The sequence below is a fragment of the Thermanaeromonas sp. DSM 22490 genome, from assembly GCF_056378755.1.
The window spans coordinates 1-56,465 of the sequence record NZ_JBJHHE010000013.1 but is presented as its reverse complement, the minus strand read 5'-3'; the positions used below and the strand labels follow the sequence as shown (position 1 = coordinate 56,465).

General features: G+C 51.2%; 58 protein-coding genes and 1 pseudogene (1 of these 59 running past the window's edge). 39 read left to right on the top strand and 20 right to left on the bottom strand.

The window, feature by feature from the left end; all coding sequences use genetic code 11:
* The 9 genes from AC1BI1_RS09700 to AC1BI1_RS09660 all read left to right on the top strand — a co-directional run.
* A protein-coding gene (locus AC1BI1_RS09700; protein ID WP_476717086.1) for an amidohydrolase family protein crosses the window boundary here: on the top strand, window positions 1-157 show its 3' end. The gene continues 1,166 nt to the left of window position 1, outside the view; 157 of the gene's 1,323 nt are visible here — the last part of the coding sequence; its start codon lies off the left edge, out of view; the stop codon is at window positions 155-157.
* An 8-nt stretch (window positions 158-165) separates the two neighbouring features.
* Window positions 166-2,451, top strand: coding sequence for a xanthine dehydrogenase family protein molybdopterin-binding subunit (locus AC1BI1_RS09695; RefSeq protein ID WP_476717085.1), 2,286 nt, complete (start codon window positions 166-168; stop codon window positions 2,449-2,451).
* 11 nt (window positions 2,452-2,462) lie between these two features.
* Window positions 2,463-3,356 carry an FAD binding domain-containing protein gene (locus AC1BI1_RS09690; RefSeq protein ID WP_476717084.1) on the top strand — a complete coding sequence of 298 codons (894 nt, stop codon included), beginning with the start codon at window positions 2,463-2,465 and terminating at the stop codon, window positions 3,354-3,356.
* A complete protein-coding gene (locus AC1BI1_RS09685) occupies window positions 3,331-3,837 on the top strand; it encodes a (2Fe-2S)-binding protein (protein ID WP_476717083.1) in 507 nt (168 codons plus the stop codon). Before AC1BI1_RS09690 ends, AC1BI1_RS09685 begins: the two co-directional genes overlap by 26 nt.
* A gap of 59 nt (window positions 3,838-3,896) precedes the next feature.
* Window positions 3,897-4,952, top strand: a complete 1,056-nt coding sequence (locus AC1BI1_RS09680) for a BMP family protein (RefSeq protein WP_476717082.1) — start codon at window positions 3,897-3,899, stop codon at window positions 4,950-4,952.
* Between the two features lie 61 nt (window positions 4,953-5,013).
* Window positions 5,014-7,776: a molybdopterin-dependent oxidoreductase gene (locus AC1BI1_RS09675; protein ID WP_476717081.1), complete on the top strand. Its 2,763-nt coding sequence runs from the start codon at window positions 5,014-5,016 to the stop codon at window positions 7,774-7,776.
* 23 nt (window positions 7,777-7,799) lie between these two features.
* Window positions 7,800-8,471, top strand: a complete 672-nt coding sequence (locus tag AC1BI1_RS09670) for a flavodoxin family protein (protein WP_476717080.1) — start codon at window positions 7,800-7,802, stop codon at window positions 8,469-8,471.
* Window positions 8,472-8,901: 430 nt separating this feature from the next.
* Complete coding sequence (locus AC1BI1_RS09665; RefSeq protein WP_476717121.1) at window positions 8,902-9,282, top strand: nucleotidyltransferase family protein; 381 nt, start codon at window positions 8,902-8,904, stop codon at window positions 9,280-9,282.
* Between the two features lie 109 nt (window positions 9,283-9,391).
* Window positions 9,392-9,574 carry a hypothetical protein gene (locus tag AC1BI1_RS09660; protein WP_476717079.1) on the top strand — a complete coding sequence of 61 codons (183 nt, stop codon included), beginning with the start codon at window positions 9,392-9,394 and terminating at the stop codon, window positions 9,572-9,574.
* On the opposite strand, the gene AC1BI1_RS09655 is transcribed toward AC1BI1_RS09660, so the two are convergent.
* Genes AC1BI1_RS09655 through AC1BI1_RS09640 form a run of 4 tightly spaced genes read right to left on the bottom strand, consistent with a single transcriptional unit; the run spans window position 9,571 to window position 10,619 of the window.
* On the bottom strand, window positions 9,571-9,852 hold the full coding sequence (locus AC1BI1_RS09655) for a CopG family antitoxin (protein WP_476717120.1): 282 nt from the start codon (window positions 9,850-9,852) through the stop codon (window positions 9,571-9,573). The genes AC1BI1_RS09660 and AC1BI1_RS09655 overlap by 4 nt on opposite strands.
* A 51-nt stretch (window positions 9,853-9,903) precedes the next feature.
* Complete coding sequence (locus AC1BI1_RS09650; protein ID WP_476717078.1) at window positions 9,904-10,143, bottom strand: type II toxin-antitoxin system MqsA family antitoxin; 240 nt, start codon at window positions 10,141-10,143, stop codon at window positions 9,904-9,906.
* Between the two features lie 6 nt (window positions 10,144-10,149).
* Window positions 10,150-10,452, bottom strand: a complete 303-nt coding sequence (locus tag AC1BI1_RS09645; protein ID WP_476717077.1) for a DUF4258 domain-containing protein — start codon at window positions 10,450-10,452, stop codon at window positions 10,150-10,152.
* A 56-nt stretch (window positions 10,453-10,508) separates the two neighbouring features.
* Window positions 10,509-10,619, bottom strand: coding sequence for a helix-turn-helix domain-containing protein (locus AC1BI1_RS09640; protein WP_476717076.1), 111 nt, complete (start codon window positions 10,617-10,619; stop codon window positions 10,509-10,511).
* A 474-nt stretch (window positions 10,620-11,093) separates the two neighbouring features.
* On the opposite strand from AC1BI1_RS09640, the gene AC1BI1_RS09635 reads away from it, so the two are divergent.
* The 3 genes from AC1BI1_RS09635 (at window position 11,094) to AC1BI1_RS09625 (ending at window position 14,267) form a co-directional block, all read left to right on the top strand.
* Entirely contained in the window at window positions 11,094-12,218 is a 1,125-nt protein-coding gene (locus tag AC1BI1_RS09635; protein WP_476717075.1) for an amidohydrolase, read from the top strand.
* A gap of 388 nt (window positions 12,219-12,606) precedes the next feature.
* Window positions 12,607-13,575, top strand: a complete 969-nt coding sequence (locus AC1BI1_RS09630; RefSeq protein ID WP_476717074.1) for a 4Fe-4S dicluster domain-containing protein — start codon at window positions 12,607-12,609, stop codon at window positions 13,573-13,575.
* A gap of 2 nt (window positions 13,576-13,577) precedes the next feature.
* Window positions 13,578-14,267, top strand: coding sequence for a formate dehydrogenase subunit gamma (locus AC1BI1_RS09625; RefSeq protein ID WP_476717073.1), 690 nt, complete (start codon window positions 13,578-13,580; stop codon window positions 14,265-14,267).
* Between the two features lie 22 nt (window positions 14,268-14,289).
* On the opposite strand, the gene AC1BI1_RS09620 is transcribed toward AC1BI1_RS09625, so the two are convergent.
* Window positions 14,290-14,898, bottom strand: coding sequence for a TetR/AcrR family transcriptional regulator (locus AC1BI1_RS09620; RefSeq protein WP_476717072.1), 609 nt, complete (start codon window positions 14,896-14,898; stop codon window positions 14,290-14,292).
* A 305-nt stretch (window positions 14,899-15,203) separates the two neighbouring features.
* Here AC1BI1_RS09620 and AC1BI1_RS09615 point away from each other — a divergent pair, with 305 nt between their 5' ends.
* The 7 genes from AC1BI1_RS09615 to AC1BI1_RS09585 all read left to right on the top strand — a co-directional run bounded on the left by AC1BI1_RS09615 (window position 15,204) and on the right by AC1BI1_RS09585 (window position 24,064).
* Window positions 15,204-15,776 (top strand): RNA polymerase sigma factor, encoded by a 573-nt coding sequence (locus tag AC1BI1_RS09615; RefSeq protein ID WP_476717071.1) that lies wholly within the window; start codon window positions 15,204-15,206, stop codon window positions 15,774-15,776.
* A 62-nt stretch (window positions 15,777-15,838) separates the two neighbouring features.
* Window positions 15,839-17,008 carry a zf-HC2 domain-containing protein gene (locus tag AC1BI1_RS09610; RefSeq protein ID WP_476717070.1) on the top strand — a complete coding sequence of 390 codons (1,170 nt, stop codon included), beginning with the start codon at window positions 15,839-15,841 and terminating at the stop codon, window positions 17,006-17,008.
* A 300-nt stretch (window positions 17,009-17,308) separates the two neighbouring features.
* Window positions 17,309-19,702, top strand: a complete 2,394-nt coding sequence (locus AC1BI1_RS09605) for a copper amine oxidase N-terminal domain-containing protein (protein ID WP_476717069.1) — start codon at window positions 17,309-17,311, stop codon at window positions 19,700-19,702.
* A gap of 62 nt (window positions 19,703-19,764) precedes the next feature.
* Entirely contained in the window at window positions 19,765-20,886 is a 1,122-nt protein-coding gene (locus AC1BI1_RS09600) for a TolC family protein (RefSeq protein ID WP_476717068.1), read from the top strand.
* Window positions 20,887-21,078: 192 nt separating this feature from the next.
* A complete protein-coding gene (locus AC1BI1_RS09595) occupies window positions 21,079-21,687 on the top strand; it encodes a TetR/AcrR family transcriptional regulator (protein WP_476717067.1) in 609 nt (202 codons plus the stop codon).
* Window positions 21,688-21,700: 13 nt separating this feature from the next.
* Window positions 21,701-22,876, top strand: coding sequence for an HlyD family secretion protein (locus AC1BI1_RS09590; protein WP_476717066.1), 1,176 nt, complete (start codon window positions 21,701-21,703; stop codon window positions 22,874-22,876).
* The gene (locus AC1BI1_RS09585) at window positions 22,877-24,064 is read left to right on the top strand and encodes an ABC transporter permease (RefSeq protein ID WP_476717065.1); all 1,188 of its coding nucleotides are present in this window, start codon (window positions 22,877-22,879) and stop codon (window positions 24,062-24,064) included.
* A gap of 422 nt (window positions 24,065-24,486) precedes the next feature.
* Here the strand turns inward: AC1BI1_RS09585 and AC1BI1_RS09580 are convergent, their stop codons facing one another.
* From AC1BI1_RS09580 to AC1BI1_RS09570, 3 genes are all read right to left on the bottom strand, one after another.
* The gene (locus AC1BI1_RS09580) at window positions 24,487-25,203 is read right to left on the bottom strand and encodes a DUF169 domain-containing protein (protein WP_476717064.1); all 717 of its coding nucleotides are present in this window, start codon (window positions 25,201-25,203) and stop codon (window positions 24,487-24,489) included.
* A 392-nt stretch (window positions 25,204-25,595) separates the two neighbouring features.
* Window positions 25,596-26,234: a hypothetical protein gene (locus tag AC1BI1_RS09575; protein ID WP_476717063.1), complete on the bottom strand. Its 639-nt coding sequence runs from the start codon at window positions 26,232-26,234 to the stop codon at window positions 25,596-25,598.
* 260 nt (window positions 26,235-26,494) lie between these two features.
* Window positions 26,495-26,716, bottom strand: coding sequence for a Sec-independent protein translocase subunit TatA/TatB (locus AC1BI1_RS09570; RefSeq protein ID WP_476717062.1), 222 nt, complete (start codon window positions 26,714-26,716; stop codon window positions 26,495-26,497).
* A 211-nt stretch (window positions 26,717-26,927) separates the two neighbouring features.
* Here AC1BI1_RS09570 and AC1BI1_RS09565 point away from each other — a divergent pair, with 211 nt between their 5' ends.
* Window positions 26,928-28,157 (top strand): LCP family protein, encoded by a 1,230-nt coding sequence (locus tag AC1BI1_RS09565; RefSeq protein WP_476717061.1) that lies wholly within the window; start codon window positions 26,928-26,930, stop codon window positions 28,155-28,157.
* Between the two features lie 296 nt (window positions 28,158-28,453).
* Here AC1BI1_RS09565 and AC1BI1_RS09560 read toward each other — a convergent pair whose 3' ends face one another.
* Entirely contained in the window at window positions 28,454-30,139 is a 1,686-nt protein-coding gene (locus tag AC1BI1_RS09560) for a phosphatidylglycerol lysyltransferase domain-containing protein (protein ID WP_476717060.1), read from the bottom strand.
* Window positions 30,136-31,167, bottom strand: a complete 1,032-nt coding sequence (locus AC1BI1_RS09555) for a lysylphosphatidylglycerol synthase transmembrane domain-containing protein (protein ID WP_476717059.1) — start codon at window positions 31,165-31,167, stop codon at window positions 30,136-30,138. Before AC1BI1_RS09555 ends, AC1BI1_RS09560 begins: the two co-directional genes overlap by 4 nt.
* A 202-nt stretch (window positions 31,168-31,369) precedes the next feature.
* Here AC1BI1_RS09555 and AC1BI1_RS09550 point away from each other — a divergent pair.
* Window positions 31,370-31,716: pseudogene (locus tag AC1BI1_RS09550) on the top strand (transposase); the annotation flags it as partial.
* Between the two features lie 307 nt (window positions 31,717-32,023).
* Here AC1BI1_RS09550 and hepT (AC1BI1_RS09545) read toward each other — a convergent pair.
* From hepT (AC1BI1_RS09545) to AC1BI1_RS09530, 4 genes are all read right to left on the bottom strand, one after another.
* Window positions 32,024-32,440 carry a type VII toxin-antitoxin system HepT family RNase toxin gene (hepT, locus tag AC1BI1_RS09545; protein WP_476717058.1) on the bottom strand — a complete coding sequence of 139 codons (417 nt, stop codon included), beginning with the start codon at window positions 32,438-32,440 and terminating at the stop codon, window positions 32,024-32,026.
* Window positions 32,433-32,837, bottom strand: coding sequence for a type VII toxin-antitoxin system MntA family adenylyltransferase antitoxin (mntA, locus tag AC1BI1_RS09540; RefSeq protein ID WP_476717119.1), 405 nt, complete (start codon window positions 32,835-32,837; stop codon window positions 32,433-32,435). Before mntA (AC1BI1_RS09540) ends, hepT (AC1BI1_RS09545) begins: the two co-directional genes overlap by 8 nt.
* Before the next feature lie 119 nt (window positions 32,838-32,956).
* Window positions 32,957-33,382 carry a PIN domain-containing protein gene (locus AC1BI1_RS09535; protein ID WP_476717057.1) on the bottom strand — a complete coding sequence of 142 codons (426 nt, stop codon included), beginning with the start codon at window positions 33,380-33,382 and terminating at the stop codon, window positions 32,957-32,959.
* A complete protein-coding gene (locus AC1BI1_RS09530; protein WP_476717056.1) occupies window positions 33,379-33,618 on the bottom strand; it encodes an AbrB/MazE/SpoVT family DNA-binding domain-containing protein in 240 nt (79 codons plus the stop codon). The genes AC1BI1_RS09535 and AC1BI1_RS09530 overlap by 4 nt, the downstream gene beginning before the upstream one ends.
* Before the next feature lie 421 nt (window positions 33,619-34,039).
* Here AC1BI1_RS09530 and AC1BI1_RS09525 point away from each other — a divergent pair, with 421 nt between their 5' ends.
* From AC1BI1_RS09525 to AC1BI1_RS09500, 6 genes are all read left to right on the top strand, one after another.
* The gene (locus AC1BI1_RS09525) at window positions 34,040-35,227 is read left to right on the top strand and encodes an HlyD family secretion protein (RefSeq protein WP_476717055.1); all 1,188 of its coding nucleotides are present in this window, start codon (window positions 34,040-34,042) and stop codon (window positions 35,225-35,227) included.
* A gap of 6 nt (window positions 35,228-35,233) precedes the next feature.
* Entirely contained in the window at window positions 35,234-36,208 is a 975-nt protein-coding gene (locus AC1BI1_RS09520) for an ABC transporter ATP-binding protein (protein ID WP_476717054.1), read from the top strand.
* Window positions 36,201-37,157: an ABC transporter ATP-binding protein gene (locus AC1BI1_RS09515; RefSeq protein WP_476717053.1), complete on the top strand. Its 957-nt coding sequence runs from the start codon at window positions 36,201-36,203 to the stop codon at window positions 37,155-37,157. Before AC1BI1_RS09520 ends, AC1BI1_RS09515 begins: the two co-directional genes overlap by 8 nt.
* The gene (locus AC1BI1_RS09510) at window positions 37,108-38,340 is read left to right on the top strand and encodes an ABC transporter permease (RefSeq protein ID WP_476717052.1); all 1,233 of its coding nucleotides are present in this window, start codon (window positions 37,108-37,110) and stop codon (window positions 38,338-38,340) included. Before AC1BI1_RS09515 ends, AC1BI1_RS09510 begins: the two co-directional genes overlap by 50 nt.
* Window positions 38,341-38,377: 37 nt before the next feature.
* Entirely contained in the window at window positions 38,378-38,986 is a 609-nt protein-coding gene (locus tag AC1BI1_RS09505) for a TetR/AcrR family transcriptional regulator (protein ID WP_476717051.1), read from the top strand.
* Window positions 38,987-39,103: 117 nt separating this feature from the next.
* Window positions 39,104-39,343: a hypothetical protein gene (locus tag AC1BI1_RS09500; RefSeq protein WP_476717050.1), complete on the top strand. Its 240-nt coding sequence runs from the start codon at window positions 39,104-39,106 to the stop codon at window positions 39,341-39,343.
* Window positions 39,344-39,375: 32 nt separating this feature from the next.
* Here AC1BI1_RS09500 and AC1BI1_RS09495 read toward each other — a convergent pair whose 3' ends face one another.
* The 6 genes from AC1BI1_RS09495 to AC1BI1_RS09470 all read right to left on the bottom strand — a co-directional run bounded on the left by AC1BI1_RS09495 (window position 39,376) and on the right by AC1BI1_RS09470 (window position 42,082).
* The gene (locus AC1BI1_RS09495; protein ID WP_476717118.1) at window positions 39,376-39,831 is read right to left on the bottom strand and encodes a CopD family protein; all 456 of its coding nucleotides are present in this window, start codon (window positions 39,829-39,831) and stop codon (window positions 39,376-39,378) included.
* 173 nt (window positions 39,832-40,004) lie between these two features.
* Window positions 40,005-40,421, bottom strand: coding sequence for a type VII toxin-antitoxin system HepT family RNase toxin (hepT, locus tag AC1BI1_RS09490; protein WP_476717049.1), 417 nt, complete (start codon window positions 40,419-40,421; stop codon window positions 40,005-40,007).
* Window positions 40,414-40,857 (bottom strand): type VII toxin-antitoxin system MntA family adenylyltransferase antitoxin, encoded by a 444-nt coding sequence (mntA, locus tag AC1BI1_RS09485; RefSeq protein WP_476717048.1) that lies wholly within the window; start codon window positions 40,855-40,857, stop codon window positions 40,414-40,416. The genes hepT (AC1BI1_RS09490) and mntA (AC1BI1_RS09485) overlap by 8 nt, the downstream gene beginning before the upstream one ends.
* Before the next feature lie 25 nt (window positions 40,858-40,882).
* Window positions 40,883-41,086, bottom strand: a complete 204-nt coding sequence (locus AC1BI1_RS09480; protein WP_476717047.1) for an AbrB/MazE/SpoVT family DNA-binding domain-containing protein — start codon at window positions 41,084-41,086, stop codon at window positions 40,883-40,885.
* Window positions 41,083-41,478, bottom strand: coding sequence for a cyclophilin-like fold protein (locus AC1BI1_RS09475; protein ID WP_476717046.1), 396 nt, complete (start codon window positions 41,476-41,478; stop codon window positions 41,083-41,085). Before AC1BI1_RS09475 ends, AC1BI1_RS09480 begins: the two co-directional genes overlap by 4 nt.
* A gap of 160 nt (window positions 41,479-41,638) precedes the next feature.
* Entirely contained in the window at window positions 41,639-42,082 is a 444-nt protein-coding gene (locus AC1BI1_RS09470; protein ID WP_476717045.1) for an Hsp20/alpha crystallin family protein, read from the bottom strand.
* A 178-nt stretch (window positions 42,083-42,260) separates the two neighbouring features.
* Between AC1BI1_RS09470 and AC1BI1_RS09465 the strand changes: the two genes are divergently transcribed.
* The 12 genes from AC1BI1_RS09465 (at window position 42,261) to AC1BI1_RS09410 (ending at window position 56,238) form a co-directional block, all read left to right on the top strand.
* A complete protein-coding gene (locus tag AC1BI1_RS09465; protein ID WP_476717044.1) occupies window positions 42,261-44,237 on the top strand; it encodes an FAD-dependent oxidoreductase in 1,977 nt (658 codons plus the stop codon).
* A gap of 97 nt (window positions 44,238-44,334) precedes the next feature.
* Window positions 44,335-44,682 carry a cupin domain-containing protein gene (locus tag AC1BI1_RS09460; protein WP_476717043.1) on the top strand — a complete coding sequence of 116 codons (348 nt, stop codon included), beginning with the start codon at window positions 44,335-44,337 and terminating at the stop codon, window positions 44,680-44,682.
* A gap of 76 nt (window positions 44,683-44,758) precedes the next feature.
* The gene (locus tag AC1BI1_RS09455; RefSeq protein ID WP_476717042.1) at window positions 44,759-45,907 is read left to right on the top strand and encodes a S41 family peptidase; all 1,149 of its coding nucleotides are present in this window, start codon (window positions 44,759-44,761) and stop codon (window positions 45,905-45,907) included.
* A 49-nt stretch (window positions 45,908-45,956) separates the two neighbouring features.
* The gene (locus AC1BI1_RS09450) at window positions 45,957-47,879 is read left to right on the top strand and encodes a sigma 54-interacting transcriptional regulator (protein ID WP_476717041.1); all 1,923 of its coding nucleotides are present in this window, start codon (window positions 45,957-45,959) and stop codon (window positions 47,877-47,879) included.
* Between the two features lie 317 nt (window positions 47,880-48,196).
* Entirely contained in the window at window positions 48,197-48,481 is a 285-nt protein-coding gene (locus AC1BI1_RS09445; protein WP_476717040.1) for a 4Fe-4S binding protein, read from the top strand.
* A gap of 18 nt (window positions 48,482-48,499) precedes the next feature.
* Window positions 48,500-49,666: a transketolase C-terminal domain-containing protein gene (locus tag AC1BI1_RS09440; RefSeq protein WP_476717039.1), complete on the top strand. Its 1,167-nt coding sequence runs from the start codon at window positions 48,500-48,502 to the stop codon at window positions 49,664-49,666.
* 22 nt (window positions 49,667-49,688) lie between these two features.
* Complete coding sequence (locus AC1BI1_RS09435; RefSeq protein WP_476717038.1) at window positions 49,689-50,561, top strand: thiamine pyrophosphate-dependent enzyme; 873 nt, start codon at window positions 49,689-49,691, stop codon at window positions 50,559-50,561.
* Window positions 50,562-50,563: 2 nt separating this feature from the next.
* A complete protein-coding gene (locus AC1BI1_RS09430; protein ID WP_476717037.1) occupies window positions 50,564-50,995 on the top strand; it encodes a 2-oxoacid:acceptor oxidoreductase family protein in 432 nt (143 codons plus the stop codon).
* Between the two features lie 16 nt (window positions 50,996-51,011).
* Window positions 51,012-52,199 (top strand): aconitase family protein, encoded by a 1,188-nt coding sequence (locus AC1BI1_RS09425; RefSeq protein WP_476717036.1) that lies wholly within the window; start codon window positions 51,012-51,014, stop codon window positions 52,197-52,199.
* A 16-nt stretch (window positions 52,200-52,215) separates the two neighbouring features.
* On the top strand, window positions 52,216-53,622 hold the full coding sequence (locus tag AC1BI1_RS09420; RefSeq protein WP_476717035.1) for an FAD-binding oxidoreductase: 1,407 nt from the start codon (window positions 52,216-52,218) through the stop codon (window positions 53,620-53,622).
* Window positions 53,623-53,636: 14 nt separating this feature from the next.
* Window positions 53,637-54,893 (top strand): (Fe-S)-binding protein, encoded by a 1,257-nt coding sequence (locus AC1BI1_RS09415; RefSeq protein WP_476717034.1) that lies wholly within the window; start codon window positions 53,637-53,639, stop codon window positions 54,891-54,893.
* Window positions 54,894-54,966: 73 nt separating this feature from the next.
* Window positions 54,967-56,238, top strand: a complete 1,272-nt coding sequence (locus tag AC1BI1_RS09410) for an SLC13 family permease (RefSeq protein ID WP_476717033.1) — start codon at window positions 54,967-54,969, stop codon at window positions 56,236-56,238.
* Window positions 56,239-56,465 lie beyond the last annotated feature (227 nt).

Here is a 56,465-nt window from a genome sequence, read left to right as displayed (position 1 = left end):
TCTTTATCGCAATCCGGAAAACATCAGAGCAGTAATGGTGGGAGGCCGGCTGGTAGTAGCCGAGGGCCGGGTACTGTCCTTAACCCAGGATAAAGTCAAGGAGGACTTAAAGAAGGCTACCCACAAGTTGTGGAGAGAGACGAGAACGGAGGTGTAAACAGGCATATGGCAGTTATCAGTCGACCTCTACCCCGCGTGGATGCCTATGAAAAAGTTACCGGCCGGGCTAAATATGCGGCAGACCTCTATTTTCCCCAGATGCTTTACGGAAAGGTCCTGCGCAGCCCTTATGCCCATGCCCGGATTATAAAAATTGACGTGTCCATGGCGCAGGCCCTCCCCGGAGTTCAGTGTGTTATAACCGCTGCGGACCTGCCGTCAGCCCGGTCATGGTTCACCTATCTTTTTCTGGCCGAAGATCGCGTAAGGTATACCGGCGATGCTGTAGCCATGGTAGCTGCTGAAGATCCCGATATTGCTGAAGAAGCCATAAAGGCCATAGAAGTAGTGTATGAGCCCTTGCCGGGGGTTTTTACCATAGAAGAAGCTTTGCAACCGGGGGCTCCTCAGGTGCAGGATTACGCGCCGGGAAATATCGTGCAGAACTCTCACTGGCCTGTACGCAAGGGCAATGTGGAAGAGGGGTTTGCCCAGAGCGATGTAATAATCGAACGGGAATACCGCACGCCCTATATAGAGCATGCCTACCTCGAGCCGGAAGCGGCGGTGGTGGTACCCGATCCGGTGGACGGCTCCATTACCGTTTACGCTTCGGTACAAAATCCCTACATGACTAGGCGCTACGTAGCTGCGGCTTTAGGCACTTCCCTGGGGAAGGTACGCGTTATCCAGCAGACCTTAGGTGGCTCCTTTGGGGGCAAAGAAGAGGTAATGGGTTTGATGTGCGGTAGGGCGGCTATTATGGCGGTGAAAACCGGTAGACCTGTGAAGATTGTAAATACGCGGGAGGAATCCTTTATTGAGAGCGCCAAGCGACATCCCTTCCGCTTGCGCTATAAAATCGGCGCTAAAAAAGACGGGAAGATAATGGCTTTTGAAGCCGAGTTAGTGGATGAAGGCGGAGCTTACAATTCCCAGGCCCAGTTCATGAACTGGCGGGCCTGTGTCCATGCCGCCGGCTGTTATGAGATACCCCATGTGAAGGTAGATGTCTATGCCGTGCATACCAACAATGTATACGGCGGAGCCATGCGGGGCTATAGCTCTCCCCAGGTGATTTTTGGACAGGAGTCCTTGATGGATGAGCTGGCAGATGCTTTAGGCATGGATCCGGTGGAATTGCGGCGTAAGAACGCCCTGCGGTTCGGCTCGGTGACCATCACAGGTCAGAAATTGGATGATCAGCTGGTTACCCTCCTAGAGGTAATGGATAGGGTCCTTAAAGAGTCGGGTTATTACCGCAAACGGTCGGAGTACGCCCAGGAGAGGCAAAGGAGCGGGTACAAGCGCAAAGGTATAGGCTTGGCCATAAGCTACCGCGGCTGCGGCCTGGGAGCCGAAACCGCCGACGCTACGGGCGGATTGGTTTCGGTGCAGGATGACGGCAGTGTTATCATCCGTTCCGGGCTTACGGATAACGGACAGGGAATGTCTACTTCCCATGCCCAGATAGTGGCTGAGGAATTAGGTATACCCTTAAGCAATATAGTGTACCAGCGAGTGGATACTTCTACCATGCCGGATGGCGGAATGACTGTGGCTTCCCGGGGGACCTATACAGGAGGACGGGCTATGCTCCTGGCAGCCCGCAAGGTAAAGGAGATAATCTTTAAAGGGGCGGCTGAGATGCTGGGCTGCCTGCCGGAGGAACTGGCGAGCGAAGAAGGAATGATCTACTGCCGTGCTAACCCCGAGAAGAAAGTGGCCTTTAAGGAAGCGGTGGGTTACTGCCTCTCCCGCGGTGAAACTTTGACCCAACTGGGCTGGGTGAAACCTCCGGAACTCCCCTGGGATCGTCCTACCGGGCAGGGAAGGGCTTTTCCTACGTATACCTATAACTGTGTAGTAGCTGAGGTGGAAGTGGATACCGAGACAGGTCAGGTAGAGGTTTTAAGGGTTACTTCCGGACATGACGTGGGACGGCCCATTAACCCGGCCCTGGCAGCCGGGCAAGTTTACGGTGGCATTGCCATGGGTATGGGTATGGCCTTAATGGAAGAAGTGGAAATAGATAAAGGCTTAATCTTAAATCCCAATTTTGATTCCTACTTTATACCCACAGCCCTGGATATGCCGGAAATGAAGCCCCTGTTCCTGGAGAGCGAGGATCCGGTAGGCCCGTTTAATGCCAAAAGCCTGGGCGAGCCGGCTACGGAATGTGTGGCTGCCGCCATAATAAACGCCATTGCCGATGCCACGGGTAGGCGGGTCCGCAGTCTACCTGCGAACTTAGAAAAAGTCCTATTAGGCAAGGCCCTAAAAAGGACGTAGGAGGTGTGGCCATGCATAAGTTCGATTACGTAAAGGCCCGTTCGGTAGAAGATGCTTTGCGCCTGCTTTCCCAGGGGGGAGAAACAGCGTGTGCACTGGCGGGAGGGACTGATCTCCTGGTAGCTTTCCGGGGAGAAAGCCAGCGCATACGAAATATAAAGTTAGTGGTAGATATAAGCCACCTGGAAGAGCTATCTTACATCTGTGAGAGCAATGGGACTATCGCTCTGGGCGCCTTGGCTACCCACGCTGAGATCGCTGCCTCTTCGGTTATTAGAGAAGGCGCCCCCTTTTTGGCCGAGGCTTGCGGCCAGGTGGGATCGCCCCAGATCCGCAACAGGGGTACAGTAGGGGGGAATATATGCAATGCCTCACCTGCAGCCGATACGTTGCCGGTTTTAATAGCCCTGGAAGCAGAGGTTACCATAAGGAGCCTGGCGGGAGAGCGAAGGTTACCCCTGGCTGAGTTCATTACAGGACCGTATAAAACCGCCCTTAAACCCGGGGAGATGGTTACGGAGATCAATTTTGTGAGGCTCGCTCCGGGAACAGGCAGCTGCTTTATAAAGCTCGGTCGGCGCAAGGCTATGAGCATAGCCAGGTTAAGTGTGGCCGTACTGTTAAAGAGAGGTGAAGGTGGTTTGGTGGAAGAAGTTCACATTGTTCCGGGGGCAGTTCTGCCGGTTCCGGCCAGGGTGACTGCGGCCGAAGAAGTTATACGGGGGAAGAGGTTGACCAGGGAACTGGCTATTGAGGCGGGGCAGAAACTGGCCGAGGAAATGGTGCGCATTACCGGGCCGAGGTGGTCAACTCCGTACAAAATGCCGGCCATAGCTTCCCTTACTAGAAGAGCCATTCTCAGAGCCGGGGGGCTGGATGATGTCTTTACTGGAGCTCAAGCTTAGGGTTAACGGCAAGGAATACGGCGTAAAAGTAAAACCCCATAAGCGATTAATAGATGTGTTGCGCGAAGAATTGCATTTAACCGGGACTAAGGAAGGCTGTGGCATAGGAGAATGCGGGGCCTGTACAGTTATCATGGACGGCAAAGCGGTCAATGCCTGCCTGGTCCTCGCGGCTTCGGCCGAAGGCAAGGAAATATATACCATTGAAGGGCTGGAGCAAAATGGGAGGCTTCACCCGCTGCAGGAGGCCTTCATCCGGTATAATGCCCTGCAGTGCGGCTTCTGCACGCCAGGGATGATTATGAGCGCCAAAGCTTTGCTGGACCATAACCCTAATCCTTCACGAAAGGAGATAAAGGAAGCAATTTCCGGTAACTTGTGCCGGTGCACAGGTTATCAGCAGATTATTGAGGCCATTGAGGAGGTGAGTAAATTAGGGGACAAAGGGGGTGGTGGATCGGTTTATGATCCGGAGTTATGAGCCTATAGTGTTCCAAAACTCTCTAAAAAACTTAAAATCAGCGAGGGAGGTAAAGCGTTATGAAGAGGCTACTAGCCATTTTGACAGCTCTGCTCCTGCTTTTGGGTGTGACAGCCTGTGGAGGAGGTCAAAAGCAAGAAAGCAAGCCTCAAAATCAAAACCAACAAAGCCAGCCTAAGGACCAAAAATCCGAGAAAAAATTAAAAGTGGCTTTGCTGTTGCCCGGTCCCATTAATGATATGGGTTGGAACGCCTCGGCATATGAAGGACTAAAAGAAGCTGAGAAGCACTACGGTATCGAAGGTGTTTACCGGGAGAGGGTTTCTCAGTCGGAACAGGAGGAAGCTTTCAGAGCTTTTGCTTCCCAGGGATTTGATGTAATCATCGGGCATGGATTTGAATTCGGGGATGCGGCCAAAAAAGTAGCTAAAGACTTTCCAAACGTGAAGTTCGTGGTTACCAGCAGCACCATTAGTCAGCCCCCTAACCTGGCTTCTCTGCAAGTCATGAATATAGAAGCGGGTTTCCTGGGAGGCTACCTGGCCGGCCTGATCACTAAGAAGAATATAGTTGCCTATATAGGCGGGATGGATATACCTCCTATAAGGAACGCTATGGTAGGCTTTGAGATAGGTGCCAAGATGGCCAATCCCAACGTAAAGGTTCTGGCTACCATGACGGGCAGCTTTGAAGATGTGGCCAAGGCCAAGGAGCAGGCCCGGGCCTTCATCGAGCAGGGAGCAGACGTGGTCTTGGGCAACGCCGACCAGGCTGGTCTGGGCGTGATCCAGGCGGCAGTAGAGAAGGGCGTTACGGCCATAGGTTACGACCACGACCAGAGTACCGTGGCTCCGGACACCATAGCGGGGACTAGTATCCAGAGTTACCCCATTGCCATTGATTACCTGATCAAAATCATAAAGGACGGCAAGTTTGAGCCCAAGTTCTACGGTATGGGTGTGAATGAGGGAGCCACAGGCATCATATGGAATGCCAAATACGAGAGCAAGCTGCCACCGGGAGTCAAGGATAAGGTAAAACAAGTGATAGAAGATCTGAAGACCAAGAAAATAGACTTGGAAAAACTGGCTAAGGAGAAGGAACAGAAGAAATAAGGGCGGCCTGGGGGCTCCATGAAGGAGCTCCCCCTTGCTCCTTATTCCGGGGGTGAAAGGAATGGAGCGCATTCAACTTAAAATTAACGGCCGGCTGTACGCGATTGAGGTAAAGCCGAATTGGACGCTCCTTAAGGTGCTCCGGGAGGTACTGGGATTGACAGGCACCAAGTGTGGGTGCGCCAGCGGCGATTGCGGGGCGTGTAAGGTGCTGGTGGACGGCGAGGCGGTAAAAGCCTGCGGTCTGCTAGCTCGGAAGGCCCAGGGCAAGGAGATCGTTACCATAGAAGGTCTAAGCCAGGGCGGGGAGCTTCATCCACTGCAGCGAGCTTTTATAGAAACGGGCGCCGTGCAGTGCGGGTTCTGTACCCCCGGAATGATAATCGCGGCTAAAGCTCTACTGGACAAGAATCCTAATCCATCCAGAGAAGAGATATGCGACGCCTTACAAGACAACCTGTGCCGGTGCACAGGTTACGTCAAGATAATCGAGGCCGTGGAATTGGCCGCTACCTGGCTTAGAGGGGAAAAGGTAGCGGGCTATAGTAACGGAGCGGCCAGTGGCCAGGTAGTAGGGAAGGGGCGGCCCTTGCGCGAGGCTGTAGATAAAGTGACTGGACGCACGGTGTATGTGGCGGACATGCGCCTTCCCGGGATGCTCTATGGACGGGTGCTTTTCAGCCCGGTGGCCCACGCCAGGATAAAGAAAATTGATGCGAGCAAGGCGGAGGCGCTGCCGGGGGTAAGGGCGGTAGTGACCTACAAGGATTCCCCGCGCGTCCCCTATAATAGCGCCCTGCGCTTTAAGGGGCACGATATCCCCCACGATGAGTACATTTTCGACGATACAGTAAGGTATGTGGGAGACCGGGTGGCTGCAGTGGCGGCCGACGACCCGGAGACGGCGGAGAAAGCCCTGAGGCTCATAGAAGTAGAGTATGAAGCACTGCCAGCAGTGTTTGATCCGGAGGAAGCCTTAAAGCCGGGGGCGCCGTCGGTTCACGCAGGCGGCAACTTAATTAAAAGGCTGGAGGCGGCTGCCGGGGACGTGGAGAAGGCCCTGGCCGGGGCGGACCATGTGTTCACTGACCGCATAAAATTGCCCATGGTGACTCATGTGGCCCTGGAACCCCACGCCAGCCTGGCCCACTTCGACCGGGCAGCCGGCAAGCTCACTGTCTGGTCTGCCAATCAAAATATCTTTGCAACCCGGGTTATCCTCTCGGAGGTTTTCGGGCTCCCCTTAAACAAGGTGCGGGTTATCAAACCCCCGGTAGGCGGGGCCTTCGGGGGCAAGCTGGAGGCCATTTTGGAACCGGTGGCGGCACTACTGTCCCTTAAAAGCGGCAGGCCGGTACTGGTGGAAATGAAGCGCAGGGATATCATGGTATCCACCCGGACGCGGCACTCCGCCATCTACTACTTGAAAACCGGAGTAAGGGAAGACGGTACCATAGTGGGCCAGGATATAACAGCCTATTTCAATACCGGGGCCTACGCCAGCAGCGCCCTGAACGTGCCCAGCGCCATGATAGATAAGGCCTTCCGCCTTTACCGCATTCCTAATTTGCGGGTAACCGTCTATCCGGTCTATACCAATTGCCCGGTGGCCGGCGCCATGCGCGGTTACGGTTCTCCTCAGCTAATGGCCGCGAGAGAGACCCACCTGGACAAAGTGGCTAGAAAACTGGGGTTGGACCCTGTGGAATTCCGCAGGAGGAACCTGGTAAAGCCAGGAGATATAAATCCCCGTTTCGGCACTTCGCTAGGCAACTGCCGCGTCCTGGATTGTTTGGAGAAGGGAGCGGAGAGGTTTAGATGGGAAGCGAAGAGCCAGCTGCCCAAGGGTGAAGGACGTTTTCGCCGGGGCATTGGCGTGGCCGCAGGCAATCACGGTAACGGCACCTTTGGGGTGCACGTGGACATGACCACGGTAGTTTTGAAGATGAATGAAGACGGCACGGTGACCATGTTCACCGGTACGCAGGATTTGGGCCAAGGTAGCACCACCATGATGTGTATGGTAGTGGCCGAGGTATTAGGCCTATCGCCCGACCAGATCGAGGTCGTGGAAGCGGATACCGAGCTCACGCCGTGGGATCTGGGTACTTACGCCAGCCGAGGGGTATGGGTGAGCGGCAATGCGGCGTTAAAAGCCGCTCAGAGTATACGCCGGCAACTGCTGGAAGTAGCGGCTCCCATGCTGGGGGTAAAGGAGGAGGACCTGGAGCTGGGGGGCGGGTTCGCTTACTGCCGCCATTCCCCGGATAAGAAAGTTCCCTTAAAAGATATAGTAGTAGCGGCTCAACTAAGCAAAGAGGGCGGACGGGAAATCAAAGCCTATGAGAGCTTCGCCTCGGTAGCCGGTCCTAACTCTTACGGGGTACACTTTGCCGAAGTAGAAGTGGACACGGAAACAGGGGAAGTAAAAGTTTTAAATTACGTGGCCGTCCACGACGTAGGCCGGGCCATTAATCCCTTGCTGGTAGAAGGCCAGATAGAGGGCGGTATCCAGATGGGCCTGGGCTACGGGCTTACCGAAGAGCTTATCCTGGACAAGAGCAGCGGCAAAGTAATCAACGCTTCCCTTAAAGGGTACAGACTCTTCCGGGCCAAGGACATGCCCCGGATAGAGGTGATGCTGGTGGAAGAGGGGGAGCCGCCCGGCCCCTTCGGGGCCAAGAGTATCGGTGAGGCAGCGACCGTACCGGTGGCCCCGGCGGTAGTCAATGCTGTAGCTGACGCCTTGGGCCTGGAGTTTGACGAGCTGCCGGTCAGCCCGGAGCGCATACTAGCTAAATTGCAGCAGGCAGCTAAGAAATAGCCATGGGAAGGAGTGGGAAATTTATGCCTGTAATACTCGGCATAAGCGGGAGCCCAAGGAAAGGGGCCACAGAATACGCGGTACAGGTGGCTCTGGAAGCCGCCGGCCAGTTTCCGGGTATTACTACTCGCTACTGGAGTGTTAGGGGTAAGAAGATCAGTTTTTGCACCCATTGTGACAGGTGCATCCGGGAAAAGACCATGTGTCACGTACAGGACGATATAAAAGAGCTGGAAGAATTGGTCCTAGAAGCTGATGGGTTTATTATAGGCTCGCCCGTTTACGACATGAATATCACGGCCCAACTGGCCGCCTGCTTTAACCGCCTGCGTCCCATATTCCTGGTGCACCCGGGAAAACTCCGCAACAAAGTGGGAGGAGCCATAGCCCTGGGCGGCACCAGGCATGGCGGCCAGGAGACAGCCCTCCAGGCCATCATCAATTTCTACCTCATGCATGAGATCCTGGTATGCGGCGGTATAGGCGGTTGCTATACGGGAGGAACCGTCTGGACCAAAGACGGCAAAGCCCAGGGAGCAGCCGAAGACGAAGTAGGCATGGCCACGGTGAAGGGATTGGGGAGAGCCATAGGAGAGGCTACCCTGGTAACCTCTATGGGCCGCAAACTTTGGGAGGAGAAAAAGCTAGAGCTGGGAGTCCTAGAAGCCGGTCCCGTAAGAGATCATGCCATCTAAAACGAGGGAGAAACGCGAGGGGAGCTCCTGCGCTTTCTTCTCGAGGGAAGGTTTATTTTCACAAAATAGAAGTATTTACGAAGAGCGATTTCGAAATAGCTGGAGCAAAAGCGGAGTGGAAGTGGAGAGGAAGCGGAGAGGGTCTTCGGAAATAGCGAAATAGATCTGGCGTAAAACAAGGTAGCCCAAGATGTCGTGGGATCTGAACACAGCGGGGCTCCTGGCCGGAGGAATCTTAAGGCCGTCTACCGGGTAAGCGGTAGTACGGCTTTTTTGTAGATTTTGTTTGTATCTTACAGCAGGTTCAAATAAAATTAAAGTAACAGTAGTTAAAGGCTGACGAAGGAGGTATAGACAAATTTGGCACTAAAGCAGAGGCAGAATAGAGCGAACAACCAAATGCCCAAATGCCCAAGGAGAAATAGAGGTGATGCCCTATATGCCTAGTTATGGTTTTAAGGAGATAGCCGAACTTAAGGCCTACCTTAAGAAAAAACGCGAAAACCGCGAACAAGAGCTGGCCAAAAGAAAGGAGGATGCTCTGGCTGCTGCCCGCCGCGCTGCTGAAGTTATTCACAGGTATGGCCTGCGCCATGTATGGCTGTTCGGTTCCCTGACTGGTGATGGCACCTTTAGCGAGCACTCCGATATCGACTTGGCTATAGATAAAGTTCCTCCAAAAATAGATTTCTGGCGTCTATATTCTGATGTACTGGCTGCAGCTCAACCCTTTAATGTGGATCTGGTAATTCTGGAGTCTGCGAGCCCAGAATTAACAAAAAACATCTACAGAAGGGCCATCCCCATATAGGCCCCGCCGGGTTCAATACCGGCCCCAATTTACGGTGGCGTCTCTCCAGTTTTGATCCCAAGCGGGCCTACTCTGCAAAAAGTGGGGATAACTCAGCAATCTACGACATTTGTACACCATAGCTACCGGCCCCGGGCTGGCCCAGGCCGAGGCGGCCAAAAACGTAATCCTTGTGCAGCTGGCCAACGCCGAAATAACCAGCCCCCTCACCGGGATCGTGACCAACCGCTACATACATCCAGGAGAAGTGGACGTGCTCCAGGACAGGATGGCCGTAAACGTACAACCTTAGCCCTGCTTGGCCCGCTCTCTCTGGATAGCTTCAGATATCCAGGATCGAATAAGCGTTTGATAAGGAATATCCTTCTTACGCGCGATCTCTTTGGCTGCTTCTATCTGAGATATCCGGAGGCGTAAGGTTACCCGTTTGGTTTTCAATTTTGCAGCAAGTTCTGGGGCCAGTTCTAACGGCTCTTCTTCTGGCTGAAGCAAGCCTTTTTCCATAGCTTCACCAAAGCTATAGTTGTCCCAGAACTTCCGCTCCTCTTCTTCACTAGCGAACTCCGGTATCCTGTCACCTTTAAATTCTGGCCCTTTTTCGCGCCATAGCAGTCATTTCCCTTAAATAATCTGTGGGAACTCGTAAACAGGCACGCGCATCACCCGCTTTTCCGCAGGCGGGGCCTCGCGCATAGCGTCAAGAACGCGACAAACTTCGGCCTCGAAATACCTCTCGCCACAATCCTCGCATACCCAAGCTGGCACGCCTTCCACTAGCGTTAGCTGGTCGCCCCACCAGTTCTCTGCGGTGACCAGGCGGTGAGCTGTTTTCCCGCCACAAAGGTAACAACGAGTCACCATATCGTTTCACCTCCTCGTTTTCTCGTTCACCCATTTCGGGGGCTTAGGCTCGTAGACGGTTACAATGAGCAATGTCCCCGAAGGGTCGAAGGCGCAGACAGCGTGCAGCGGCCTCCCATCTTCAGTATAGCCCAAAATAAGGGCGCTGGGCCCCCGTGGGTCGTCAGGGTAATTCTCCAGTATTTCCCCATTAGCCAGAGCACAAACGAGTTCTTCATCCCTAATTCTACGCTGCCCCGCTCTTGCCCTTGCATGGGCAGTCATAGCCCATCTCTCCTCTTTTACGCATTGGCGTATTCGATCCAACACCTACGCCTATTGCCCTCCCCCATGTAAGAACTTCTCACGCCCATGAGCGAGGCCCATTAGGTTTGTTCCCCGTCAAGCACATAAACGAGCAAATCGCCAGGTTGGTAATTTAGGGCCTTGCAAAGGCGATTAAGCGTTTCCATTTTTACAGTAGCAACTCCAATCAATTTACCACCACTTTCCGCGCGATTGTGTTTCTGTAAACGATCTTACCGTAAGCCAAGGTAAAAATCTACGGGTAGGGGCAATGCCATTTACCCCAAAATTTACTGCAAAAAAGCATTGACAATGCCCATTATGCCTGGCGCATCCCCAGTTTTGATTCCAGGCCTGCTTGGCTTGCGTTCGCTCCGGAGACCTTCGCGGGCCAAACTAGCGCTTGGCTCAAGGCTCCGGCAGGCTTCCCGGCAAATTCGGCTTCCTGCCTCAGTTGCCGGCCGCAGGTTTCTCATGCCCTCGGGCCTGCCTCCGCCTTTCGCCCAGCTTAAGTTTGGCTAACCGCTCAGGTTTAGTCGCTCGCTTCCAAGCCCAAGCAGGCCTGCCCTGCAAAAAGTGGGAAGAGCTGAGCAAAAAATCCCCTTGCGCAGCGAAGCCTTGGGGTTTAAGCTTGGGGTGGAGGGATAAACACTGGAGGGATAAACATGAGTCAGGAAACGGCCTGCCCCCGGGGATACATAGACGCCCACATACACGTATGGGAATTCGCCCTCTTCAACCACTTCGCCGACCTGGAAAAATGCTCCAACCTGGAGGAACTGGTGGAAACCCTGAGGTCTTGTCCGGTGGAAGGGTGGGCCATAGGTGTGCGCTTTAACCAGGAAAGGCTGGCCGAAAGAATTATCCCCCAGCGGGCCTTCCTGGACCGGGCTTTCGGCTCAACGCCGGTGGTAATAGTCCGGACCTGCCTGCACCTGGCCGCAGCCAACACGGCCGCTATGCAGAAGCTGGGATTGTTTGCAGAAAATGGGCTCTTCTACGAGGGGGAGGTATTTAAACTCCTCAAGACCATGGTAGCCGGGCTCAACCTGGCTTCGAAGGAAGTCCTCTCCCAAGGGTTAAAAGAGCTTAAGAAGCTGGGGATAGTTAGAGCCATCGATATGGGGATGGACCGCCACAAACGCCGCCTCTTTGAAGGCCTGGATCAGGAGGTTCAGGTGGATTTCTACACGGTGGACTTCGGGCTGCTGGATGAAGCCCTGGGGTTTAAGGTCTTCCTGGACGGAGGCTTGGGGGCTCGCACCGCGGCCTTGACCGAGGAATATGCCGACGATCCCGGCAACTACGGCCTGCTAAATTATAGCGATGAAGCCCTCCTTTCCCTGGTGAAAAGGGTACACCGCCAGGGCAAACCTATAGCCGCCCACGCCATCGGTGACCGGGCGGTGGACCAATTCTTGCGGATTATAAAACAAACCCGCCACCCCCTGGACCGCCTGGAACACGTGCAGTACGCCCGGGAAGAGCAGCTGGAAGCCCTGGCGGAGCTCGAGATCCCTGTCTGTATACAGCCCATCTTTTCCCGAGAAATATCCTGGGCCAGATACAGATTGGGCCCGGAGCGGATGAAAACAGCTTATGCCTGGGGACTCATGAAGGATAAAGGCATTCGCCTGCTGGCCGGTTCCGACGCCCCGGTGGAACGCGTCGACCCCCGAGAGGCGGCCGCCACGGTCGCCTGCCTGGAGGGCAGGCACCACCTAGGCTTCGAGGAGGTTCTGGACCTCTTCGCGCGGGCTAACTGGGAGTTTTACGGCGGCCAGCTTTAATGGCGGTTTCTCAGCCTTAGGAGCTAAAAAGAAAACCATGTGTTAGCTGCCCTGAGTTCACGGGCAAAAGTGGAGATAACTCAGATCATTAAGTCCTTGAAGGGTCTAAAGGATTATCGCTTATAATAAAGTTGTGCAATAAAGTGTTTTCCATTTAAACCTCACTCCTCCCTTGAGTAATTTCATCCCACTTGGAGTGAGGTTCTTCTTTTTTTGCTATTCTCCTGCCAAAGCCCGCTTGGATTTTGCACTAAGGAAGGGGAATTGGAAAAATTGGAGTGAGGGCTTATAAGCATAATTATTGACAGCGAAAATAGCATAAAGTATTATAGAAACAGCTTTTATTAAAAGCAATATATTATAAGGACGGGAGGTAAAAGAGAACTCTATGAACCGGCGGGAATTTATAAAGCGGTCTCTTTTGTCGGGCGCAACGGCTGCTTTGGTTCTTTCGGGCCTAGATAGGTTGGGAATAGCTGAAGCAGCCTCCCTGCAGGTAGGGATGCTTATTGACCTTACCCAGTGTGATGGATGCGAGAACCGCAAAATACCAGCCTGTGTAGAGGCTTGCCGGGAGGCTAATAAGCCTTACTTCCCGCAGCCGCGAAAAGAGGACCTCAAGCCTTATTGGCCGCAGAAAACTTATGAGGACTGGTCGACAAAGCAAAATGTTATCAATAGGCTCACACCTTATAATTGGACCTTTGTTCAGAAGGTAGAAGTGGAACATAAAGGACACAAAACCACGGTTTATATCCCCCGCCGCTGTATGCATTGCGACAACCCTCCCTGCGCTAAGCTTTGCCCATTTAGTGCCCAGGAGAAAAAACCGGAAGGGCCGGTGATAATTGACCCGGAGATCTGTTTTGGCGGGGCTAAATGCCGTGAGGTTTGCCCCTGGCATATCCCGCAGCGCCAGGCAGGGGTGGGGCCTTATCTTAAATTCGCCCCCAAATTTGCAGGAGGGGGAGTGATGTACAAGTGCACCCTGTGTTATGACCGCATTTTACAAGGGAAACTGCCAGCTTGTGTAGAGGCTTGCCCCCGCCAGGCCATATCCTTTGGGCCCAAGGAGGAGATGCGCAGAGAAGCCCACAGGCGGGCCGGCGCTATAGGGGGTTATATATACGGAGAAAAGGAAAATGGGGGGACTTCTACTTTTTATGTCTCAGCTATACCTTTTGAGACCATACACAAGGCCCTCGTGGCGGCTAAGCAGCAACCCGCCATGCCGGTGGGCATCCCCAACTTTTTGGACACCCCTAACGGTATCGGCCAGGCGGTGCTTCTGGCCCCGGTAGCCGGGTTGCTGGCGGCAGGCGTGGCCGTTTATAAAGGGATGAAAGGAAGAGAATAGGTGTGTTCGGCGGTAAGGTAAAGAGACATAGCGGAATCGTGCGTTTTATTCACTGCTCGGTGGTTATTTCCACTTTTCTCCTCATCTTTAGCGGTTTGGGACAGCTTCCCCTGTATAAGCGCTATATGGTCGATCAATTACCGGGGCTTTCGTGGGCTTCTAATTTTTATGTTACCCTTCTTATCCATTATGTGGCAGCCGCTTGGCTGGTGTTTGCGAGTATAATGCATGGGGTTTACCATACCTTAAGGAAAGAATTTGACCTCCTCCCCCGCCGGGGGGATCTGAAGGAATCCTGGGCGGTTATTAAAGCCATGTTTGGCCGAGGAAAAGAGCCGCCAGCCGATAAATATTTGCCGGAGCAACGCCTAGCCTACGCCTATATGGCGTTTAGCTTTTTCCTCGTTATAGTTACGGGATTTATAAAAGTCCTCAAGAATTTTCCTTCTATTACCCTGCCCTATCCAGTCTGGCAATGGGCCACTAATTTGCATAATGTGGGCACGGTGCTCGTTATATTAGGGGTAATAGCACACCTGGCGGCCTTCGCTCTTAAGCCTAACCGGCCGCTTATCTTAAGCATGATTACAGGTTACGTCAGTGAAGAGTACGCTCGCCACCGGCATCCTTTATGGTATAACAGGATAAAAAGTAAAAAAAGCGAGATGAAAGAGAAGCGCTCGGGGCTTTAACCCCGGGCTTTTGTTTTCTCCTTTAAAGCAGGACATTTCTTAACACCAACTCGAGTATGTGTTGTAAACGTTTTTCTAAGTTCTCTGGCCGGACGGGATCATCTCCCCAAAGAATGGCCAGAATGTCCTTCTGGGTGAAATAAGAGATGCATAAACTGCTTATACTTGTTAGCATCTGCCTTATATCGAGATCTGGACGGAAAATCCCCTTGGCCTTTCCTTCCTCCAATATTTCCTTGATCTGGGGTAAGCCTTCTTCCCAGATAGGGGGCAAAACTTTGCGCGCATAAATACCGCCTTCCAAGGCCTCCCAAGAGATAAGACGGGCAAACCTGGGATTTCGAGCTAAGAAATAGAAGTAAGTCTTTATCGCTTCTACCAGTTGCTCTTGGGGATCGCCCTTGCCTTTAGCGGCCTGGCTAGTGGCGGCCAGGATCTTCTCAAAATTAGCTTTAAGTACACCAGTATAGAGGTCTTCCTTGCTGTGAAAGTAGTGGTAGAGCATCCCTTTATTAACTTTGGCTTTAGATGCTATTTCGTCTACCCGCGCACCATGTAGACCTTTAGCAGCAAAAATTTCCTCCGCTGCGGCGAGAATCCTTTCTCGACTTTGTACTACAGGATGTGCCATTTGAGCTTACCTCTTCCTTAAGTTTATAATGGCAAAGGTTAACCAACTAGTTAGTTACAATACCATAATGTAACGGCCAGTCAAAGGCTGCCATTTCTTTAAAATAGCAGCTAGTCTTGAAAAGAGGCCGTTTATTCTATGTTTTATGCTGTTTTTCATGTTCCGGCTGATTTTCTATTTATGGCTTTCGTATCTGCCCATCCCAGGCTTTAGAAAACTTTTCTTTCTCCAAGCGAAACTTCCCCCGCTTTCATTCGTGAGTATACAGGGAAGACTTAGCAAGATTAACCAAAGGAGCCTTCGGGATGGGCGATATGGAAAGCCTGGTCGCCAGGATGCAGGAGGGCGATCTTACGGCCTTTGAGGAGCTGGTTGCGAAGTATCGTAACAAAGTTTATGCCCTAGCTCTTACCCTGGCTGGCAACCAGGCTGACGCGGAGGATCTTACCCAGGAGGTTTTCTTAAAAATCTACCTTGGCTTTAAGGAGTACGCACAAAAGAAGGGCAGCTTTGAAGCCCTAGTACATAGGATGACCGTAAACTTATGGATCGATTGGACGAGGAGGCGAAAGAGATTTCAGACCTTTTCCCTGGATAGCATGACTCAAGAAGAGAACAAGGCTGCTTATGAGATAGCGAGTTCAGAAGAAGACGTGGAAAGGGTTTATCGCCGAGATTTCTGGAATGCAGTATGGAGGGCCTGGGGAGAACTGCCTGAGCACTACCGCATAGTGCTTAAACTTCGTGTGGTGGACCAGCTTTCCTATAAAGAGATAGCAGCCCTTACAGGAGACACAGAAGCAGCAGTTAAGTCTAAACTTAACCGCAGCCGCCAGATGCTAAAGGAAAGACTTCGTAAAGCTGGATACCCTCTATAATCCCCCCAAAAAAATTTTGGGCAAGACCGCGAAACTTACAGCCATTTTGTTCGTGATTCCTTATGGAAAGGGCAAGAGACAAAATTTTAAGCCCTAAGAAGGTGGCGTCAAAAATGAGGTGCCGGCAGGCAAGGAAAATGCTTTCGCCATACATAGACGACGAACTCAGCGATGCGGAGAGGGCAGCGCTCGAGGAGCACCTTAACTCTTGTGAGGCCTGCCGGTCAGAGCTTGAAGCCCTGAAGAGAATTTCCGAAGGCCTAAAGGAAATTTACCAGGAAGTTAAAGCTCCTCCTGATTTCGTGGACAAAGTAATGAAGCGTATACAGGAGCTGGAGGAGGGGAAGAGTTCCCGTCTCTTCCAGGATGACCTGCCCGGCTACCAAAACAGGTGGTTAAGGGTGGGGCTAGTGGCCGTCCTGACGGTGGGTATGGGGCTAGGAATACTGCAGTACGGCCGCACCCATGCGGGTAACACCCAGATGTGGCCCGGTTCCTATAAGTTGGCCACACCGGGAACCGAGGTTATTACAGAAAAGGATGAAGAAGGTTCATCAGGTAGCCAGGTAAGCGAGGCTGAAAAAGTCCAAGCTTCGGACAAGGACGAAAGCACTGGCAAGCCAGGGCATGCTCCTGTTGAGGGTGAACCCGGTAGGGTAGAAAAGCAGGGAACAGTCCAGGGTAGGATGCCCGCGGCAGTAGAAGGGAAGAAGCCGGGAAACGCAGCTGGAGGACAGAGAACTGGCGAGCAAGCTAAAACCGGTACGCAGGTAGCCACCGGGCAGGACACAGGTAGTTACCAGCCCAAGACCTTCCTAAGTAGGAGCAGGCACGTGCGGACGACGCTGGTAAAGGTGGAAGTGGATAACCTGCCCTACGCCAAAGAAGTGGTGGCCGTCCTGGCTGAGAAGGCAGGTGCCGAGAGGCCTCGGGAAGTCTGGGTCTACCAGCAGGAGGAAACTATCTTAAGGGTGGTGCTACCTACAGGTAGTACAGCTCAGTTCCTGGAGAAGGTAGGTAAACTGGGCAAGGAAGTCGACCGGGAGAAAGAGACGGTGGACGTAACAGCTGAATTTGATCGTAAGCTGTTGGAATACCAGGAGTTGGCAGGTAAGCAGGATACCGAAAGTTTGGTGCGGGCCAAAGCCTTGGAGCGGCAGCTGGAAGACCTAGACCGCGAGACTCTAGAAGCAGGCAAGGAAGTGGTAAACGTATGGCTAAAACTCCACTAGCCGGCTTGCCCGGACTGGTGGGGTGAAGATAGACCCCGAGGGGATGTGGCGCCCCTGCTGGTGTGAAAACTGGAAAAGGGGGGATGTGGTCCCGCACGCCGACCGTCCCGGGCACTCGGGTTGGTGAGTGGCGAAGAAAGGGCCGATAAATGCGATATCCGTGGTGCAACGGGAGCGGTAAAGACGGCGGGGGAGTCGAGAAAGAAGGTGGAGTTTAATTAACAGTGAAATGCTGCAGTCATGCAGCAACATCAGGCTCTAAACCAAAACTAAACCAAAACTTTATGGGAGGGGAGAAAGTTGTTAAAAACGAGGAAGAAATGGCTATCAATCCTGCTTACCCTAGCCATGCTGGTTGGCCTGATGGTACCTTTCGCAGGCCCGGCAGCGGCTGTGGGTACGGTGTATACGACGCTGGAAGCACCTTTGGTAGAAGATGACACCGAATTCGCTGAGCTGGGTAGCTTCCAGATTGAAATCGATCCGATGTATGCTTCCACACAATCAGAGGCGTGGATAGAGCTACCCCAGGATTATGAGATTCACTATGCGGTAATAACAGGTCTGCGTCACAGCACGGTTGATGCGGTTTACAAAGACATAGTAATAAACGACGGTAAAGATGAGAATTATCCTACTACAAGCTACCCTAACAACTATGAAACGGTAATACAGACTGGCGCAGATAGTGCTACTAAACCCGGCGCCTTAGTGAAAGTTAGCGATGTAACGAAACGTGGATTTAAACTTACCCTAACCAACCCCCCGGAGGGGAATAGTGTTCCGGCTGCCAACGGAGATAAGTTTAGGTTACAGATCCAGTTTAAGAGCGTGAAAGTACCGGCTGGTGTAAGCGGCGACATAAAGGTCACTGTGAGCTACATTAAGGGCCAATTGGTAAACGGTTCTGCCGTGATTGGTACTGTAGCAGGTGGTGGATTAAGAGTCAGCGTAATTGATGATGATACATTCGGCGATCAGGGCGGCTATGTAAAAATTCGCGTTGAAGAAACTGTAGCCGGAAAACTGAATGAGAAGGATCAGCTTAAACTGGAGCTTCCTGACGGTTTCGAATGGAGATTTACCAACGGCACATTAGATGATAACAACAAAACTGGTGTAGGGCGTATATTTGGAAATCTAGACACAACGAAACTCTCCTTTGATCTTAGTGATCCAGACACGTTGAAGATTAGCCTAAGTGATGATAGTTATAAATCTACCCAGCGGTCTGCGTTCGACTTTTGGGCAAAAATCGAGGTTACCGATACTGAAGAAGCCGAATATGGCGATGTAGTGGTTAAAGTAAAGGGCGACTATACTGTAAGTCCAAGCGAAATAGTCGTTGGTACCTATGGTGACTATGAAGCGACAATCAGTGCAGAGGATCCGGCTATAGTAGCCTATGCTGGACAGAACGACCAAGATGTCAGTGACATTGTGATTAAAGAAAAGCTGAAGGGTTCACTTATTGCGGGTCGTACCATAACACTTACGCTTCCAGAAAATGCCCGGTGGTACCGGTTTGACGACCAAATAATCTATACTGAGTTGGAACCTGGCAAGGATTGGGTAGACGAGGATGCTGGTTTGCGCTTGAAGTTTGCTGGTCTCGAGGGTACGGACGACCGCACCGCCAAGTTCATAGTTGAGAGTACCGCTAGTGATAGGAGTGGGTCGACCGATGAGGCTGAACTTAAGATTGAGAATATTGGAGTATCCCTCAAGGCTGGCGTAACCGGCGATCTCAAAGTTAAAGTCGGTGGTAGTGCTGGGCTCAGTGGTGAAATCACTATTGCTAAAATAGTAGATCCAGTAACAGTGACTGCTGAGAAAACTAACGTGCAACTTGGTAGGTCCAACCAACCGGCTGGTAAAATCGTCATCAGTGAATATGCTGCAGAAGCTATAAATACCGACGATGGCAAGAATACGATAACGCTGACTTTACCGGAAGGCGTCAAGTTCAGCAGCAAGCCCACAGTCACGGTAACTAAGGGCGATATCGAAATCGAGGCGGTCAACGTTAAAGATTACGGAGACCGCGATGATGCGGTACTCGAGATCGAGTTCAAGGACGATAGCAATGAGGCGAGCACAATTGAGATTAGCGATATCTACTACGACGTTGACCGTACCTTCGGTGAAGGAGACATCAAAGTAGAAGTTGGTGGCGCGGCCCTTGTGAACACAAACATCGAGGGCTATGATAAGGACGCTGATGGAGACGTTGATGAACCCTTCTTCGAGGATACCGATTACTTGGTGAAGGTAGCCAACGCTACTGTGGTGACGCGGGCTCCGTCTGAGACCAGGCAGACGGCAGTGTTCACCATCAACAGTACCAGCTACACCGTGAACGGCGTCCAGGCCACCATGGATGTTGCCCCGTATATCAAAGATGGCCGCACCTACCTGCCGGTGAGGTATGTTGCCTATGCTCTCGGCATCTCGCCCGAGAACGTGATCTGGGATGGCGTTAAGGCCACCTTCATCGGGCAGGGCCGTGTGGTGCAGGTCACTCCTGGCAGCTCGATACTGAGCATCAACGGTGCGCCCGTCACCATGGACGTGGTAGCTGAAGTGGTTAACGGTCGTGTGATGGTGCCGTTCCGGTGGGTGGCCCAGGCCTTCGGTGCCCAGGTTGACTGGGACGAGGCTAATCAGACCGTTACCATGAAGCTGAAAGTCTGAGAGGGTGTCTAGGACCCGGGTCCGGGTGCGGATCCGGGTCCTCTAACTTTGGGGGTGGTAGCTTGAAACGGTGGATAGTGCTGCTAATTTTGGTGGTAGCTCTTATGGTCTTCTTTGGCACGTCTGGGACCGCTACTGCGAAAGATACGCTTAGTTTAGACGAGGCCATCAAGCTTGCGCTGGATCACGATAAGGGGCTTAAAAAAGCGGAGGCAGAGATCGAGCGGACAAAGGCGATTAGGGACGATGCCCAGGAGAACGTGCAATTCACCCCGGTTCAGGGCGGATACAGTGGCCCTTATGGCCCGCAGATAGAGGCGAGCTGGAACAAACTTCTCTCGGCCGATCTAGCGTGGCGTGCCAGTAAGAAAGATTACGAAGCAAAAATAGATGCCCTGGTCCTGGATGTGTGCAAGAAGTATTGGGACGTGCAGATTGCTAGTAGCAAGTTGACCCTCCAGGAGAAGCTGAAGGAGCAAGCTTTGATTAACCTTCAGAATGCGAGGGCAGGTGTAGCGGCAGGAACTGTAGCTCCGTCTATGCTGACTATAGTTGAAGCTCAATATGAGCAAGCAGTGGAGAACTACGAGCAGGCTAAGCACGCATTGGATGACGCCTATAATGCCCTTAACCAGGTTATCGGTCTGGATGCTACAGCAAGGCCCGAGCTCACCGATGATGTGAAATTCGAGCCCTTACAGGTGGACAGCCTTGACTCCGCGGTATCCCGGGTGTTGGAGAAGGCCCCCAACGTGTGGAAGGCACGGCAGAACATAGATTTAAAGCGCTGGGCGGCTGAGATGATGTACTTTACGGGCTCCTATACCCCTTATGATGCTCGGCAGAAAGAGCTCGAACAGGCAGAGCTTGACTATGCCGCCGTGCGGGAGCTCATGGCCAAAGCAACCCGTACTGCTTACTACCAGGCAAAGCAGGTAGAAGAAGGGTATGCTGCGGCGTTGGAGGCCCTTAAGATGGCCGAGGAAAAGCTCCGCGTGGAGAGAGCGAAGTATGAGGTGGGCATGGGAATTAAAGCCGATGTGGTGGCCGCTGAGGTGGCCGTGGTCCAGGCGAAGCAGGCCTTGGATGAGCTGGTACGGAAGCACGCTTACCTTAAGCTTGGTTTCGAGAAGCCGTGGGCTATGTCGGGTAGTGGCAGCAGCACTAGTTCAGGTGGGCAGTAAGGCAGTTCCTGGTTGAGGTGCCTGTTAGAAAATATCCTCCTTGTCTGAAAGGCTGAGGGCTTGCCGGCAACCCCAGCAGGCCCCTCATCTTTAATTCAGGAGTGCGTGGAAGGAACTCCTTATTTTTTGGGCGTGAGTAACTAAACGTTTAGTTACTACGCCCACCATACCCCGTAAGAGAGGATGTTCGTAATGACCCGCCCGGCGACGGAAAGCAAAGAGCGGATTTTGGCGGCCGCGGAGGAAGTTTTCGCCGCTAAAGGCCTGCACGGTGCGCGGGTAGACGAGATCGCCGCCAAAGCCCAGATAAACAAGCGGATGCTCTACCATTATTTTCAAAGCAAAGAAGACCTCTGCGCCGCTGTGCTAAAGGTCAATTTCGAGAGGGTCCTAGCCGTCACCAGCCAGGTCTCTAAAGGCAACGGCGATCCCCAAGAACGATTGGTGGAAGCGATAAAAAACTACTTCTATTTTTTGAGCCAAAATCCCCATTTCCCCCGGTTGATGACCTGGGAGGCCCTGGAGGGCGGCGTTTACGCCCGGAAAATCTTGCCTCCTATATGGGAAGAAGGCTTTCCCCGGCTCCGGGCCATACTGGAGGGGGGCAGGTCTAAGGGGGTTTTCCGTCCTGACCTCAATATACGGCAGGTGCTGACCAGCATCCATGCTTTATGCATCTCCAGCTTCACTCAAAAGGACATACTGGCGGTCCTCTGGCGGGACGATCCCGCCCGGCCGGAAAATCTGGAGAAGCGCCTGGAACACATACTGGACCTGGTTTTAAAAGGTATCCTTGCCTGAGGGGGGAGTGCCTTTGCACCGGAAAATCGCACCCTTGGTATCCTTACTTCTTGTCATTTCTTTGCTGGTCACGGGATGTAGCAAGCGGGCGGAGGAAACAGCTCTTAAAGTGGACGGGGTGGTGGAGGCCGAGGAGGTGGATGTGGCGGCCAAGATACCGGGCCGCATCCAGTCGGTCCAGGTGAAGGAAGGGGATACGGTCAAGGCGGGCCAGGTGCTGGCGTACATAGAAGTCAAGGAACTGAAGGAGAAAGAAAAGCAGGCCCAGGCCGCGGTGGAGGCTGCCCGGGCCCAGTATGAAAAGGCCAAAAATGCTCTCTTACTCCAAGAAAAAGCGAGCGAGGCTGATATTCAGGCTGCCCAGGCTGCCCTTAACCAGGCCATGTCCCAGTACGACAAAGCGAAAAAGGGACCTCGGGCTCAGCAGATAGAGCAGGCCCGCGCACAGCTGGAAAAAGCTAAAGCAGCGCTGGAAGTAGCTGAAAAATCGTATGAGCGAACCAAGCAGTTGTTCGAGTCCGGCACCGTCTCCCAGCAGATGCTGGACGAAATAAAAGCGAAGTATGAAGCGGCCAGGCAGGAGATGCGCTACGCGGAGGAAGGGTTGAAGCTTTTGGAGGAAGGAACACAAGAGGAAGACATCCGGGCCGCGGCGGCTGCCGTTCAGCAGGCCCAGGCCGCCCTCCTGAAGGCTGAGGCAGGCAAAATCCAGGATTTGATCGCCCGCAATGCTGTGCAGATGGCCGAGGCGGACTTAAAACGCGCGGAAGCGGCCCTGGCTGAGGTGAGGAGCAACCTGGAGGAGGCCACCATAAAAGCCCCCTCTGACGGTATTATCGTCACCAAGTACGTGGAGGAGGGCGAGATGATAGCTGCCGGTATGCCCCTTTTCACCATCCAGCAACCGGAGAAGAACTGGGTGAACGTGAAAGTTAAGGAAACGCAGGTGGGGCAAATCAAGGAAGGCCAGAAGGTGAAGGTTACAAGCCCCAATTTCCCGGGTAAGACCTTCGACGGCCAGGTAGAATCTATCCGGCAGAAGCCTGATTACGCCACCCAGAGGGCTACTAATGAAAGGGGCGATAAAGATATCGTCGCCTATAACGTGAAAGTAAGGTTGGATAATCCTGAGCTTAAAGCCGGTATGTCCGTAACCGTAGACTTCCAGGTTCCCCAGGAGGAGAAATAAATGCTCGCCCAGTTCTGGTATGTTTTTTGCCGCGAGTGGCGGTACATCCTTAAAAATAAGCGCCTGCTCTTTATCCTGCTCGGGGTTCCTTTGCTTTATATCACGTTATTCGGTATTCTTTACAGCCAGCACGTGGTCAACAACATTAGCCTGGGTGTCTTGGACATGGATAATACTTCCTTAAGCCGTGCTGTCATCACGGCCTTCTCTGATTCTGACCGTTTTCGGTACACTACCAAGCTGGACAGCCAGAAACATATGGAAGAAGCCATGGAAAAAGGGGAGATAATGGCCGCCATCGTCATCCCTCCCGACTTCACTAAGAACATCAAGAGGGGCGAGGGCAGCCAGGTAATGGTGGTAGTTAACGGGGCCAATATGATTATCGGCAACGCGGCCACCACGGCGGCCAGCGAGATAATTCAGACCCTGTCCGCCGGCACGCTCCTTAAGAAGCTGGAGGGTACTGGTCTTCCGCCTGAGATGGCCAGGAAATTCGTACAGCCCATTAGCTTCCGCCTGCGGGTGTGGTACAACCCCACCTTTAACTATACCAATTTCCTGCTCCTGGGCCTCATGGCCACGGTAATCCAGCAGGTGGCGCTCCTCTATATGGCCGTGGCTATGGTCAGGGAAAAGGAGCAAGGCACCTTGGGAGAAATCAGAGAGCGCTGCTCCAGCGCCCTTGCCGTTGTGATAGGCAAAATCCTGCCCTATTTTCTCATCAACCTGGTCACCCTTAACCTCTTGCTGGTGGAAGGAGTTTACCTTTTCCAGATCCCCTTTGAGGGCAAGTACCTTTACCTGTTGCTTTTAACAGTAGCGTTTTTAGCCTGCATTTTGAGCCTTGGCATCTTGCTTTCTTCTGTTTTTCGCAATGAACTGGAGGCCACGCAGGTGGCCATGCTGGTGGCCGTGCCGTCTTTCCTCTTTTCCGGCTACACCTGGCCGCTCATGGCCATGCCGCCGGTGGCCAAGGCCATCGCCAGGGTTTTGCCCCTTACCTATTATGCGGATAACGTGAGAAAAATCTTTCTAATGAACGTAGGCTTAAGCACTATCCTTCCTGATCTGCTAATTCTGGCTGGCGCGGCCCTTGTCTTTTTTGGAGTGACCGTGGTAATGGTGAAGAGAAAATATTTGGCGGGACCGAATTCGGGCGCTTCTACACAAAATAATAGAGGCTAGTCTGCGGGTCACGGAAGAGGTACTGGCGGTTAGCTAATACTTTCCAGGTGAATAAAGCCCTTGGCCTTAAATACTGGAGAGACCAAGGGCTGACGAGCTTAGTTGAGCGGTACTTAGAATTTCGTTAGTGCCTTATGAACCGCCGTATACCGAACGGTACGTACGGTGGTGTGGGGGGACGGGGGTTAGCCGCCCCTCCTACTCGGCCCTCGAAGTTGCACATTACTTTTACTGCTTGGCCTTAACAAAATGTTGCCCTTTCGAGTATGTCTTTGACATATAAAATTAAGGAAACTTGAGCAGCTGATTGCAGCTGAGTGAAGGCTGTCCAGGCCTCGCAGACCCTGGCCGACCCTGCCCGCCAGTAACGCTTATCTTAAGCTTTGCTTTAAGAAGCCGTGGGCTACATCTGGTAGCGGTGGTCAGGCCTGTTTCATTACTTCCTCGAAACCCATGCCCATTTCTGCCGTCCCGGCAGTGCAATAGGGTATGCTTTCGACCAGCAGGTGCAGCCTGAAGTAAGGCACACTAAAGATCAAATCTTCGGCCTTGAACTCAGGGACAAGCTTGCGGCTTGCGGTGTCAATAAGGCTCAGGTTAATCTTCCCTGTTGCCAGGGGAATGGTGATAGCCGTAGCACATGTAGACCCCGTCAGCTCCACCCGGATAGGTGTTCCTGGCTCGTAGTTAGCGAGCTCCAGGAGGCGGCTGGCTGTTCCAGCGTTCACTACAAAGAGTACCAGGTCGGGTTTTAAGGCAGCCCTTTCCAAGGGGCTGAAAACTACATACTGGCCCAGCCCCAGGGGAGGACGTGAGCTGGAGAGATTGCCGGACCGCCAGAAAGCAGCATAAGTGCCGCGCAGTTTTTCCCCTTCCACCAGGAATTTTTTAAGCTTGTGGAAAAGCTCGGGTGAGCGGGGAGCAAGGCCGATATGGGTGCTCCCTCCGAGACATGTGCAATTAGCCGCGCTTAAATTAATAATCTCTCCTTTTCTGGCGGCAGCGATGGCGCCACAGACGGCATAATTTTCCCTTGAACCATTGCTTACTGGCTCATCACTATAGGTCACAGCAACAGGGTGGCCTTCCAGGGCCAGAACTTCTTTTAAGGTTTTCCCATAATCTTGCCATTTCTGCATTAGCATTCCACCTCCAAATTTTGGGGTATTAGGATAATTATTCGGCTTTTGCGGGAAGTCTCCTGCTTATAGTTGGTGGTGGCCTGAAGGCCCGGATGCTAGCTCCTAGAGCTTTACCTGTAACAAAGGAGGCCCGCGGCACAGGCATAGCCAGGAGTTCTGGAGTATCCCCTGGTCGCGTCCCAGACAATACTTAACCTGTAAAAAATGGCAATAAACATCATGGATTGGGCGAGGCTGTTGGGGCGTACTGAATTAATGTTAAGTAACGTGCGTAAATAAAAAAGCCCTTGGGCCCCCTCTAAAAAGGGCCCGAGGGCTTTAGTTTTAAACCGACGGGTAATTGTTTACTCAAAGTTGATATCTGCGCCGTTGTCTAAAGGGGATGAGCCTTACTGACTAGAGGCAGGAGGAACAGGTTGGAAAGACCCGCCAAAATGCCTGAAGCCTTTGGCTTGCGGCGCATTTTGCAGCCGCTGGATGAGTTTGTCAGCCTGATCCTGGGAGATCTTGCCTTCTTTCACCGCCTGCTGAATCTCCTGGATCTTAACTTCGAGGAGCTTCTGGTGCAGTTGCTCTAAGGTGATACCCTTTTCTTTGGCGATATCTTCTATTTTCTTGCCTTGGTCTAATTGGGCTTTAAGTTCATCGGCGCTCATACCTAAAACTTGTGCCATCAGATTTAGCCTGTCACCTTTTAGCCCACCCGGGAAAGGACAACCTTTGGGGCCATGGAATGGTCCTAGCGGTAGAAGCTGCCCTGCTTCTATCCTTTCCTTAATTTTTTGGGCCTGGTCAGAGGTTAGGTTGCCTTGCTGGACGGCTTCGTCTACCATTTGTAGTTCGGTTTGTTTGACGGCTTCCTGCAGTTTGGCTTTATCCACGCCTAGGTTGGTAGCGAGCTTGTCAAGGAAGCTTTGGATAAAGTTGTCCTTAGCAGGTGTGGAGTTTTGCGCTAGGGCTATGCCCGGCAAGATGAGCGAGATTAAGGCTAACCCGGCCACTACCGCCACAATAATTTTCTTTTTCATGGAAAGCCCTCCTTTTTTAGAATGGTTTGCTTACCCGTTATGGGGTCGTTACCCGCAAGAGCAACCCCCAGGCCCTGCCCAGGGTTAACGCAGGTTCCCCGGTAATTACGCCAGCTAAGCTAGACGCCCTCATTCGGGCTGCAGCCGGGACAAACGCTTCCCTGAAGGAGCAGCCAACATCCCCTCACCCTCATACCTCCGTGGCGACGGGCACCAGAAAGGCAAAACGCCTCTAGTGCCGTTCCAATTTCCTGCTATTCCTATTGGCCTTTGACAGAATCACTACCTTGTGCGTCAACTCTAGCCACCCTTTCTTTATCTGTAGCTGTTTCTATTTCACTAGCAAGATTTGAGGCGGCCTTTTTAAATTCACTAATGGCTTTACCCAAAGAACGCGCTATCTCTGGCAGTTTACCGGGACCGTAAAAGATTAAAACCAAAATGAGGATAAGCATCAATTCAGGAAACCCTATATCAAACATTTTACCCCCACCTATCCTTTTCGGGTTTTAGTTTAAAAAAGCTTGAGTTTCCCTCCTAAAAAGTATAACTCCTACCAAAAGCAAAGGGAACATAACATAGAAAGATGAAATTAAGGGAAAGAGCAGGATAAGATTAGATTGACCATACTCCATTTAAAGTGTTAACTAAAGGGTGAAAAAGGGAAAAGTTAGGGTAGGGGATAAATTTATAATGGAGATCGAGCGTTTAAAAAAACCCATAATTGCTCTTATAGCAGCTAGTATCGTAAGTATAGGCGTGGGATTCTTCCTGGCCGCAAAGACTTTCTTCCAGCCCCCCAATCCACCCAATAAGGAAATAGGAGCTAAAGCGGAGAATTCAGGAGAGAACAAGTCTCTTTATTTTAATATCTTGCTTTTGGGAACTGACGCCCGTCCAGGTGCAACAGGGGGAAACACGGATACTATAATCGTAGCTCATATGGAAGGGAACCGGTTAGCCCTCTTATCGATCCCGCGGGATACCTTAGTAACTATTCCTGGGCACGGAAAGGACAAGATTAATGCTGCCTTGAGCTTCGGTGGCCCTGAATTAACAGCTAGAATAGTGTCTGATTTTATTGGCGTGCCAGTATTTAAATATATGCTGGTACGATGGACAGGCTTTATCAATATCATCGACCTGTTGGGTGGAGTGACTATAAACATACCCCGTAATATGTATTATTATGACCCCACTGACGGACCGGAGTATAAAATTGAACTTTCCCAAGGGGTCCACCACCTAAACGGACACCAAGCCCTAGCCTTTGTCCGCTTCCGGAAAGAAGCCCTGGGGGATATTGACCGTACTAGGCAACAGCAGGAACTTCTTAAGGCGCTGGTCCAGCAAGCCATGCAACCGGCAACTTTACTTAAATTACCTTGGCTCTTGCCTGAAATCTATAATAACGTAGAGACCAATATAAGCCTTCAGGAATTATTGGCTATAGCCAAGACAACGCTAGATCTTAAAAACATAACTGTAGTTAGCCAAACCTTACCGGGCTATTTTTTGACTATAAACGGTATAAGTTATTGGGGAGTCAAGCCCGAACTAGCCCGCCAGGTAGCCCACGCTTTATTCGAGTACGGGGAAACAACGAAGGAAATTGTGCTGGCTGCTCCGGCACCTGCTAACCAGCCTCTAACCCCGGCTTATAAAGGTACCTTAAAAACCAAGGTAGCCCAGAAAGCACCTGCCGTTACTCCAGTTAGTACCGGGGAAGCCAATAAACCTCTTAAAGAAAATCTATCCCAGCTAGAAGCGCCTGTTAACAAAAAGGCAGTTCCCAAGCCGCAAGTTTCTCCTCCCCCAAACAGCAGTAGTAGCACAACTAGTAAACCTAATAATGGCAATAACCCGAAACAGGTTGAAGAAGATAAAGGTAAGACGACACCGATTTTAGAGAAACATAATTAATCATCTCTTAGAGGTACTTTGGGAAGCTAAGATTGTCTTGAAGATTACAATGCTAAGGGGGCCCAGGGCTAGACCCACTAGAGGCGAGTATAATGATTTGATAGCCCTGACACCTTTCCCTATGACCTTCTCAAGGCTAAAGGCTGGGGTTCCCGGAAAGCGCCTTGCGCACCTTTAGAAAGCTTCTGGTGAGAAAACGGAGAGAAAACGCGGGGAGAGAGGAGCATTACCGTCGCCAACCGTCCGGCGGGGGTGCGAGTTTACCGCCCTTTTCCCATGCGCGGCAGGCGGGCGTCTCAGGTTGACTTGCGTTTTTCCCACCAGGCTCTGGCGTAGCTCAATAGACTACCTCCCGCGTTAGCTGTAACCACGGCCAGGGCGATTTTGGGTAGCAGCAGGTAGTTGGGGTAGACAAGGTAGCGCGGCTCCCAGCGGGGAGCAAATTTTTCTTTAAAGCGGCGTAGTCCCTTGAAGGCGTAAAGTCTATTGAAGTGCTGGTAGAAAAAGTGTGCGGTTCTTTCCTGCAGGCTGGCCCCAGGGGCCTCGCCTACGCCGGCCAAAGGACAGAGACCCAGGTTGAAGGTGTCGTACTCCTGTCTTTTAAAGTGCTCGATTAAGCGCACAAACATCAAATCCATCAGGCCACTTTCTCCCTCCTTGCGGCGCATGAGGTCAATGGTTCCCTCCCTTTTTTGATACTCCGGGATGATGTTGGCAAAAGCCAGAATGTGACCCTCGGCATCCCTAACCACCATGACCTGGCACCACCTTAAGTAAGACGGGTCAAACCAACCCAGAGAGAACCTTTTTTCCCCACCCTTTTGCCTCCTTAGCCACTGGTCGGAGACCTCTTTTAGCTGCCTTAAAATCTCGTCGCTCAAAGGAGGAAGAATAAGTTCTGTAGTATAACCCTTGCGCACCATGCGGTTCACCGCCTGACGAAGGCTTTTTTGCCTGTTGCCGCTTAAAGTGAAGCGGTGAAGATCTACCACTGCTTCTTCCCCAATTTTGAGGACTTTATAGCCACAAGCTTCGTAAGCAGGCAGATAATCCGGAAGGACCTGGTAAAAGGCCGGGTACCAATCGTTCCTGCTGCAGTAAGCGGTGAATTCAGCAATAATCTGGGGTATCTCTTCCTCCGGCCCGATGGGGTCACCCAGCACCAGGGCCACGTTGCCCACCAGGGTATAAGCTATAAAGCTGTTCCTGGAACGGCTGAAGTAGTATACCTTATCAGGTAATAGAGTTAAGTGGGCCAGGGAAGAGCGGCCGTATTTTTGCACAATCTCGGCCGCCCTTTCCCTTTCCGCCGGCAGCACGGTATGGCGGTAAATTACCGGGCGCAGGACCATGGTCAATCCATAGATCGTGCCCAGTGCCTGAATGGCGGCCAGGGAATCCAGAAACCAGCGGGCCAGCCGGTTGGGCCTTTCCAGGGCCGGTGTGCTTGACCAGGTCAAAAAAGCCACGGTCTGGCGGGAGGCTTCGGCAAGGTCAAAGCGCTGATGAAAGTGCCTATCCAGCAGGTAAAAGCCGAAGAGCCCGTAAAGGTAAGTGAAAAGTACGGTGCCGGCCAGGACGGCCAGGCCGTAACGCACCGAAGGCGGGTCACTGGCCGCTGTAAACTCGGACTTGAGAGCAAGCAGGATTACCAGGATGGCAAAGTTAACTGCTGCCTGGACGTAGTTTAGACCTCGCAGGAGGCTGGTTATAGCGGATATCAGGAGCATAAACACGGCAATGCGCCAGGCCTGGGTCTTGCGGCGTACCAGGCTCCAGGAAAGGAAAAGCTCTGCGCTACCCGCGAAAACGTTACCCAGCCAGCTTACCCGCAGGACTGCCCAGGGGAGGTGGTGCTTGAGCCAGAAAAGGCGAGCCGGGTGGTGTACGAGCCAGGCGGAAAGAATGTTACCCAGTCCTAACAGGCACACCAAGAAAGCAGCCAGGTGGGGTCTAGAAACCTTAGGAAAGCTGTCGCTCATTCCCTTACCACCACCTTTTTAAAGAACATAAAGCCTAGAAGGACGGGTAGCCAAAAGCTAAGCACCCGGTAACTAAAGGTGACCAGGACGGCTTGCTCGGGCGGGACCCCTAGCGAGATGTAAACCGTGGTCATGGCTCCCTCCACAACACCCACCCCCTGCGGGGTGATGGAGACGATCATGAACAAAACTCCGATGGCGTAACCGGCAATGAGACGGCCCAGGCCGGGAGCCTGGCCAAAGGCCAGGAATAGGGCCTGTACCTGTAATAGCGAGATACCATCCATCAAGAGAGCATGAAACACCGCCTGAAATAGAGCCGGCCGGCTATAACCGGCAGCTTTCAAGGCCTTGGATAACTGCCCAACGAACTCCTCCGCCTTACTTTCCCAAGTCGGGAGATGCTGGCCAACTCTAGGAAAGAGGCGGCTGACCATACGGCTCAACCGCCGGATCAGGTTTAAAACAGTTGCGGGTCGGGCACCGGTAAAAAAGAGGATCGCAAGTAACCCGCCCACCAGGGCTAAAAGGAAGGCAGTAGCCATGATTTCGTATTGTTGTAAACTGCCTCGCCAGAAAAGATAAAGTAGAGCCGCCACCAACAGGACCAGGAAGGCCAGATAGTCAAAGAGGTAAAAGATGAAATTGGCCATCAGTATCCGGGAAACCTCCCAGCCTTGACGCAGGCCGTCGTAAATCATCAGGCTTGCTCCCGAAATGGTCCCTCCTGGGACGACCGCGGAAACAAAGGTAGCGGATGTCACTAAAAGAAAAAGCTCTTTAAAGTTAAGTGGTAATTGAACCATTCGATAAGCACTTTTATACAGATCGGTTTGGTTTACTAATAGTGCTATTTGCAAGAGAGCGGCAACAGCCATCCAAGCCCAATTGGCGCGCTGGAACACCCGCCAGATCTCCTGCGCCTGGCCTAAGCGAATAGCTATAAGAACAGCGGCAAGAAAGAGGATGACTATGTATAATAGTCTAAACCGAGAAATGGAAAAGATAGGCTCTTTACCCTGGATCATAGATGGAATACCTCTTACAGTTCAATGATGTAAACCATTAATCATTTTGTTCTAGCTTTTTGATTTATCCACTCCTTATGTTATACCATAGTAGAAAGGGGCTCGCTACCTTTGATTTCCGTAAATCTAGGGCTAACGCTCTACTCGCCTGATGCAATTAAGCCCCATTTGAAATTACCCCCTTTTCCTGCCGGGTGGTCCCATGTTAAGATTAAAAGACCCGCAACTCACTCTCTGGGATGCCCTGTTACCATCTGACCTGGTCCAACTCAGTCCAGAACTGGCCAAAGTGGATAAACTTCTGGATGACGATAGGTTTATGGCCCCTTTTGAACCGGTCGCGGATGGGCAGGCCAACTATCCCAATGGAAACTTACCTGCGCATGATGTATCTGAAGTACCGCTATGGCCTGGGGTTATAAAGTTTTAGTCCAGGAAGTAAACGAGATATCCTCAAGTGGCGGCGCTTCTGCCGTATTCCCCTAACTCACAAGGTACCCCATCCTACTACTTTGATTAAACTCACTAAACGCTGTGGTCCGGTAGTAGCTAAAAGTGAAAAGAAGCATGTTAATGCTATAATTGAAGAAGCATTGGAACCCTACCTTTTTAAGAACAAGAAGACTGAAAAGGGAGCTTATGTAGCGGAGCATGAAGAGTATGAAGAAACTACCGAGTGGCTAGGTGGGAAGTTTGATCCCGAGGCTTTTGATCTGGAAGACATTAACCGGAGGCTTAGGGCAGATAAGGCTAAAGTAGTCCTGTTTGCCTCTGACAGCTTGTAAAGGCGTATAAGGAATATTAAAATGGAAGGCTAAAAGAGAACGTAGGTGTTCTGATTATATTGCTAGCGATCCTAGCGATCTAAGTGTTTAACTATATAACGGGCAAACTCCCGGAAATCCCCGAGCCGGTGGTTTAATACCTCTGCCACTTTGGCCTTATTCACCTTAGCATACTCATGGACGAGGATATTACGGAAACCTGCCATGCCAGAAATATCTCGAGCAAATTTTTCTGGTAATATGTTCATCCTGGCTAGTTCCGCAAATATATCGCTATATTCATCTACTACGATTCCTTCCTCGGCCAGAATGTGGTTACCGATATCCAGCACAATTTGAATACAGAGCTGTAAACCATGTTCTATAATCCAAGCCAAATCTAAGTTGCGCTCCAGTTCTTGAGCAGTTGTACCTTTATACTTTTCTAAATGCTTAAGATATCGGTCTAGATCGTGGAGCTTTTGCTCCACGATGTGCGGGTCAACCACCTTGGCCACCTCCAAAGGTTCCGTTCTCTAGGCGCTGTCGTAGGTATTGGGCCTGTACCTTCAGTATGGGTTGGAAATCAAGAAAATCACGTACGGTTTTTTCATGAAAGCGTATACGAGCTAAAGGTTCGCGGCAGAAGAGCAATTTCCCGTCCTGCAATATATGGAAACGAAGGACCAGAGGTGCTTCGTTGAGGATTATTACATCTACATTCCGCTTTAGTTGTCGCTTTAGTTCTACGATAAGATCGCTTGTGTAACCGTAGGGCCCGGGAGGCGGCATGTGGGTCTCGTCCACATAGATGGCAATATCTATATCGCTTAAATTATTAGCTGTTCCTCGGGCATAAGAGCCGAAAAGAAAAGCGAATATGATCTCTGGCCTAGGGGCCAGAATTTCGCCCAGGCGATTTTCTAAAAGTGAAGTTTTAGTGGGTATGGGAATTCACCTCGCTATTTCATCTTGTAATCTTACCTTAGTAACGATGAGAAAAGAGGCTGTCCTTACTTTTGGCTCTAAATATTGGTTTCGGAATCTGCTTTCTCTGGGAGCTTTATCCGGTCAATTTTCAAATCACTTCTATCTAACTCTGGATCCCGGTGAACAAGAATAGCCTTCTTAAGGGATGCCAGAGCAGCGATAAAAGAATCCGCTATGCTTAAACCGCCCATAGCCTTTATTTTTGCTGCCTCCCACATTACTTCTTCATCAGGCCATACTTCTTTTAAGGGGAGTTCTCTTACCTGGATAACTAGTTTGATAGCTTCTTCTATGCCTTCCCTGGCAGTGACCACATAAGCCACTTCAAAAATGCTCATGAACGAAAGGTATATTTCAATTTCACCTGCTTGGGCCTTGTTTAGAAGCTGTTCGACTATATCAGCCCCAGGTTCATCTTGGTAATAGGCTAGTAAGGCACTAGTATCCAGCACGTATCTCATCTATTCCGCTCCTCAGCCCGCGATTCTAATAACAATTCCAGGTAACCTTTCCCCTTACCAGCGCCCCGGAACTTTTTATGTGGTTCAGGAGGGAGGGGAATTACTTTTATTTCTCCTTCCTGATCAACCCAGGCAAGACTGCTACCTTCTTGTATACCGTAACGCTTTCTAATATGTGCCGGAATAACTGTTTGGTAACGATGAGTCACGGTCGTCTTAATTATTCTTGTGGACAAGGCGGATCACCCCTTATTTAGATATTTTACAAGATAGTTTAGTTAAAAACAAGATTTAACTGAACAGGGCCTCTTATTCAACCATTTTATCCATATAAGTATGTCATCCAAATACAAAGCCCAGCAAGAATATTATCCGGGCCTTTATCGCCGGGCCTTTACATATTTGATTTGGGCACCCTTTGATGTCCACCTATCTAAGGGCATAACCACCGTAGGCTGTATGCTTTCAGACGCAAACGAGCTCCGGCTTAAGAAAATTTAAATCTGACCTCATAAACCCCTTTATTTCCTCTTTACATTTTGCTACTTTATAAGTAAGTAAGCACTTACTTTATACTTTGGGCTAGTCAAATTTGGGGGTTGACCAGTTTGGGTTGCGTCAGTAAAAAACTTCAGAAAAGATGTAGGGGGGTAAGGGATGGGGAAACAGGAGGTTTTGTCTAAGGCTAAAAAGATAGTTGTACCTTTAATCATAGCCCTAGCCATCGGGGCTATCGTGATAGCAACGAGAGGCAGCCATTCTAGCACGGTGAGCGTAGAAAACGGCCGCCTGGTACTTCATGCTTCTGGGATCATCGAAGCGACGGAGATAGGAGTGGCCCCAGAAATTTTAGGCAGGCTCCAAAGAATACTTGTCAAGGAAGGAGAGCAGGTAGCGGCTGGGAGCGTAGTGGCTGTGCTGGAGGACAGCATACTTAAAGAGCAGGTCGCCCAGGCTAAAGCAGCGGTAGCGGAGGCAGAGGCCCGTTTGGCCCAGGCTAAGGCCAATCTGGAGATGGAACGGGCCAGGGTGGAAGGGAACATAAAGACTGCTCTGGCTAATTTACAAAAGCTAGAAAATGGGGCACGACCGCAAGAGATCAATGAGGCCGAAAAGATTGTAGCGCAGGCCCGAGCTAAGTTTAACAATGCTGAAGATCAGTTCCACCGGATGGAAGCGCTATATAAAGAGGGAGTTATTTCCGAACAGCAGTTCCAGGAAGCCAAAACCAATTATGAAGTGGCCCAAGCCCAACTGGACGCGGCGGAAGAGAGGCTGTCGTTGTTGCTTGCTGGAGCGCGGGAAGAAGATATACTTGCCGCCAGGGCCAATTATGAGACAGCCCTGGCGGGCCGGTATCAAGTAGAGCTACGAGCTAAAGAAGTGGAGGCCGCAACTTCTGCCCTGGAAAGAGCCAGGTCTAATCTGAAAATGGCCCAGGAGCAGCTAGATAAAACTGTAATACGTTCCGGTGTAAACGGCATAGTACTGAGGACCAATTTTAGTGTAGGAGAAGTGGTTAGCCCAGGTGTACCTGTTGTTACCTTGATCGATCCGGAGGACATGTGGCTGGTCATTTATGTACCGGAACCGGCCATCGGGTATGTGAAGATCGGCCAAGAGGCCTTGGTTACTGTGGATTCCTTCCCTGGTAAGACTTTTAAGGGCCGGGTAAGTGAGATTGCTAGCCAGGCCGAGTTTACTCCCAAAAATGTCCAGACTAAAGAAGAGAGGGTAGACCTGGTCTTCAGGGTAAAGATATCCCTGCCCAATGAAGATGGTGGGCTAAAGCCGGGTATGCCGGCCGACGCCGTGGTTTACTTGGACAGCCAGGAGGTAAAATGAGGGTCTATGGAGGGCAGCTTTAGCGGGCCGGTTATAATGACGGAAGGGCTGTGCAAACGGTTTGATCAGGTCCAGGCCGTAGACCATTTAAACCTAGAAGTAAGGAAGGGAGAGATCTTCGGCCTGGTGGGTCCCGATGGAGCCGGGAAGACTACTACCATAAGGATGCTCGTGGCTATACTTTGGCCGGATGGAGGGAAAATTTCTGTTTTAGGGCGGGAGATCCCGGCGGAAGCAGAAACTATTAAGTCCCATATAGGATATATGCCCCAGCGTTTTAGCCTTTACGGGGATTTGACAGTGGAGGAAAACTTAGATTTTTATGCAGAAGTATATGAGGTACCTCGCCGCTTGCGAGAGCAGCGCAAAAGGGAACTTCTTACCTGGGCGGGCCTTAAGCCCCATAGCTATAAGCTGGCCGACCAGCTTTCAGGAGGGATGAAACAGAAGCTGGCTCTGGCCTGCAATTTGATCCATGAGCCTGCGGTTCTTTTCCTGGATGAGCCCAGCACTGGTGTAGACCCTGTGGCCCGAAGGGATTTCTGGCGCATTCTTTTTAGGCTGCGGGAACAGGGTTCCACTATTTTGGTGAGCACGCCTTACATGGATGAGGCTGAACGCTGCGATCGTATCGCTTTTATGTATAACGGCCGCATTTTAGCCTGTGCCACACCCCAGGCTATTAAAAATCTTTTCCAGGGCCATCTCTTGCTTCTGCGCACAGAGACTCTCGATATGCTCCACGTAGCCAAAGAACGGCTTAAGAGGGAGCCCTGGTTGGACGATGTCCTAATCTACGGCAACTTCCTCCACCTTACTGCTAAGGATAAGGAGCGGGCCAGCAAGTTGGTGCCGGAAATATTGAAGCGGGAAGGGGTGAGGGTGGTCGAACTTAGACCTATTGTCCCTTCCCTGGAAGATGCTTTCGCTTTCTTGGTGAAGCATGGGGGAAGGGTTGGGGGGATGGAGAGCGGTGGCTGACAATAAGTGGGCTATAGTTGTGGAGGGCCTGACCAAGCGTTTTGGAAACTTTACCGCGGTAGATAATGTTTCCTTTAAGGTGCGCCGGGGCGAGATCTTCGGATTTCTCGGCCCTAACGGTTCAGGGAAATCCACCACCATCCGCATGCTCTGCGGCCTCTTGGTTCCTACCAGCGGCCGGGCTACTGTCTTAGGATACGATATTGTGCGGGATTCGGAAGCTATTCGCCTTAAAATCGGATATATGTCGCAAAAGTTCAGCCTCTATGAAGACCTGACGGTAGGAGAAAACCTGGAATTTTACGCCGGGGTTTATCAACTAGCGCCTGAGCGCTTCAGGCAACGTAAAGGGGAAATTTTGCATCTTATTGGTTTGACTGATAAAGAGCGCACCCTTACCGGGAATCTTTCGACCGGCTGGAAACAGAAACTGGCCTTAGGGTGTGCTTTGCTCCACGAACCGGAGCTTGTACTTTTAGATGAACCTACTAGCGGAGTGGACCCTGTGGCCCGCCGGAATTTCTGGGACCTTATTTATGACCTCTCTCACGCCGGGGTGACCGTTTTGGTTACCACCCATTATATGGATGAAGCGGAGCATTGCCATACTATAGGTTTTATCTATAATGGAAAACTTGTAGCCTTTGGCACGCCTGAGTATCTTAAAAAGACCCAAATGCCAGGGCAAATCTTGGAAATACAATGTTCGCCCCTTATGCCTGCCTTGGAGGCTTTGGCTGATGTTCCAGGAGTGCTAGAGGCGGCTATGTATGGAGCAGGGCTCCATGTAGTAGTGGAGGACCTATTCCGGGATGCCGGGCATGTGCGCCAGGTCTTAGAAAGAGCGGGAGTGCAAGTGAACTCCATCATTCCTGTGGACCCCAGCCTGGAGGATGTTTTTGTTTCGCTCGTGGAAGGTGGTTCCCGCCAAGAGCCCGGTAGCTTATAGCCCGGGGGTAAATCTTACTCTACTGGAGAAGGGGTTGGAAAGGGTGAATTTTAAACGTATATGGGCCATTGTAAGAAAGGAATTTATTCACATAAGGAGGGACCCCCGGACTATTGCCTTAATCCTCCTTATGCCGGTAATGCAGATGTTTATTTTCGGTTATGCCGTCTCTACTAATGTGGAGCATATAAAGGCGGTAGTTTGGGACCAGGCCCGCGATCAGAAAAGCCGGGAATTAGTTCAGGCCTTGGTGCAATCCCATTATTTCGATGTTGTGGCCTATGTGGAAAGTCATGATGCTATACGGGAGTGGGTGGATAGGGGAAAGGCCCGGGTGGGCTTTGTTATCCCGGCGGATTTTTCCCGCCGGATGGACCGGGGAGAGACGGCTCCGGTGCAGGTGCTGGTGGACGGCTCGGACCCTATGACGGCCAGCACTGTGGTATCTGCGGCCGGGGCTGTTGCCCAGGCCAAGTCCTCAGAATGGATGGGCTTTGTTTTGCGCCGGCGAGGTATAGAAAGCAGCAGGGCTCCCCTGGCCCGGATAGATATTAGGCCCTGGGTCTGGTATAACCCGGAGATGAAAAGTGTAAATTTCAATATTCCCGGGCTTATCGGTGTGATACTGCAAAATATCACTATGATGCTTACGGCCTTCGCCATTGTAAGGGAACGGGAAAAAGGTACTTTGGAGCAGCTTATAGTAACGCCCATCAAGCCCCTAGAGCTTATGTGGGGGAAGGTTATCCCCTATATTGTTATTGGTTTTGCTGATCTACTTTTGGCTATGGCTGTAGGCACCTTGTTGTTCGGTGTACCCGTGCACGGGAGTTTCCTTCTCCTTTTGGCCCTTTCCTTTGTGTTCTTAATCGGTGCTTTGGGTATCGGCCTTCTTATTTCCACTGTTTCCCGTACCCAGCTTCAGGCTATGCAGCTTACTATGTTTTTGGTTTTGCCCAACATACTGTTGTCCGGTTTTATGTTCCCTCAGGACGCCATGCCCAGGGTAATGCAAAAGATAGGAGAAATCATTCCTTTGACCTATTTTATACAAATTTTGCGAGCCATAATTTTAAAGGGTGTGGGGTTGTCTTATCTCTGGTTCCAGGTAATTTATCTTCTTGTATTTGGGGTGGTCATCATTATCATAAGTGCCCTGAAATTCCGCAAAAACCTGGAGTAAACTCGACCTATTATTTGTCTTAAGGAGGCGGCTGCCGATGACTGCAAAAGCCAGCACTGCCGTGAGGCAGGAGCAGATAGTTGCTGCCATTTTAAGAATAGTAGACAGTAGAGGGCTAAATAACCTTACTACCGCCGCCCTGGCCCAGGAAGTGGGTCTGACAGAGGGCGCGCTTTTTAAGCATTTTGCCAGCAAAGAAGAGATGTTAAGGGCGGCAGTAGAAAAAGTGGGCTATACTTTAGTAAAGAAAGCTGCGGAGATAGCCAGAAGTGCTTTGCCTCCGGAGGAAAAAATAAGAGCGCTTTTAAACTTTCATTTGGGTTTGGTGGAAACAAATCCTGGTATGTCCAGGATCATTTTTTCGGATGAGCTATATATTAGCTACCCTGGTTTAAAAGAGACTATAAAAGAAATGATAAGCGAGTATATTTTACACATTAGGACTATCTTTAAACAGGGTATGGCCCAAGGGGTATTCCAGTCCCATTTTTCCCCTGAGTGTTTGGCTGATATTTTTGGAGGGCTTATTCAAGGGGCTATTATTCGCTGGCGATTGTACGATAGGAAGCTCTCTCTCCCAGAGCAAGCTAGCCATATTTACCGGGCTATAATGCTCCTGGCGGGTTATCGAGGAGATAATTCTTGAAAACGGGAACCCTGTCAGGACGGTGCTGGAGCTATGAAATTAGAGGCAAACGCTGTCTAGAAACAATCTTAACGGTCCGACTACCAAAATCTTATAATAGGACGTGAGGTGAATGATATGCGGCAAAAAATAGGTACAGCCCTAAGCCCCCGGCTTCTTTACAAGGCTAAACTCGTAGCTAAAAGTAAAAAGAAGCCTGTCAATGCTATAATTGAAGAAGCATTGGAACAATACCTTTATAAGAATAAAAAGATTGGAGAGGAAGCTTCTGCGGTTCGGAGCACGAGAGGTAGTATACCCGCTCAGGCTGAAGTAGTGAGAAAGATCCTCGAAGAGGAAGACTTTGTTGAGGTTTGAAGAATTACCAGATGGAGGGAGATTGAGCCGCTTCAACTTAGATATGCGCTCATACTGCTTAGCAGTAATACCACTACGCCCAGGCCTATATTAAGATATAATATGCCCATCTTTAATTTCTCTCTATCCCTGTCTGGCTGACCTCTTCTTACCAAGACCAGGCTTCGGGTTAATCCCAGTGCCATCATGGCCAGCACCAGTATATGCTTGATGGTCAGATTAATAGAGTAAGTATTGCCGAAGCTGAACAGTCCTTGGAAGTGGGGATTGTTTCTGGCCAGCGGTAACCCGGTTATAATAAGGGTCACCATGCTGATGTAGACCAGGGTGCTTAGACGCTTTTGAAAATTCTCCATAAGTTTCCGGAGGTGAGGGCCTGGTCCCAGCGCTTGGCGGGCAGCAGGCAAAAGAACGATTCCCAGGGTAAACATGCCTCCCAGCCAGACAACGGTGGCCAGATCATGCAACCATCTCATTACGATTAACATTTTCACAGGAAACATGGGACCTCCTTCCCTAAATTTTGCCCGTACCCTCTTTGCCCTTTTTCTAATGAATGGCGGTTAGAAGAATTTGTCTTTATTTTAAAGGAGTTGCTAGTATGAGTCTGTGATTTTTCTCACAAGTTTCTTTAATTCTTTCTCGCTAATTCATTATGTCCCTAGCGCTCTAAGTGTTTAACTATATACCGGGCAAACTCGCGAAAATCTCCCAGCCGGTGGTTTAACACTTCTGCTACTTTGGCCTTACTCACTCTAGCATACTCATGAACGAGTATATTGCGGAAACCTGCCATGCCGGAAATGTCTCTAGCAAATTTTTCTGGCAATATGTTTATCTTGGCCAGTTCGGTAAATATATCGCTGTATTCGTCCACTACGATTCCTTCCTCGGCCAGGATATGGTTACCGATATCTAGCACAATTTGAATACATAGCTGTAGACCATGCTCTATAATCCAAGCCAAATCTAAGTTGCGCTCCAGTTCTTGAGCAGTTGTGCCTTTATACTTTTCTAGATGCTTAAGATAGCGGTCTAGATCGTGGAGTTTTTGTTCCACAATATGCGGGTCAACCACCGGAACCACCTCCAAAGGTTCCGTCCTCTAGGCGTTGGCGTAAGTAACGGGCTTGCACCTTCAGTATAAGTTGGAAATCAAGAAAATCACGCACAGTCTTTTCATGAAAGCGTATACGAGCTAAAGGATCGCGGCAGAAGAGCAATTTTCCGTCCTGCAGTATATGGAAACGAAGGATTAAAGGTGCCTCGTTGAGGATTATTACATCTACATTCCGCTTTAGCTGTCGCCTTAGTTCTACTGTAAGATCGCTTGTGTAACCGTACGGCCCGGGAGGCGGCATGTGGGTCTCGTCTACATAGAGAGCGATATCCACATCGCTTAAGTAATTGGCCGTTCCCCGGGCATAGGAGCCAAAAAGGAAAGCGAAAACAATCTCTGGCCTAGGGGCCAGAACTTCGCGCAAGCGATTTTCTAAAGCAGCTACGTATCTCATCTATTCCGCTCCTCAGCCCGCGATTCTAAGTAAGTAAGAATTCCAGGTAACCTTTCCCCTTACCAGCGCCCCGGACCCTTTTATGTGGTTCAGGAGGGAGGGGAATTACCTTTATTTCTCCTTCCTGTTCAACCCAGGCAAGCGGGCTACCTTCTTCTATACCGTAGCGCTTTCTAATATGTGCCGGAATAACTGTTTGGTAGCGATGGGTCACGGTTGTTTTAATCATCCCTCATTAGAAATGTTTCCAGGCGACGGCATTTTCCTTAGCTTGACTTTTTCTCCCTCTTTAATACCTCTTAACACTTGGGGATCGCCTACCACCTTGCCCACTACAGTAACCGGGCTGTAGGGCCGGATTTCCCCTGGCGCGGAGACGGGAGTGGGGCCGAAGAATAAGCACAGGGCATGTCCCGGAGGCCAGTAGGCTACGTCGCCTTCCTGGACCAGTTCTTGCGGTTTCTCCTGCTCGGTATGTACCGGTATACTGAAGTAGATCTCGTCGCCCCAGGTGTTCACCCGGGCCTCGAAGGGCAGGGCTTCCCAGATCTTTTGGGCGGTGGAAGTCTCGTTTAACTCTATTTCCACTTGCACGTTGCTGGCTTCGAGCCGGACTCGCATAAGATTCTCCCTCCAGCTTGTAAAAGTTTACAAAAAGATTATACCACGGGATTAGTCGGCGTAGACCAAGTCTATAAAAAAATTGGGGCAGGGAGTACCTGCCTCTTTATACAAAGGGGGAGAAGTTCTTGCCTTTGTATCCATAACAGTGCGGCCGCCTTTATTCGATATTAATAGTCTTGCCGCGCCGCACCTGGCCTTCCTTCTTTGGCAGCCGGACCGTTAAGAGACCATTCTTATAATTGGCGGTGATTTTGTCCTCATCTACGCCTTCCAGGTAAAAACTCCGCTGGAGCCTACCGCTTCTCCGTTCTCTGCGGATGAAGTTTTCCCGGGATTCATCGATGAAGGTGTCCTGCTTGACCGAGATGGTGAGGGTACCGTTGTCGTAAGTTATGTTGATATTCTCTTTCTCCATCCCGGGCAGTTCTGCTTCGACAATGTACTCGGTATCGGTTTCCCTTACGTCAGCTCTGAAGGCCCGGCCGAAGACCGGCAGCAAGAACCAATCCTCATGGAAGAAACGATCGATGAAATTCTCGACGTCCGAAATTAGAGGGCGTAGCTCCCTATCCCTGCGGAAGAAAGGCACCAGACCAAACATATTTCCACCTCCATTAAAATTTAATTTCCTAACTTTCAGTTTTAATGTTATATGATTAGTCAAAGAAAATCAAAGTCAAATATAGTCAATAGTTGGCTGCATAAGGCCGCCTCTGCCCAAAATCTCGCAATAATACTAGAAAATCTAGGCCAATTTCCATTTCTTTTGGGGGTTCTTGTTGCCAGAAAAACCCTGCCTTGATAAAATAAGAGCGACTGTTTTAAATAAGGTGCAGAGATTGTGGTTTGGTGAAAGGCAGATGGGGTTGGGCAAAAAGCGGGGCTTTATCCTGGGGCTAGGACTGGCAATTGTCTTAAGTGTAGGTGGGGTATTGGCCTATCCAGTGGGCCGGATGGCCTGGGAGCTTCCTCGGGCGGAGGGAGCTGACGTTGTAGTATATGGTGGAGGTCTGGCCGCGTGTGCGGCGGCCTGGAAGGCGGCGGCTACGGCCCCTGAGAGCAAAGTCGTCATTATTATTCCTTATCTTGCGCAACGCTACGGCGGCCTGGCTACTGTAGGAGGACAAAATTTCTGGGACGTGCGCTATTGGTACCGCGACGGCCGGCTGCCCCAAGGGGGGAGCTTTGCCCACTGGTTTGCCCGGACAGGTAATTTTTACGGCACGGAGGAGTTGGCACGACTAATAGCTGACGACTTGGGAAGGTTGCCCAACTTGACTACCTATTGGAGCATGGATGTTACTAACGTGTATGCCGACCGGAAAAGCGGGCGCTTAAAAATGCTGGCCTTACGCTCGCTGGAGCGCGGTGTAAACGGTTATATTAATTGGGGTGCGGAGAAAAAGATAATACAGGCCCAACAATTTGTTGATGCCTCAGAAGACGGGCGGCTGAGCATTTTAACCGGCAGCGGGGTAACGGTAGGCCGTGCCGACTGGCCCTCAAAGTTTTTGCCCTCTGCCTGGGATGGTTCAAAATCGATGTCGCTTGCCGGGCAAGGAGAAAAAAACGCGGCTGAGGGCGGGTACCGCCTTCCCGGACTTTATAGCAGGTTCAAGGGGGGCTGGTATTCCTTGCAGCAAGGCTTAAATAAGGCGGCATTAGAGTTGATGGGCCTTCAGGAAGTAGTGGCGTCTCCACGTCTAGAGGATAAAATCTTATTTCTTGAGCAGCAGGCTGCAACGCTAATGTTTAAAGTAAAAGGAGTAAGGCCCGGAATTTACCGTGATATGATTTTTCTCCGCAGCGAACAAGGTGTATGGGGAGCCTATGGCGGCCGCCTAGCTTATAGTAAAAATCCGGTCATCAGGCGATTTAACGAAACTTACGGTCCCCGGGGCTTTGCCCTCAAACCCCTTAATGCAGCCCAGGACGGTAAGGATAGCCCTGAATGGTGGGTAAACGCCCTGTTGATTTTCAACGTGGACGGCCGGGCCCATTTTCGGGATAGGGGTACAGCGCGGTACCCGGCTGATAAAATTCCCGGGTCCTTAGAGACAGATGAGGCCTGGGTAGCTGCACGCCAGATGCTTTTACACCCTGATTTTCTGGAAGCGTTAAGGCAATTCGAGGGATTTGAAAAGGCAGAGTTGGTAACGGACCGGAGCGGTGCCCCGGTAACCGGGGATATCCTTTACCTCAGGGAAACAGTGCACCAGGTGCGGGAAGTGCGTTTGGCCGGGCCCGGAACAGAGGATAGTAATTATGCAGTCACCACGCGTGAAGCTTATTTGGCAGGCCAGGGACCTGCTGATGGTGCCGATGCTGAAAATTATGTAAACCGCATAGGCCTAGGCTTTTACTGGTTGGACATAAACGCCTACCGATTCGAGGATTTGAAGGGGCAGGGTGGAGATTTTCGCTGGCCGGTCACCCCCTACTTGCGGCCCGATTATGCCCGGAGTTCTCCGGGATACGGCGCCCTGCCGGGAAACCCTGTATATCTTCCCTTCGAGATTCTTTTAAGCCCGCGCTTTACTAATTTGCTGGTGCCCGGTGTGGCTGGCGGTGTTTCTTCCCTGGCCTGGGCTGAATTGAGGGTATTGCCCAATCAGGCGGTGCTGGGCGATGCTGCCGGTGTAGCTGCAGCGTACGCCGTAAGAACAGGCAGGGATCCCGCCAGTTGGACTACTTCCGAGGTGGCGGCAGTGCGGGAGATCCTGGTACAGAAATATAACGCACGAGTTGATAAATAAGCAATATTCCTTGCTTGACATCCTTCTAATCAGGTGTTACTTTGGCATTACCAGGATAAGGTGCTAGCTGAAATATTTATCCAGGGAGGAATATACTATGGAACAGTCCGGGAGGTTTCGCAATATAGCTTTTTCTCAGCCCCTTAATATAGCGGAGCTGGTGGATTACCAGGAAGGTACGATAGTGAGCAGAACTCTGGCCCAGGGTAAAAACTTGAGCATAACTCTTTTTGCTTTTGCCCGAGGGGAGGAAATCAGTGCCCATTCTTCACCGGGTGATGCTCTGGTACAAGTTTTGGAGGGAGAAGCAGAGATAACCATCGGAGACCAAAAGATGGACGTTAAAGCGGGCCAGGTGGTAGTGATGCCGGCGGGGATCCCTCATGCCCTTAATGCCAAAAAGCCTTTTAAAATGCTCCTCATAGTGGTATTTAATCCGGGTTAAATCACCGGTAGAAAGGGAGGAAAAGGCCCCCTTTTGCCGAATAACTTTAAGCATAACAGGCAAGGGGGCTTTTTTAATGGCTAAAATTAGATATCAGCTCAAGAGTTATGGGCTTCTCTTGGCATTCTTAACTGTATTTTATTTTTTTATTTTAGGTAGGGCGGCAGCTCAAGAGGGCGATTGGCCTCCCGCCGATTGGACGCTCCTGAATGAGGTGCGTTACATAATAGAATCCAACTATGCCGGAGAGATAGACCCTTATTTACTGGAACAAGGGGCCATCCAGGGCATGATCCAGGCCCTCGGCGATCCCTATAGTGAATATTTAAGCCCCGAGCAAGTAAAGATGTACCAAAAACTTTTGGAAGAAGAATATTCAGGTGTTGGTATGGTGCTGGCAGAAGAGAACAATATTTTTACCATTCAAGAGGTTATACCTTCTTCTCCAGCGGCCAGGCAGGGGATCAAACCTGGTGGGGTCCTGTTAAAAGTAGATGGGAAATCCGTGGAGGGGCTTTCCCTGGGGGAGGTAGTGACGTTGTTGCGCGGGGAAATAGGTACTCAGGTGACAGTGGAAATAGGCTGGCCCTGGGAACCGGTATCTCGCACCTTTACTTTAACTCGGGAACTGATCCGCCAGCAAGTAGTAAAAGCTCAGCTTTTGGAGGGGAGAATCGGTTACCTGGCGTTAAAATCCTTTACTTCCAGAGCTCCTACAGAGGTAGCGGAGGGACTTGAGAAATTGATAGATGGAGGGGCCCGGGGTATTATCCTGGACCTGCGCGGCAATTCCGGCGGGTATCTCCAGGCGGCGGTGAAAGTGGCTTCCTCTTTCCTGCTAAAAGGGGCACCGGTAGCGCAGGTAGTGGACAAAAAAGGGCGGGTGGAAATTTTGCGCTCCGAGGGGCCGGGGCTGGATTTGCCGGTGGTAGCCTTGGTAGACAAGAACACCGCCAGTGCGGCGGAACTGTTGGCCGGTGCCCTCCAGGATGCGGGAGTGGCCTTGCTCATTGGTACTCGTACCTTCGGTAAGGGCAGCATCCAGAGCATTATACCTTTAAGTGACGGTGGAGCCCTCAAGCTCACCACAGACTATTACCTTACTCCGGCAGGCCGGAAGATTCAGGGCCAGGGGCTTAAGCCCGATTGGGAGGTAAGCGATCCGGAGGAGCAGCTGCGTACTGCCGTTCATTTACTCAAAAACCAGCTGCCTTCTGCCGCTTGAAACGGTGAAACAAGAGCAACGTTTCATAAATAAAACGGAGGGGCTACCTATGGCTGAGATTGCCTTTATTGCTCCTTATGAAGATTTAGCCCATGTTGCCCGTCAGGTGAGCCAGGAGCTGAGGATGGAGCTGGAGATCTACGTGGCACGCATGGAAGAAGGGGTTAGGGTGGCCCATGAAGCAGCTCAAAGGGGCTGCCAGGTACTGGTAAGCCGGGGTGTGACCGCCTGGTTGATCCAGCAGTCGGGCTTAAGTTTACCGGTGGTCGATGTCCCTATTGGGGGCTATGATATCTTGCGGGCTTATTATCAGGCCAAGCAATTTGGCGGCCCTATCGGCATAGTGGATATTCCTGATGTAATCCAGGGATTGGAAAGCCTGGAGAATATCTTGGGAGAAACCTTTATTAAATACAGCCTTAAAGATCAGGATGAGGATATCCGTCGTGGGATTCAGGCAGTCAAGGAAGCCGGAGCAGAGGTGGTGATCGGTAAGATCGCCATGGCCCGGGAGGCTCGGAACTTCGGCCTGAATAGTGTGATTATTACTTCGGGAAAAGAAGCGGTCTATCAGGCCCTAAAAGAAGCCCAGCGGGTCCTGGTTGTTCGACACCAGGAAAAGCGACGGTCAGAACAGTTAAAGGCTATCTTGGATTTCGCTTACGACGGTATTATTGCCCTGGACGAGGAAGGGCGCATAACTGTATTTAACCCTGTAGCGGAAAAACTTTCGGGATGGCGGGCGGAGGAGGCCATTGGCCGCCATGTAACGGAGGTTATACCGGCAGCCAAGTGCCATCTCTTGCTGGAAAGTGGCAAACCTGAGTTGGGAGAAATACTGGAGATTGGCAATACCAGGGTAGTAGCTAACCGGGTGCCCATCGTGGTCGACGGCCGGACGGTAGGGGTGGTCACTACCTTCCAGAATATTACCAGCCTGCAAAACCTGGAACATAAAGTGCGCCGAATGCTGGCGGGCCGGGGCCATGTAGCCAAATATACCTTTGAGGATATTTTAGGCGAGAGCCCGGCTTTGTTGGAAGCTATCCGATTGGCGAGGGAGTATGCCGTTACTCAGTCCACTGTGCTTATCCATGGGGAAACAGGCACCGGCAAAGAAATGTTTGCCCATGCCCTGCATTTAGCCAGTCCGCGATGCCGTGGACCCTTTGTGGCGGTCAATTGTGCAGCTCTGCCGGAGAACCTTCTGGAGAGCGAACTTTTTGGTTATGTGGAAGGAGCCTTCACTGGTGCCCGCAAGGGTGGAAAGCCCGGCCTTTTTGAATTGGCCCATAAAGGAACCATCTTTCTCGATGAAATTGGCGAAATGTCACCGCGCCTGCAAGCCCGGGTCCTTCGGGTGCTAGAGGAAGGGGAGATCATGCGCCTGGGCGATGACCGGGTTATTCCAGTAGATGTGCGGGTGATTGCCGCTACCCACCGGGATTTGAAAACTATGGTGAGGGAACAGACCTTCCGGGAAGACCTTTACTACCGCATTAATGTCCTCAATTTGACGATCCCCCCTTTGCGCGAGCGGGGGGCGGACGTTATTTTGCTCGCAAAACATTTCCTGCAGGAATTTTGCCGCGGCCTGAAGCGGCCGGCAGCTGTTCTTTCCCCCGAGGCCTGCCAGGAGCTTTTGCTTTACCCCTGGCCGGGTAACGTCCGGGAGCTGCGCAATATAATGGAACGCCTGGCTTTGCGCTGTTATGGCGGTAGCATTGGAGGGAAGGAGGTACGCCTGGCTCTGGAACTGGAAACTTCAGGGGAGGAAGGGAAAAAAGAGGAGGAGGCTAAGGAAAAGTGCGCTGCGAGGCCAGGTCAGTTCCTTTTATCCTCCCAGGTTAACAGGCTGGAGCGCAGCGTCATTGAAAAGACACTGCTGGAGACGGGGGGCAACAAGGCGGAGGCTGCCAGGCGTTTAGGAATAAGCCGCACTACTCTATGGCGCAAGCTCAGAAAGGCCTAAGGTCTTTACCATGTAACACCTGCCCCTGCTGAAACGTTACTATGCAACCTGCACTGTTCCACAGATGCAACACAAGCTGGTATTAAGGGTACCAGCTCGAGGGTTAGAGAAGTAGTTTTTGTAAGTGCCAGAAGTTTTAGGGAGCTAATCCCGAGATTCTGGCATGTTTTTTGCAATATTATATTAGCAGATCGCGTAACGTGGCGGTGGGACAGTAGACTCCCCATGGAGTAAATTTTTGATATGCCATATTAAAGAAGCAATTTACATAATTTAAATGCTTAACTGCATTACTGAAAGAGGTGACAATTTTTATTATGAAGGCGTTACCCCTTGTTCCCTCTGCTGGACCAGGTACCATGGCTGCCAATCCAGGGGTAGCTAGCTGGCGGGAAAGGCGGCCTGTCTGGAATAAAGAGCGCTGTAATCTTTGCCAGGATTGCCTTTTATATTGCCCCGAAGGAGCCCTGAGTTTGGAGGACGAACACCTGCAAATCAATTTGGGGTTTTGTAAAGGATGCGGTATTTGTGCCCATGAGTGCCGTTTAAGGGCCCTGGATATGGTACCGGAATATACGGGGCAACCGGGTCTTTTGGCGTAGAGAAAGGAGACGAAAATAATGCGGGAACTTGTTAATGGTAATGAAGCTACCGCACTGGCCGCCAGGCTGGCGCGGGTAGAAGTCCTGGCTTCTTATCCCATCACCCCTGCTGCTCCAGCTATGGAGAGAATAACTAGTTTTATAGCCGAAGGCAGCCTTAAAGCAAAATTTATCCGTGTGGAATCCGATCACAGCGCTTTGGCTGCTGCCGCAGGTGCCGCCTTGGCCGGAGCCAGGACCTTGGTAGTTACCAATTCCCAGGGGCTCGCTTATATGAGCGAGGTGCTATATCATGTTTCGGGCCTGAGACTCCCGGTAGTAATGGCGGTAGTGAATCGAGCCCTGGCAGCTCCCCACTCGCGTTTCCCTGATCACGGCGATGTCATAGCCCAGGAAGCGTGCGGGTGGATCCAGCTGTTCTGCGAAAATAACCAGGAGGTGTTAGATACTCTGATCCAGGCCTACCGGCTGGCCGAGGACGATCGCGTGCGGTTACCGGTCATGGTTAATTATGAAAGCTATATACAGTCCCATACCCGCGAGGTAGTGGAAATTCCGGGCGAGGAAATGATAGATGGCTTTCTGCCTGTAAATAGGAAAGCTGCTCTGGATATAGATAATCCAAGGGCGATCAACGTGGTAACAGGGCCCGATTTATATATGGACTATAAGTACCGGCAAGATTTAGCCCTTAAAGAGGCGGGAAAGGTCCTGGCTGAGGTGAGCAGTGAATATGGACGGGTTACTGGAAGGGACTGGGGAGGTTCCGTAAAGGGTTACTGGTTAGCAGAGGCCGAACATGTCCTGGTAACTATGGGATCGCTGGCCAGCACTTGCCGGGAAGCAGTGGACCATTTGCGGGAGGAAGGTAAACGCGCCGGGTTGCTAAAGATACGGGCTTTCCGCCCTTTTCCAGTCGAGGAAGTACGGAAGAGTTTAAGAGGAGTTAAGACAGTCATTGTACTGGATAAGAACATTGTATATGGATCGGGTGGGGCGCTGGCGCGGGAGGTACGGGCCGCCCTGTGCGGGGAGCCTGATATCCCTGAGGTGTATAGCTACATCGCAGGCCTGGGGGGCCGGGATGTGACCTCGAAGGATGTCCTGGAGATTTTTGGGCTTACCGAAGAAAAATGGCGAGCTGGTGAAAAGCCTTCGGCCTACGAATGGTACGGGTTAGAATAACCGAGCAAGAGAGGTGGCCAAAGTGGAGTTATTTACGGGAGGGCATGCAGGCTGCCGCGGTTGTGGTGCAGCTATAGCTATGAGACAGGCGATGCAGGCTTTAGGCCCCCGGACTATTATAGTTATACCGGCCTCCTGCATGGCTACCATAGGTGGATCGGGGCTCAAAACGGCCTGGAATATACCTTTTTACCATTCCCTTTTCGCATGTGCACCGGCTGTAGCTTCGGGTGTGCGAGCTGCGCTGGATATCCAGGGTATAGAAGAAGTTAATGTTGTATCCTGGGCTGGGGATGCGGGGACGGCGGATATTGGCTTCCAGTCCTTAAGCGGGGCTGCTGAGCGTAAGGAAGATATTATTCACGTATGTTACGATAATGAAACCTATATGAACACGGGCGGACAGGCGGGAGGTACTACCCCTTTTAGTGCCTGGACCCCAGATACTCCGGGAGGAAAACCCACAAGGCCGAAAGATATGCTGGCCATAATGGCTGCCCACAGGCCGGAATACCTGGCCACGGCCTCCATAGCTTTCCCTCAGGATTTTATAGAGAAACTTAAACGCGCCCGAGAAATTAAGGGTTTCCGTTACCTGCATGTACTGGCCCCCTGCCACCGGGGCTGGGGGATAAAGGAAGAGGAAACGGTAGAAATGGCGCGGCTGGCCGTAGAGTGCGGCCTGTGGGTGCTTTATGAAGAGTGGCAAGGCCGGCGGCATTTAACAGTGGTGCCTGAAAAACGTGTACCGGTGAGGGAGTACATCTTGCGCCAGCAGAGGTTCCGCGAGTGCCAAGAGGAAGATATAGAGGCTTTGCAGGCAGAAGTGGACGAACGGTGGCAAAGCATGGTAACCGAGGCCGGTGGGGATAGAGAAGCCGGTGGGGAGGAGTAAGGATGGTAGAATTGCGTTTTCACGGGCGTTACGGGCAACCGGTTTCGCGCTGGGCTATGGTGGTGGCTGAGAAAGCGCTGAAGGAAGGGCGCTATGTTCAGGTGTTTGAAAATTTTGGGGCCTTTCGCCCCGGTGCTCCTATGCACACCACGGTAAGGCTTAGCGATACCTTTATATATACCAGGTCCTCCAACAATACCAGTCCAGATATAGTGGTAGTACTGGACAATAGCCTCTTCGGGGTAAGCGATGTGACCCGGGGGTTAAAACAAGGCGGGGTAGTGGTGGCAGCCGGACCGCAGCCAGAGGAGCCGGCGGCGTTAAAAGAATTCCGGTTTATTTCTGTTCAAGTGCCGCCTGGTGCGGGCCAGAAAGAACGTCAAACCGCGCTGCTGGAAGCCCTGGCGGATTTAGGGGTAATAAAAAAGAATTAGCGAGGTCTTAGATTCTATGCATTTTGTACATGGTATTTTAGCCCGGGCAGCGGGCCGGGAACAAGTGGAAATAGGTGAAGTTATCGAAGTACCTATAGATCTGGCTTTAGGACATGACGGTAGCGCTGATAAATTCCTGGCCGCCTGGCCCCTAGGGGCGAGAGTGGCCATCCCTGCCAAGACCGTATTTACTTTGGACCACCTCCTGCCGGCTCCTACGGTAGAAGCCCGGGAGTTACACCGCCGGCTCTTAAGCTTTGGCCGGGAGCAACAGGTCCACCTATTTGCCCATGGCGAAGGAGTGCTTCACCAGGTAGTAGCCGAGCGCTTTACTCCCCGGCGGGGCTGGATCATAGCCGGCGCTGATGGGCATGTGGCTACTGCAGGGGCCTTTGGCGCGCTGGCTTTCTCGCTAAAGCCTGAAGAACTGGTAAAGGTGCTGCTCACCGGGAAGCTACAGGTATCAGTGCCGGGAGTCTATACTGTGGAGATTAAAGGCAGTTTGCCCCCTGGAGGAACAGCCCGGGATCTGGCTTTAGAAGTGATGCGGCGCCTGGACTGGGAAAATATCCGCGGCAAGGCACTAGTCTTCCAGGGCGAAGGAGTATGGAAGCTCAGTACTTCCGGACAGATGGCCTTATGTAACCTTATTGGCGAAACAGGGGCTGTGACGGGTTTGATTATACCTCCAGAAGAAATAACACCTGGCATTAAACCTGACCTGGAACTGGTGGCGGAAGAAATAGAACCTCTGGTGGCCTGCCCGACCTCTCCTTCTAACGTGCGACCCCTTAAAGAACTCTATGGGTTGCCCATAACCCAGGCGGTAGTAGGGGGATGTTCTAGCGGACGGCTGGAAGATATGAGGGAATTGGCTTGTGGCCTTGGTGGGAATAAAGTCTATAAAGACGTCACTTTGCTGGTGGTACCAGCCTCAGCGGATGTTTTAACCCAGATGGAAAAAGAAGGGCTGGCCTGCGCTTTACGCGCACAGGGAGCCCTGATACTTCCGCCGGGCTGTGGACCGTGCCCGGGTAAACACCTTGGTCTTTTGGCAGCAGGCGATCGTGTAGTGGCAGCAACGGTAAGGAATGTTCCCGGACGTATGGGATCCGCGGAGGGGGAGATTTACCTGGCTTCTCCTCGAGCCGTAGGCGCTGCTGCCGCTGCCGGTGCTATTGCTCCTGTGCCAGTGGGAAAATGAGCTGGAGGGGAGGAAAATGTTATCTCCAGAGGTCGTTGCGCGTTTTAAAGAAATTGTGGGTAGAGAACGTTGTTTTGAGGGAGAGGTGGATAGACTTTGTTATGCTTATGATTCCTCTTTGGAATCGCAGGTTAACCGATGGATTCCTGATCTGGTAGTCCAGCCGCAAGATAGAGAGCAGATAGTGGCTATTATGAAGCTAGCTAACGAGTACAGGATACCGGTAGTTCCTAGAGGAGCAGGTACAGGACAGTGTTGCGGAGCCGTAGCCCATTGCGGTGGGATAGTCCTGGATATGTCTTTTATGAACAAAATTTTGCGCTACGATTTAGAAAATCTTCAAGTTGTGGTAGAACCGGGTATTGTTCACGCGGAATTAAACCAAGCTCTGGCCAGCTTCGGCTTTTTCTTTCCGCCTGATCCTGGAAGTACCAAGATGTGCACTCTGGGAGGTATGATTGCTTTTAATTCCAGCGGAATGCGCGCCGTTAAGTATGGCACCACCAAAAATTACGTTTTGGGCCTGGAGGTAGTGTTGCCAACAGGGGAAGTTATTGTAACCGGCGGTCAAAGGTCACGGGCGCTCAAATCTGTGGCCGGTTATGATTTGACTTCTTTATTTGTAGGTTCGGAGGGAACCTTGGGAATAATAACTGCTGTCCGCCTGAAAGTGTTACCTCTCCCCGAAAAAAGGGGCTTGGTGGTAGCCTTTTTCGACAACTTGGAGGCTTCGGGAGAAGCTGTTATACAAGTTTTTAAATCTCGCTTATTCCCGTCGGCTGTTGAGATTTTAGATCGGAGCGCGATTAAAGCAGCTATAAAGTATAAGCCAGAATTGGTTCTGCCGGATGTAGAGGCTATGCTCCTGTTTGAGGTCGATGGAACACCTCCAGGTGTAGCCTATGAAGCTCAGAGCATTGCCAGAGTTTGCGAGAATTTTGCGTCCAGAGTAGAATGGACGGATGATCCCGCAAGGTTAAACCAGCTTTGGACAGCCAGGAGCGTAGTTGGAGCTGCCGCCGGACAGCTTAAAGAGGGAGCTACCCGGGTTTATATAGGGGAGGATATATGTGTACCTATTTATAGAGTCCCGGAAGCCCTGAGGCGCATCCAGCAGATAGGCGAGAAATACGGCATAACTATAGTGACTTACGGCCATATCGGTGATGGGAATTTGCATGCGGCTCCGATAATAAATACGTATGATCCCTCTGAAGTGGAAAGAGTGCGAAAGGTAGGGGATGAGATACACCGCCTGGCCCTGGAACTGGAGGGCACTACTACGGGCGAACATGGAGTGGGGTTAACGCGGGCGGCTTATATGGAAGAAGAGCTGGGGCTTTCGCTCGAGTTGATGCGCCGACTTAAAAAGGCCATAGATCCTTTAAACATCCTGAACCCGGGTAAAATGGCCCTGGACTAAAGAGGGGATAGCTGATGGACCTGCACGAGATTAGGACAGCAATGATGCGATGTGTACGGTGTGGCCAGTGCCGTTCCGTTTGTCCAGTCTTTCTAGTAAAAAGGGTAGAAAGCGATTCCACCCGGGGGAGGGTAACTCTCATCAGAGCCCTACTGGAAGGGGAAATATCGCTTAGCGAGGACTTGGCAAGTAAGGTCTGGCAATGCCTTTTGTGCCATAGCTGCTCGCAGGAATGTCCCAGTGGCGTGCAGGTAGAAAAAATTATTTTAACTGGGCGTGCGAAGATTGCCGAACTTGGCGGGTTACCCTTTAGCAAGAAAGTCATAATTCAATGGTTACTCCCCAATCTTAAATCATTAAGCAAATTTATGGCGTTAGGTAGATTCCTGCAGAGGCTTTGCGGAAAAGAGGTACCCGGAGGCTATTGGCTACCGTTATTTTCCTTACCTCTGATCTCTTCCAGAGTCTTACCCAAACTAAATAACCAATCTCTGTTCCAAATGGTGCATTCGGAAGCATCTTTTGTTCCTAAACCTAAGGGCAGGGTTGTTTTTTATACCGGGTGTATGCTAGCTTACGGCTACCCCTGGACGGGAAAAGCCGTGGTCGAAGTGTTAAATTACAATGGCTTTGAGGTGATTGTTCCGCCGGACCACGTTTGTTGTGGTTTGCCAGCCCTTGCTTCCGGCCAGGAAGAAATTTTTACTCATTTGCGAGAGGCCAATCTTCGCGTTCTAAAAAGGGTGAAAGCCGATGCTATTGTAACTGCTTGCCCTAGCTGTGGTTCGACTTTAAAGGAATATTATAGCAGCGAATTACAAGTAAAGATTTTCGACCTCTCGGAATTCCTGGTGGCCATTGACTTTAAGTCGCCGGAAGGAGAGTTGAAGGGTATAGTAACTTATCACGATCCCTGCCATTTGCGCAAAGCTCAAAAAGTGGTATTGCCCCCGAGGAAAATACTTCGCTCTATTCCGGGTATTAAATTTAAAGAGGTAACCGATCCCAGCCGCTGCTGCGGTTTTGGGGGTACCTTTGGTCTGTCTTATCCCAGCCTTTCCCGGGAGATAGGAAGTGTCAAGGTTGGGTTACTGTTAGATACGGGAGCGGAGATCATTGTTACCTCCTGCCCGGGTTGTATGCTGCAGTTGGCTGACGGCCTTTACCGACAGAAGAGCTCTGTAAAGGTCCAGCATTTGGCCGAATTGCTGGCGGAATCTTACGGCCTTCAGAAGCTCCCTATGGCGAAGGGGGTGGTACCGCCTCGGTAAGGTGTGATTTTCGGAGGTTTTGGACGGATAGCACGCTAAAATATTCTGAATTTAAGGAGGGAATTGCGAACAAATGTTTTCTGTACCTGTAATTTCTCTGTTAGCGTTGTTGTTTGCTATTATTATTAGCTGCGTTACTACTCTGAATATAGGTGCCCTGTCCCTGGGATTATCCTTTTTAGTAGGTCATTACGTGGGAGGAGTGAAGATAGCAGATATTATAAAGGGTTATCCCACTAATATATTCATAATGCTGGCGGGCACCACCTATTTGTTTGCCCTAGCTCAAGTTAACGGTACCTTAGAGAAAATAGTTAAATATACTATTAAAGGCGTAAGAGGTAATGCGGCTATTCTTCCCATTATTTTCTTTTTCCTAGCTTTTATATTATCTTCCATGGGTCCCGGCCAAATAACTATTGCTGCTTTGATGGCCCCTATGGCCATGTTGCTCGCGGAAGAGGTGGGAATAAGCCCTTTGCTCATGGCCATAGTGGTAGGTAATGGTGGCCAGGCAGGGGCCATGTCGCCTATTGCTCCGGCAGGGGTTATAGCTGCAGGGCTAACCCAAAAGATGGGTCTCACCAATATAGGCGGGATTTTGTGGCTAAACCAGTTGCTGGGCCATTTTATAGTGTCTATACTGGCTTACGTTATTTACGGCGGGTTGAAGCTGTGGAAAGTGAAGGATACAGGTCAACGGCAGACCTTAGCCGGTATTCAGATTGAACCCTTTACCCGCAACCAGTGGATAACCCTTATAGCCATTATAGTGTTTGTAATAGGCGCCCTTTTCTTTAAGATGGACGTGGGCCTAGGGGGCTTCCTGATTGGTACTATCTTGGCCCTCTTTAAAGTGGCTGATGAAGGCAAAGCTATAAAGCAGATGCCCTGGGGCACCATTCTATTTGTGACCGGCGTTACTGTACTCATTAATCTTATGAGCAACATAGGTGGCATGGATCTTTTTGCTAGCATCATAGCCAGGTTCTCCACGCCCTTCACTTTGACTCTGGTGACCGGCTTCCTGGCCGCGCTGATCTCCGCCTATGCCAGCACTATAGGAGTCATTTTACCGGCCTTTATTCCTATGGCTCCAACGTTATTGCAGAAGGTCGGGGCACCACCTACAGACCTTATACCTTTACTTTCCACTATTGTGGTGTGCGGTTTCCTCACCGATCTGAGCCCACTTTCCACTACTGGCGCCATTTTCTATGCCAATGCCGGGGAGAAAACCGACAAGCAGAAGCTCTTCCGCGATATGCTTATCTGGGGCTTATCCATGTCAGTGGTCGGTGCTGTAGTAAGCTGGCTGGCCTTCACAGTTTTAAGATTGCCGTAAAGGGGGATAAGACTATAAGCCTGCTTTCCCAGCAGGCTTATTTTTTTGTGCGCCCGGCATGGGCGTTAGCTATAGGGTGAAAGTCCCGAGCGACGAAGGTAGCAGTAGTCGCTAGCTTAAGGCAAGGGTGCCCGCTGTGAGGCGGGATCCGAAGGAAGCCGGCGGCAAACCTCCGGCCCGACGAACAGGAACCGCATAGGAGGCTAGCAGCAGTTGGATGAGCTTGC

Coding starts and splice junctions, on each gene's coding strand:
- AC1BI1_RS09635 (WP_476717075.1), top strand. CDS start 11,094: ATGAGTCAGGAAACGGCCTGCCCCCGGGGATACATAGACGCCCACATA.
- AC1BI1_RS09455 (WP_476717042.1), top strand. CDS start 44,759: ATGGCTAAAATTAGATATCAGCTCAAGAGTTATGGGCTTCTCTTGGCA.
- AC1BI1_RS09650 (WP_476717078.1), bottom strand. CDS start 10,143: ATGGTGACTCGTTGTTACCTTTGTGGCGGGAAAACAGCTCACCGCCTG.
- AC1BI1_RS09585 (WP_476717065.1), top strand. CDS start 22,877: ATGCTCGCCCAGTTCTGGTATGTTTTTTGCCGCGAGTGGCGGTACATC.
- AC1BI1_RS09680 (WP_476717082.1), top strand. CDS start 3,897: ATGAAGAGGCTACTAGCCATTTTGACAGCTCTGCTCCTGCTTTTGGGT.
- AC1BI1_RS09460 (WP_476717043.1), top strand. CDS start 44,335: ATGGAACAGTCCGGGAGGTTTCGCAATATAGCTTTTTCTCAGCCCCTT.
- AC1BI1_RS09525 (WP_476717055.1), top strand. CDS start 34,040: ATGGGGAAACAGGAGGTTTTGTCTAAGGCTAAAAAGATAGTTGTACCT.
- AC1BI1_RS09665 (WP_476717121.1), top strand. CDS start 8,902: ATGCCCTATATGCCTAGTTATGGTTTTAAGGAGATAGCCGAACTTAAG.
- AC1BI1_RS09555 (WP_476717059.1), bottom strand. CDS start 31,167: ATGATCCAGGGTAAAGAGCCTATCTTTTCCATTTCTCGGTTTAGACTA.
- AC1BI1_RS09420 (WP_476717035.1), top strand. CDS start 52,216: ATGTTATCTCCAGAGGTCGTTGCGCGTTTTAAAGAAATTGTGGGTAGA.
- AC1BI1_RS09580 (WP_476717064.1), bottom strand. CDS start 25,203: ATGCAGAAATGGCAAGATTATGGGAAAACCTTAAAAGAAGTTCTGGCC.
- AC1BI1_RS09560 (WP_476717060.1), bottom strand. CDS start 30,139: ATGAGCGACAGCTTTCCTAAGGTTTCTAGACCCCACCTGGCTGCTTTC.
- AC1BI1_RS09475 (WP_476717046.1), bottom strand. CDS start 41,478: ATGCGAGTCCGGCTCGAAGCCAGCAACGTGCAAGTGGAAATAGAGTTA.
- AC1BI1_RS09675 (WP_476717081.1), top strand. CDS start 5,014: ATGGAGCGCATTCAACTTAAAATTAACGGCCGGCTGTACGCGATTGAG.
- mntA (WP_476717048.1), bottom strand. CDS start 40,857: ATGAGATACGTAGCTGCTTTAGAAAATCGCTTGCGCGAAGTTCTGGCC.
- AC1BI1_RS09440 (WP_476717039.1), top strand. CDS start 48,500: ATGCGGGAACTTGTTAATGGTAATGAAGCTACCGCACTGGCCGCCAGG.
- AC1BI1_RS09690 (WP_476717084.1), top strand. CDS start 2,463: ATGCATAAGTTCGATTACGTAAAGGCCCGTTCGGTAGAAGATGCTTTG.
- AC1BI1_RS09695 (WP_476717085.1), top strand. CDS start 166: ATGGCAGTTATCAGTCGACCTCTACCCCGCGTGGATGCCTATGAAAAA.
- AC1BI1_RS09610 (WP_476717070.1), top strand. CDS start 15,839: ATGGAAAGGGCAAGAGACAAAATTTTAAGCCCTAAGAAGGTGGCGTCA.
- AC1BI1_RS09500 (WP_476717050.1), top strand. CDS start 39,104: ATGCGGCAAAAAATAGGTACAGCCCTAAGCCCCCGGCTTCTTTACAAG.
- AC1BI1_RS09505 (WP_476717051.1), top strand. CDS start 38,378: ATGACTGCAAAAGCCAGCACTGCCGTGAGGCAGGAGCAGATAGTTGCT.
- AC1BI1_RS09445 (WP_476717040.1), top strand. CDS start 48,197: ATGAAGGCGTTACCCCTTGTTCCCTCTGCTGGACCAGGTACCATGGCT.
- AC1BI1_RS09685 (WP_476717083.1), top strand. CDS start 3,331: ATGTCTTTACTGGAGCTCAAGCTTAGGGTTAACGGCAAGGAATACGGC.
- AC1BI1_RS09620 (WP_476717072.1), bottom strand. CDS start 14,898: ATGGCACATCCTGTAGTACAAAGTCGAGAAAGGATTCTCGCCGCAGCG.
- AC1BI1_RS09470 (WP_476717045.1), bottom strand. CDS start 42,082: ATGTTTGGTCTGGTGCCTTTCTTCCGCAGGGATAGGGAGCTACGCCCT.
- AC1BI1_RS09520 (WP_476717054.1), top strand. CDS start 35,234: ATGGAGGGCAGCTTTAGCGGGCCGGTTATAATGACGGAAGGGCTGTGC.
- AC1BI1_RS09535 (WP_476717057.1), bottom strand. CDS start 33,382: ATGAGATACGTGCTGGATACTAGTGCCTTACTAGCCTATTACCAAGAT.
- AC1BI1_RS09495 (WP_476717118.1), bottom strand. CDS start 39,831: ATGTTAATCGTAATGAGATGGTTGCATGATCTGGCCACCGTTGTCTGG.
- AC1BI1_RS09480 (WP_476717047.1), bottom strand. CDS start 41,086: ATGATTAAAACAACCGTGACCCATCGCTACCAAACAGTTATTCCGGCA.
- AC1BI1_RS09570 (WP_476717062.1), bottom strand. CDS start 26,716: ATGTTTGATATAGGGTTTCCTGAATTGATGCTTATCCTCATTTTGGTT.
- AC1BI1_RS09630 (WP_476717074.1), top strand. CDS start 12,607: ATGAACCGGCGGGAATTTATAAAGCGGTCTCTTTTGTCGGGCGCAACG.
- AC1BI1_RS09595 (WP_476717067.1), top strand. CDS start 21,079: ATGACCCGCCCGGCGACGGAAAGCAAAGAGCGGATTTTGGCGGCCGCG.
- AC1BI1_RS09565 (WP_476717061.1), top strand. CDS start 26,928: ATGGAGATCGAGCGTTTAAAAAAACCCATAATTGCTCTTATAGCAGCT.
- AC1BI1_RS09410 (WP_476717033.1), top strand. CDS start 54,967: ATGTTTTCTGTACCTGTAATTTCTCTGTTAGCGTTGTTGTTTGCTATT.
- AC1BI1_RS09415 (WP_476717034.1), top strand. CDS start 53,637: ATGGACCTGCACGAGATTAGGACAGCAATGATGCGATGTGTACGGTGT.
- AC1BI1_RS09670 (WP_476717080.1), top strand. CDS start 7,800: ATGCCTGTAATACTCGGCATAAGCGGGAGCCCAAGGAAAGGGGCCACA.
- AC1BI1_RS09615 (WP_476717071.1), top strand. CDS start 15,204: ATGGGCGATATGGAAAGCCTGGTCGCCAGGATGCAGGAGGGCGATCTT.
- AC1BI1_RS09425 (WP_476717036.1), top strand. CDS start 51,012: ATGCATTTTGTACATGGTATTTTAGCCCGGGCAGCGGGCCGGGAACAA.
- AC1BI1_RS09575 (WP_476717063.1), bottom strand. CDS start 26,234: ATGAAAAAGAAAATTATTGTGGCGGTAGTGGCCGGGTTAGCCTTAATC.
- AC1BI1_RS09450 (WP_476717041.1), top strand. CDS start 45,957: ATGGCTGAGATTGCCTTTATTGCTCCTTATGAAGATTTAGCCCATGTT.
- AC1BI1_RS09430 (WP_476717037.1), top strand. CDS start 50,564: ATGGTAGAATTGCGTTTTCACGGGCGTTACGGGCAACCGGTTTCGCGC.